This window comes from Streptosporangium pseudovulgare, from assembly GCF_014648055.1.
GTDB classification, from domain to species: Bacteria; Actinomycetota; Actinomycetes; order Streptosporangiales; family Streptosporangiaceae; genus Streptosporangium; species Streptosporangium pseudovulgare.
The window spans coordinates 1-57,413 of the sequence record NZ_BMQJ01000005.1 but is presented as its reverse complement, the minus strand read 5'-3'; the positions used below and the strand labels follow the sequence as shown (position 1 = coordinate 57,413).

Genomic DNA, 57,413 nt, shown 5'->3' with positions numbered 1-57,413 from the left:
CGAGGCGCTCGTCAGCGAGCTCGGGCTGACCACCCGGGTGGAGCTGCGGCCCGGCTACGTCGCCGACGAGGACCTCCCGGCGCTGTTCGCCGACGTGGACGCGCTGGTCCTGCCCTACCGCGGCGGTACGGCCAGCCAGCAGGTGTGGCTCGGTCACGAGCTGGGGGTGCCGGTGATCGCCACCCGGGTCGGCACGCTCGCCGACCACGTCACCGACGGTGTGGACGGCCTGCTCGTCGAGCCGGGGTCGGTGGAGGCGCTGCGCGCGGCGCTGGAGAGGTTCTACCGGCCGGGCGAGCCCGAGCGGCTGCGCGCCGGGGTCAAGGCCGTCGACCCCGACCCCTACTGGGCGGCGTACGCCGACGCGCTGGTCTCCGCCGGGGCCTGAGCCCGGCGGCCGAGCAGCCAGCCGATTCCGGCCCAGGCCAGGTCGGTGAGGGTGAACGCCAGCCGGGAGACGAGGGCGACGACGGAGACGACGGCCACCGTCTCCGGGGTCCCGAGGCCGCCCGCGTCCTGGCTCAGCCCCGACATGAGGGCCGCGGCCATCGCGGCCTCGCGCACGCCGACCCCCGCCGGGACGACCGCGATCAGCAGGCCGGTGGCCCAGGCGGCGGCGTAGGCCCCGGCGCCGAGCGCGTAGAGGGAGAAGTCGCCGGTCAGGTCGCCCAGGACGAGCCAGGCGTGCAGGCCGTACACCAGCCAGCCGAGGAGCGTCCAGCCGAGGGCCGCGAGCAGGGCGCGGCCGGGCAGCACCCGCTCGACCGGCTCCCGGCGGGCGATCCGCAGCGCGAGGTTCAGCCCCCAGGTGAGGACCTTCGGGTGCAGGCACACCGCGATCACCGGGATGACCAGGACGAGATACCACGTCCGCCCGGCCATCGACCGGGCGGTGAACGGCAGCGTGGCGGCGGCGAGGCCGACCGCGCAGCCCAGCGAGACCAGCAGGGCCAGCGAGGTGGCGCTGAAGGTGCGCCGGGGCGGGCAGCCGTGGTCGCGGCCCAGTTCCATCATCGCCGCGTAGGCCCAGACCGACCCCGGGACGTACTTGCCGAGCTGCCCGACGAACAGCACGCGCGCGGCCACGCGCAGCGGCAGCGGCGAGCCGAGCCCGGCGACCACCCGCTGCCAGGCGACGAGCATGCAGCCCGCCCCGGCCATCACCGACACCCAGGCCCCGGCCACCGACCACCACGACAGCTCCGCCAGCGCGCGGCGGGTGTCGTCCCAGTTCCGGGTCAGGCCGTAGCCGAGGAAGCCGATGGCGACGAGGGCGAGGAGAACCCGCAGCAGGCGGCTTGTCCGGAGTCGGCGCAGCATGCGCCCACAGTACGGCCGGGACCGTACCGGGCGGTAGGGAGCGGGCGCGCCGGTACGCTTGGGCGGCATGGCGGCGCCGGTGAGAACGCGCCGCCGGGCGGCCGACGACGACGGACGCCGACGGACGCCGACGGACGAGAAGCCGGACGCGCCGCCGGGCGACCGGAGGCGGCGGACGACCGACGACGGACGACGGGCCGGACGCGCCGGGTGACGGCGCGGGCGAGCGGGGAGCGGTGGACGACTCTGTGAGCGGAAAGGCGAGCGGGAAGGCGACCGGGAGGCCGGGCGGCGGGGCGGGCGGGGAGCGCCAGGCCCAGCTCGAGTACTCCGAGTTCCAGGCGGCGATGCTGGACGAGGAGAAGCGCCGTCGCAAGGCCGCGAAGATCGTGGCGGTGCTGGGCCACTTCCTCGGCCGCGACAAGGACGTCCTGGAAGGGCTGACCGTCGCCGACATCGGCTGCTCGGCCGGGTTCATCGCCGACGAGCTGGCCTCGGCGGGCGCGCACCGCACCTTCGGCGTCGACATCGACGTGCCCGGCCTGCGCCGGGCGGCCCAGCGGTTCGGCGACCGGGTCCGGTTCGTGTGCGCCGACGGCACCGCGCTGCCGTTCCCCGACTCCTCGATCGACGTGCTGGTGTTCAACCACATCTACGAGCACGTCGTCGACCCCGACGCGATCATGGCCGAGATGCGCCGGGTGCTGGCCGACGACGGCGTCCTGTACCTCGGGCTGGGCAACCGGCTCGGGGTGATGGAGCCGCACTACAAGCTGCCGTTCCTGTCCTACCTGCCGCCCGCCCTGGCCGACCGCTACGTGCGCCTCTTCGGCCGGGCCGACAGCTATTACGAGCGCTACCGCACCCGCCGCGGCCTGCGGCGGATGGCCCGGGGTTTCCGGGTGTGGGACTACACCTTCCCGGTGCTCGCCACCCCGGTGGCCTTCGCCGGGTCGGAGCTGTTCCCGGGCGCGGCGGGCCGCGCGGCCACCGCCGTGCTGTCCCGGCTGCCCCGCCCCGTCCTGCGGGCGCTGCTGCCGGTGGTGCCGACCTACCTGTGGGTGGCGACCAAGGGCGGCCGCCGCCCGGCCGGGCCGTCGCTGCCCCAGCCGCCCGATCCGGTGGTCACGCGGTGAGCCCGGTGGCCGGACGATGAGGTCCCGGGGAGGCCGCATGCCCGCGGAGAGGCCCGAGGACCGTCGGGAAGAGGCAGAGGAAGAGGGAACCGTGCGGCCCGCCAGGCCGGCGAGGCCGCTGCGCAGGCTGGTCCGCGTCGCGTTCCTGCTCGTCGCCCTGGGGTTCGGGGCGTGGGCGGTGGCCCGCCAGTGGACGGAGATCAGCGCCGGTTTCGCCCGCCTGTCGTGGCCGTCGCTCGTGCTGTCGCTGGTCGCGGTGGTCGCGGCGCTGGGCGGCGGCATGATGACGTGGCGGTCGCTGCTGGCGGACCTCGGCTCACCGCTGCCGGTGCGCGCCGGGGCGAACGTCTTCTTCGTCGGGCAGCTCGGCAAGTACATCCCCGGCTCGCTGTGGCCGGTGCTCGCGCAGATGGAGATGGGCCGGGAGCTGGGCGTTCCCCGGCCGCGCAGCGCCGCGGCGTTCTTCCTGACGCTGCCGGTGCAGCTCGCCAGCGGGCTGGTCGTCTCGGCGGTGACGCTGCTGGTGGCCCTGCCGGGGACGGCGGTGCCGTACGCCTGGGTGTTCCTGCTGGTGCCGGTGCTGGCGGTGGCGTTCGAGCCGCGGGTGGTCAACGCCGTCCTCGGGTTCGGGCTGCGCAAGCTGGGCCGCGGCCCGCTGGAGCGCCCGCTCACCCGCAGGGGCATGCTCACCGCGCTGGGCTGGGCGACGCTCGGCTGGATCGCCTACGGTCTGCATCTGGCGGCGCTCGTGACGCAGCTCGGCCCCTCCGGGGCGTCGGCGGTGCTGTTCTCCATCGGGGCGTTCGCGCTGTCGTGGTGCCTGGGCATCATGACGTTCGTGGTCCCGGCGGGCGCGGGGGTGCGCGAGGTGGCGATGGTGGCCGTCATGGCGCCGGTCCTCGACCGGGGGTCGGCCATCGCGGTGGCGCTCTGCTCCCGGGTCGTGATCGTCATCGGCGATCTCGTCTGCGCGGGCGCGGCCGGCCTGGCCGCGCGGCGCGAGGTGCCCTCGCCGCGCGACGCCGCCCGGGGAGAGCCCGGGTGAGCGGCGCGGTGTGAGGTGTCCTCCCCGCGCGATGCCGCCCGGGAAGAACCCGGGTGAGCGGCACGGGGAGAACCTGTGTGATTCGTCGCACATTTCCCGAGGCTCTGGCAATAGAGTGAGGGACCGGAGAGGGGCGGCCCTTCCGCGCGCATCACACCGAACCCGTTGGGGGGAGTGATCCTCGGTGACGTTCCGGGTGCTTGTGGACGCGGCCGCGGTCCCCGCGGACCGCGGCGCACTGATCAGATACGTCGACGGGCTCGTCGCGGCGCTCGACCGGGCCGGCACCGACCTCGCGATCGTCTGCCAGCGGGCCGACGGCGAGCGGTACGCCGCGCTCGCGCCGTCGGCGCGGATCCTCACCGGCCCGCTGCGGATCGCCAACCGCGCGGCCAGGCTGGCGTGGGAGCAGACCGGGCTGCCGGTCCTCGCCCGCCAGGTCGGCGCCACGGTGATCCACGCCCCCTATTACTCGATGCCGCTGCGCTCGGGCCTGCCGACCGTGGTGACCGTCCACGACGTCACCTGCTTCACCGAGCCCGCCCGGCACGACCCGCTCAAGGCGGCCTTCTTCCGCTCGGCGACCCGCACGGCCGTACGGCACGCCGCGCGGGTGATCGTGCCCTCCAAGGCGACGCGGGACGAGCTGGTCCGGGTGCTCGCGGCCGACCCGACCCGGATCGACGTCGCCTACCACGGCGTGGACCCGGCGCTCTTCCACCCGCCGTCCGCGCGGGAGGTCAGGCACGCCGCCGACCGGCTCGGCCTGCACGGCGCCCCCTACGTGGCCTTCCTCGGCCCGCTGGAGCCGCGCAAGAACATCCCCAACCTCGTCCGCGGCTTCGTCCGCGCCGTCGGTGACCTGCCCTCGCCTCCCGCGCTGGTGCTGGCCGGAGGTACGGCCGGCGCCCGCGACGCCGGCGTGGAGGACGCGGTGCGCGAGGCGCCGGCGCGCCTGCGGGTGCTGATGCCGGGATACCTCGCCTTCACCGACCTGTGCGGCTTCTTCGGCGGGGCGACGGTGGCGGCCTTCCCCTCCCGGGGCGAGGGCTTCGGGCTGCCGGTGCTGGAGGCGATGGCCTGCGGCGCCCCGGTGCTCACCACGCACCGCGCCTCGCTGCCGGAGGTGGGCGGCGACGCGGTCGCCTACACCGAGCCCGACGACGTCAGCATCGGCGAGGCGCTGCGCGCGCTGCTGGCCTCCGGGGAGCGGCGCCGGGCGCTCTCGGCGGCCGGTCCGGCCCGTGCCAGGGAGTTCACCTGGGAGGCTTCCGCGGAGGCGCACGTCGTGTCGTATCGGCGCGCGGTCGAATAGTGAGCTAACCTCGCGGGATGATGGAAACCCCTTTGCCGGATCTTGAGGCGATCCTCCTTGTCGGTGGACAGGGCACGCGCCTTCGTCCGTTGACCCTCGGCACGCCCAAGCCGCTGCTGCCCACGGCGGGGGTTCCCTTTCTCGCGCACCAGCTCTCACGGGCCCGGTCGTTCGGCGTGCGGCGCATCGTGTTCGCCACCTCCTACCGGGCGGAGATGTTCTCCGAGGCGTTCGGGGACGGCTCGGCGTTCGGCCTCTCGCTGGAGTACATGACCGAGGAGACCCCGCTCGGCACCGGCGGCGCCATCCGCAACGCCGCCGAGGCGCTGACCTGCGGCCCCGACGCGCCGGTGCTGGTGCTCAACGGCGACATCCTGTCCGGCCACGACATCGGCGCGCAGGTCGCCATGCACGTCGAGCGGCGGGCCGCCGTCACTCTGCACCTGACCGAGGTGGACGACCCGACGCGCTTCGGGTGCGTGCCGACCGACGACGAGGGCCGGGTGACGGCCTTCCTGGAGAAGACCCCCAACCCGGTCACCAACCGGATCAACGCCGGCTGCTACGTCTTCACCCGCTCGGTGATCGACACGATCCCGGCCGGCGAGGTCGTCTCGGTCGAGCGGGAGACCTTCCCCTCGATGATCGAGGCGGGCGTCCCGGTGCTCGGGTACGCCGACGCCTCCTACTGGCTCGACGTGGGCACGCCCGCCGCGTTCGTCAAGGGCTCCCGCGACCTGGTCCTCGGCCGCCTCCACTCGCCGGCCCTGCCCGGCCCCACCGGCGAGTTCCTCGCCCTGCCCGGCGCGGTGGTCTCGCCCGAGGCCAAGGTCGAGGGCGGCTCGACGGTGGGCGCCCGCGCGGTCGTGGAGTCCGGCGCGCAGGTCTCCGGCAGCGTGCTGAGCGACGAGTGCGTGGTCCACGAGGGGGCGACGGTGGTCGACTCGGTGATCGGGATCGGCGCCGAGATCTTCCCGGGCGCGGTCCTGCGGGGGGCGGTGATCGGCGACGGCGCGGTGGTCGGCTCCGGCAACGAGCTGCTGGCGGGCAGCCGCCTCTGGCCGGGCGTCGTGCTGCCGGAGTGCGCCGTCCGCTTCTCCAGCGACGTCTGACCGCGGCTCGCGGGCACGGCCGGGCGGCGGGGGAGCGGAATGGGAGGGCGTTTCCGCAGGGGCCCCGGCGCGGCCTGGCCGCCGCGCGGCGCGGGCGGCTCCGGGACGGTCGCGCGGCCGGTCGAGACGCCCGGCGAGGCGCTCCGGCCGTCCGAAGCCGGGACCGGGGCCGGGGCGTCGCCGATCCGGACCGGCCCGGAGACGGGCGGCGGGCCGAAGCGGCGCGAGTGGCCGCAGGACCGGCCGCTGGACCTGGAGCTGATCCTGGCGCCGCACCGGCGGGGCGGCGGCGACCCCGCCTGGCGGATGACCCCCGACGGGGCGGTCTGGCGGACGTCACGGACTCCCGACGGCCCCGGCACGCTCCGGGTCTCGCTGCGGCACGGCCGGATCAGCGGTGCCGCGTGGGGGCCGGGGGCCGGCTGGCTGCTGGAGACCCTGCCGGCGCTGCTCGGCGCCGACGACGACCCCGAGGGGCTCGTCCCGGCGCACGACGTGGTCCGCGTCGCCGCCGGACGGCACGCGGGCCTGCGGATCGGGCGCACCTTCCGGGTGCTGGAGGCGCTGGTCCCCGCCGTGCTCGAACAGAAGGTCGTGACGGCCGAGGCGTGGCGGGCGTGGCGGTGGCTGCTGCGCCGGTACGGCGAGCCCGCCCCGGGCCCCGCCCCCGAGGGGATGCGGGTCTTCCCCGCGCCCGAGGTGTGGCGGTCGATCCCCTCGTGGGACTGGCACCGGGCGGGGGCCGAGGCCGTACGGGCGCGGACGATCGCGAACGCCGCGTGGCACGCCGCCAAACTGGAGGCGGCCTCGGACAGCGCCGAGGCCGACCGGCTGCTGCGGGCGCTGCCCGGGGTGGGGGTGTGGACGTCCGCGGAGGTGCGGCAGCGCTCGCATGGCGACGCGGACGCGGTGTCGGTGGGCGACTTCCATCTGCCGTCGCTGGTCGGCTGGTCGCTGGCGCGGGAGCGGACCGACGACGCGGGGATGCTGCGGCTGCTGGCCCCCTACCGGGGCCACCGGCACCGGGTCAGCCGGCTGCTGGCGCTGTGCGGTGAGCGGCCGCCCGCTCGCGGGCCGAGGCTCGCCGCGCGCGACTTCCGCTCCTTCTGACCGGGAAGCGGTCCGCGAAGGCCGTGGCGGGCTGCCAGTCGCGGCCGTCGCGTGAGTCGGCTCCGGCCAGCGGGCCGAGGGCGGCGACGAGGCCGAGGGCGAGAAGAAACCAGATCATCATCGGCTCCTGTTCAGGGATCTCCGGGGAACTCCTCAAATATATGTTTACGCATGCATTTACGTCTATCGAGACTTTCTTTACCCGACAGTTCAGAGATGCTGAAGTTTTGGGGCGGTGATCCGGACCCGCGGCGGGCCGGCCTGGGGGCGGGCCGTAATGTGCCCCCATGAGCGTGAACCCCACCGACACCGCGACGCGGCGAGCCCTGGCCCGTGCCCGGGACGGCAAGACCCTCGACGTCACCGAGGCCACCGTCCTGCTGCACGCGACCGGCGAGCACCTCGACGCCCTGCTGGAACACGCCGGGCGGGTCCGGGACGCGGGCCTCACCGCCGCCGGACGGCCGGGGGTCGTCACCTACAGCCGCAAGGTCTTCATCCCGCTGACCCGGCTCTGCCGCGACCGGTGCGGCTACTGCACGTTCGCCGTCGCCCCGCACCGGCTGGAGAGCATGTACCTCGGCCCCGACGAGGTGCTGGACATCGCCCGGCGGGGCGCGGAGCTGGGCTGCAAGGAGGCGCTGTTCACCCTCGGCGACCGGCCCGAGGACCGCTGGCCCCAGGCCCGCGAGTGGTTGCACGCCCACGGCTACGACGACACCCTCTCCTACGTCCGCGCCATGGCGATCCGGGTCCTGGAGGAGACCGGGCTGCTGCCGCACCTGAACCCCGGCGTGCTGTCCTGGCGTGACCTGCAGCGGCTCAAGCCGGTCGCGCCGTCGATGGGCATGATGCTGGAGACCACCTCGCGGCGGCTGTTCGAGGAGAAGGGCGGCCCGCACTACGGCTCGCCCGACAAGGACCCGGCGGTACGGCTGCGCGTCCTGGAGGACGCCGGGCGCACGAACGTGCCGTTCACCAGCGGCATCCTCATCGGCATCGGCGAGACCGTCGCCGAGCGCGCCGAGTCGCTGTTCGCGCTGCGCGCGGTCGCCCGCGAGTACGGCGGGCTCCAGGAGGTCATCGTCCAGAACTTCCGCGCCAAGCCCGACACGGCGATGCGCGGCATGCCCGACGCCGACCTGCGGGAGCTGGCCGCCACGATCGCGGTGGCCCGGCTGGTGCTCGGACCGCGCGTGCGGCTGCAGGCCCCGCCCAACCTGGTGGACGGCGAGTACGCCCTGATGATCCGGGCCGGCATCGACGACTGGGGCGGCGTCTCCCCGCTGACGCCCGACCACGTCAACCCCGAGCGGCCCTGGCCGCAGATCGACGACCTCGCCGCCCGCACCGCCGCCGCCGGGTTCACCCTGCGCGAGCGGCTGACGATCTACCCCGAGTACGTGCTGGCCGGCGAGCCGTGGCTCGACCCCCGGCTGCGCGGGCACGTGGCCGCCCTCGCCGACCCGGAGACCGGCCTGGCCCGCGAGGGCGTGACGCCGGCGGGCCGCCCCTGGCAGGAGCCGGACGGCGGGTTCGCCGCCGCGGGCCGTACCGATCTGCACACGGCCGTGGACACCGAGGGACGCAGCCGCGACCGCCGCGACGACTTCGACCACGTGTACGGCGACTGGGACGCCCTGAGGGACCGCCTGCCCGCGGGCCCGCCGTCCGGGGACCGTACCGGGCGGGCGCCCGCGGCGCTGCTGGGAGAGGTGTCGGAGGCGCTGCGGCGGGCCGCGTCCGACCCGGCCGGGCTGACCGAGGAGCAGGCGCTCACCCTCCTCGACACCGCCGGCGACGCCGACGGCGCGGGCGCGGACGACGCCGCGCTGGACGAGCTGTGCCGGATCGCCGACGACCTGCGCCGCCAGGCCGCCGGGGACGACGTGACCTACGTCGTCAACCGGAACATCAACTTCACCAACGTCTGCTACACCGGCTGCCGGTTCTGCGCCTTCGCGCAGCGCCGTACCGACGCCGACGCCTACACGCTCAGCCTGGAGCAGGTCGCCGACCGCGCCTGGGAGGGGTGGCAGGCCGGGGCGACCGAGGTGTGCATGCAGGGCGGCATCCACCCCGACATGCCGGGCGACGCCTACTTCGACCTCGCCCGCGCGGTCAAGGCCCGGGTGCCGGACATGCACCTGCACGCCTTCTCGCCGATGGAGGTCGTCAACGGCGCCAGCCGGCTCAACGTGTCCGTCGAGGAGTGGCTCGCCGGGGCCAGGGAGGCGGGCGTGGACTCCCTGCCGGGGACCGCGGCCGAGATCCTCGACGACGACGTGCGGTGGGTGCTGACCAAGGGCAAGCTGCCCGCCGCCGAGTGGATCGAGGTGATCACCACCGCCCACCGGCTCGGCATCCCGACGACGGCCACGATGATGTACGGCCACGTGGACACCCACGCCCACTGGGTGCGGCACATCCGGCTGATCCGCCGGATCCAGGAGGAGACCGGCGGCTTCACCGAGTTCGTGCCGCTGCCGTTCGTCCACACCAGCGCCCCCATCTACCTCGCCGGGATCGCCCGGCCCGGACCGACGGCGCGGGAGAACCGGGCCGTGCACGCGCTGGCCCGCGTCCTGCTGCACGGCGCGATCGGCAACGTCCAGTGCTCCTGGGTCAAGCTCCGCGACGACCTGTGCCGCCAGGTGCTCCAGGGCGGCGTCAACGACCTCGGTGGCACGCTGATGGAGGAGACGATCAGCCGCATGGCCGGGTCCGAGAACGGCTCCTTCAAGACGATCACCGAGATCGCGGCGATGGTCGCCCCCACCGGCCGGCCGGTCCGGCAGCGCACCACCTCCTACGGCCTCCCGGCCGCCGAGCGGCTGGCCGCCGCCGCGGCGAGCGACGGCGTCTGCCGCAGCGTACGGGCCCCGCTGCCGCTGGAGGCGCGCTGAGCCGGGCGGCCGGTCCGGCACCGGACGCCCAGGCCGGCGGCTCGCTCAGTCCCCGTGGCGAAGCTTGCGTATGAGCGGGTTGGAGTCCGGGCCGACGTGCAGCTCCACGGTGTCGGAGCTGTACGGCATGGCGATCGCGACGACGTAGTCGTCCTTGATCCGGTCCGGGCCGACGGGGGTGCTGACGCCGCTGCCGTCGGCGTTGTTCTCCATCAGGAGGTACCGGATCCTCAGCCCGCGCCGGGCCAGTTCGGCCCTGACCTCCGCGACCGTCCTGCCCCGCACCGGATGGCCGTCCACGGTCGCGGTGTCGACGGTCTCGTTGACGGTGGACAGGCTCGCGTAGGGTTCGCCGGGCGCGGCCGGGCGGCCGATGCTCAGGGAGACCTTCCCGGTGTAGTCCGCGGGGAAGGTCACCTTCCCGCACCACGCGGATCCGCAGGTGCCCTCCGGCTCGTAGGTCACCCCAGTGCCCGGCGGGAGGTCCCCGGTCAGGTCGGGGCCGAACATCTTGCCCACCATCTGGGGCGGTACCGGGATCTTCTCCACGGTGGCATCCAGCCCGACGGCCTCGAACGCCTCCGCGAAGGCCGCCGCGTCGGCGTCGGGGTCGGTGACGGAGATGGTGAGGTACGTGTCGGTTCTCTTCAGAGAGACGGCCGCGTTGGCGTATTCCGTGGCGGGACCGCCCCAGGGCAGCCCGACTCCGATGACCAGCGCGGCCGCCAGCCCGACGGCGGCGGTGCCCAGCGTCAGGCCGCGCCGGATCGGCAGGCGCCGCCGCGGCAGCCCGGCCGGTGCCCGTTCCTCCGACATGATCGAGTCCATCAGCGCGCGCGCCCCGGAGCCCGTGGCCTGTCCGGCCGGGTCCCGGGTCAGGTCCTCGTTCCGCACCCGCGCGAGGTCGGCGATGTTCACAGCAGACTCCCTTCGACGGCGATGAGGCCCGAGTGGTCGATCCCGGCCTTGGCCAGGCCGCGTGCGAAGCGCCTGCGGGCGCGGTAGAGCCTGACGGCCGCGGCGTTGCGGGAGACGCCGAGGACGCGGGCGATCTCCCGCGTGTCGAGGTTCTCCCACGCGATGAGGGTCAGCAGTTCCCTGTCGCTGTCCGACAGGCTCCGCAGGACCTTCCCGACCTGCGAGTAGTCCTCGACGGACGGCTCACCGAGCACCGGTGAGGCGGCCAGTTGCTCACGCAGCACCGCCGTCCGCTGCTCGTGCCGCCGTTCACCGCGCCGGTGGTTGGCCAGCACCCGCCGGGCCACGCCGAACAGCCACAGCCTGGCCTCCTCCCCCTGGGGCACCTCGTCGATCCGCCGCCACGCGACCATGAACGTCTCGGCCACCACGTCGGCGGCGTCGTCGGGGTCGGGGCAACGGCGCAGGGCGTACCCGAGGATGGAGCCGTAAGCGGACTCGTAGATCTCCACGAACCGGCGCTCGGGATCCCTTCCCATCCGGTCTCCTCACCTTGAGTGGTCAATATCCACCCCATGTCCGAAGTTCCGGATCTATTACAGGTTTGGGAGCGGTAGGGCAGGAGCGACCCGGTCGATGCCCCCCGAGGGGTGACCGTGCGGTCCGATGATCAGGAGAACAGGGCGGTGAGCCAGTCCTGCCAGGCCCGTTCGGCCTTCGCGGCGTCGGCGCCGGGGGCGAACAGGTGGTGGCCCAGGACCATCACGTCGCCCCGCTCCGGGCCGGAGTGGATGAACCGGTAGAGGCCGTCGGCGGTGCGGACGCCCAGCAGGGACCGTCCGGCGGCGTAGTCGACCACACCTTCGACCGGGGCGAGCCCGTCCACCGTGACGCGGGCCGGGTCGCCCGCGGCGGGGTCGCCGGGCAGGCCGAGCGCGCCGGTGAGCAGTGACCAGGCGCGGTCCTGGTCGGCGGACCCGGGACGGAAGGCGGAGACGACGGCCGTGGCGGTGCGGCCGCGGAAGTGGAGCAGGTAGGCGGCCAGGGTGTGGAGGTACATGTCCCAGCCCTCCTGCATGGCCTCGTACTCGGTCTCCCAGTCGTCACCGAGGAAGCCGTGCTGCGCCAGGCGCAGCACGGTGCTGCCGCCGTCGCGTCCCTCGATGAGGTACTCGAAGGCCATGAACCTGCCGTCGGGGGCCTCCTCGCCGCGGTGGGCGAACCGCTTGCCCGGCTCCCAGGCGGTGATGGTGGAACCCTCCGTCATGCCACCGAGGGTCATCCGCGTGCTGCCGCCCTCGCCGCCCAGGACCTCGTTGCGCCCCATGAACCACGAGTCGATGCCCGGGCCGGTCGCGATGGCCTCCCACACCTCCTCGGGGGCGGCCGGAAGGGTGATCTCCTTGCGCAGTTCGAACTCGTGCAGCATTCAGCTCTCCTCGGTGCCGTCGGACCCGGTGGTCCGAGTCTGCACCGGTTCGGCGGTGACGCGCGGATGAATCGCGATGACGATGCGGTGGGGCCGCCCGCCCTCGGCCGTCTCGTCGTGGTACTTGGCGACCAGCGCGGTGACCGCGCCGGACAGCTCCTCGGCGAAGGCGGCGCGGTCGGCCGCCGAGGCGAAGCGCACCTCGCCGTCGATGGCGAACGTCGCCACCCGCTTCTGCGCCCTGGTCGCGCCGGTGATCAGCTCGCCCACGTCGCGCACCAGCCGGGAGGCGACGGCCAGCAGCCAGCGGGCCGACAGCCGGTCGGGCGCGCGCGACGGGTCGGGCGCCACCGGGGCCAGCGCGACCGGGGAGATGACGTAGGAGGAGGCGGTGGCGCGCATCACCCGCTCGGTGACGTTGCCCTTCCTGCGCTCCTCGACCAGCTCCACCAGGCCGTGCTGCTCCAGGGTCTTCAGGTGGTAGTTGACCTTCTGACGGGGCAGGCCGACCTTGGCGGCCAGCATGGTGGCCGAAGCCGGCTCGGCCAGCTCGGCCAGCAGCCGGGCCCGGATCGGGTCCAGTGAGACCTCGGCCGCGGCCGGGTCGTCGATCACCGCCACATCCAGCATGCCCCCACTGTATCCGACAATCTTTCTTGTCGGAAGGGCGGGATCCGGCCTACCGGACCGCGATGAAGTCGTCCGCCTTCCTCGGGGCCCGCTCACGCGGCGGCGCGGCCGGGCGGCCGATCGCCACGGCGCCCATCGGGTCCCACGTCGCGGGCAGGTCCAGCACCTCGCGGACCACGTCGCGGCAGAACATGGTGGACGACACCCAGGCCGACCCCAGGCCCTCCACCGCGAGCTGGACCAGGAAGTTCTGCACCCCGGCGCCCGCCGCGACCACGAACATCTCCCGCTCGGCCGCCGCGCGGCGCCGGTCGGGGTAGGTGTGCGAGCCGTCCATGACCAGGCAGGGCACGGCGAGGTACGGCGCCGCCCGCAGCACCTCCCCGCGCCTGACCCGCCGTTCGATCGACGCCTCGGAGAAGCCGTCGCCCCGCAGGTCGGAGATCCACGCCTCCCGCATGGCGTCGAGCAGCCGCAGACGGGCCTCGGCCGACTCCAGCAGCACGAACCGCCAGGGGGTCGTGTGGTGCGGCGCCGGGGCGGCGATCGCCGCATCCACCGCCCGGCGGACCTTGGCGCCGTCCACCGGCTCGGCGGCGAACTCGCGGATGGTGCGGCGGGCGAAGACCACGTCGCGCGAGCCGTACCGGAACATGTCGTCCTCGGACTGGCGGACCAGCTCCCGCACGCCCGGCCCGTCCTCGTCGGTGGTGTACTCCGCCATGCCGCGGATCACCGCCACCGGGGTCTGCGCGATCTTTCCCTTGACCAGGTCACCGGCGGCGGCGAACTCGTCGGCGATCGCGGTGAGGGTCACCTCCAGCGGGTTGCCGTAGTCGTCGGACAGGCCCCGGTAGTCGAGCATGGCGGTCATCCCGGCCACGCCCACGGCCATGTCGGTCTGGCCGTTGCGCCAGGGACGGCCGAAGGTGTCGGAGACGATCACCGCGACCGACACGCCGAGCCGCTCCCGGATGCTCCTGCGGACGGCCACGGCGGAGGCGTCGGGGTCGACCGGGAGCAGCACGACGGTGCCGGGCTCGGAGTTGGAGGCGTCCACCCCGGCGGCGGCCATCACGAACCCGTGCGAGGTCTCGGCGATGACGGTCTCGCCCCGCCGGGCGACGACCCGCCGGGTCTCGTCGGCGACGGCCTCCGAACGGCCCACGCCGCGGCGGACCCGGCCCTCGGCCTTGCTGGAGATCTTGGAGGTGACCACGAGGATGTCGCCGTCGCGGAGGTCGGGCATGGCCGCGGCGATCAGCGCGCCGACGTCGTCTCCCTCCCGTACCTCGGGCAGCCCAGGGACGGGGAAGATCTCCAGTCTGGTCTCGGCGGGCTGTTCGTCCTGCTTGCGGCGGGTCCTGCTCATCTTTCCTCTTCGTTTCGCGCCCCGGCGGCTTCGTTCCGCGCTCCGGCTTCGTTTCGCGCCCCGGCGGCTTCGTTCCGCGCTCCCGCCTCGTTCCGCGCCCCGGTGGCCCGGTCGCGGGAGGCCGCGAGGTCGGTGGCCATGTCGAGCGCGGCGCGGGCGATCGCGGCCGCCGCCTCGACGTCGTGCATGATCAGGGGGCGGGCCTCGACGCGGACGCCGTCGAGGCCGACGCCCGCGTCCTCCTCGGCGACCAGCCAGCCGTCCAGCAGCGGCGAGCCGTACAGCTCCAGGACGGCCTGGGCGGTGGTCTCCACGCCGATCGCGGCGAGGCAGGCGTCGGCCATGCCGCGGACCGGGGCGCCGCCGACGATGGGGGAGACCCCGACGACCGTCTTGCCCTCAAGGGCCTCCCGGATGCCCTTGATCTGCAGGATCGTGCCGATGCTGACCACCGGGTTGGACGGCGGCAGGATCACCGCGTCGGCCTCGGCGACGGCCTCCAGCACGCCGGGGGCGGGCCGGGCCTCGTCGGCGCCGACCAGGACGATCCGCTCGGCCGGGACGGACGCTCGCATCCGTACCCACCACTCCTGGAAGTGGATCGCCCGGCGGCCCCGCTCGTCGGAGACGACCACGTGGGTCTCGACGCGGTCGTCGGTCATCGGGATCAGCCGCACACCCGGCTCCCAGCGGGCGCACAGGGCCTCGGTGACGGCGGACAGCGGGTATCCGGTCCGCAACATCTGGGTGCGCACGATGTGGGTGGCGAAGTCGCGGTCTCCCAGGCCGAACCACTGCGGCTCGACGCCGTAGGCGGCCAGCTCCTCCTTGACGACATGGGACTCGTCACGCCGGCCCCAGCCCTGCTCCTCGTCGATGCCGCCACCCAGGGTGTACATCACGGTGTCCAGGTCGGGGCAGACCTGGAGGCCGTACAGGACGATGTCGTCACCGGTGTTGCCGATGACCGTTATCTCCGAGTCGGGGGCCGCGGCGCGCAGGCCGCGCAGGAAGCGGGCGCCGCCGATACCGCCGGCGAGGGACACGATGCGCATGACGTCCAGTCTTCCACTGCCTCGTGGCCGCCGGTCCGGCAAGCCCGGCGCGGGGCGGCGGCCGCCTTGTCTTGATCGTTACGGGAGCCGTCCGCGCAGGCGGGAGCACCGATACGGTCGTCCGAAATATACGGCAATGTCCTTAATGTTTGGCTTGTGGGGCTGGTGAGGTTGCAGAGAGTTCCGACGTGTAAGTCGGCCATGTGCAAAACTGGCTCGGATTTACCTGACGACCCGGTGGGGGTAGTTGTGAACAACGTCGAGGCCGACCGGCTCCGCGGACCGGCCGCGTGGCTCATGGTCGCCACGGCGGCCATGAACGTCCTTTTCGGCATCACGCGGCTGTTGTTCGGACTGTCCGGCTACGGCGAGGTGTCCTTCGCCGTCCGTGCCCAGGCGATCCTCGGCGGCCTCGCCTCCCCGGTGTTCGTCGCGCTCCTCGTCGGCGGCGTCCTGCTCGGAAGCCACTTCGGCCCGCCGGTCGCACGGCTGAAGCTCATGACCCAGGTGGCCGTGGCCGCCCTCGGCCTGATGACGCTGTTCGGCGCGATCGGCCTGATCGGCGGGCTGTTCGCCGGTGACAGCGTCATGAGCCTGCTGGAGTTCCTCCTCCTCAACGTTCCGGCGCTGGCGCTCGCCGCCGTCGGGCTGCTCCACCTGCTGCCCCGGATGTCCGCGGCCGCCCCCAGGACCCGGCCCGCCGGGTTCGCCGAGGGAAGCGGTCTCGGAGCCGTCGGCGGCCTGGGCGGCGGGCAGGAGCAGCGCCCGCAGGAGCGGCAGTACGTCCCGGCGCAGGAGCAGCCCGTCCCGGCGCCCCCGCAGGCCGGGCCCGCCGGGGGTCAGCAGGACCAGCCGTTCCAGCAGGGCTTCCCGCAGAACCCGGCCCAGCAGCCCGGTTCGCCGCAGGCCCCCCAGTACGGCGCCCCGCAGGCTCCCCAGCAGGGTTTCCAGCCGCAGGAGGCCGCCTTCCAGCAGGGTCACCAGGGCCAGCAGGGCTTCCAGGGGCCGGGGGCTCCGCAGGGCCCCGCGGAGCAGGCGCCCGCCGCCCAGCACGGATTCCCGGACCAGGGCGCGCAGCCGGGTCTCCGGCCGCAGGAGGCCCAGTCCGGCGCCCACGGCCGGCCCCAGCACCCCCGGGGCCTGCCGGCCCTCCCGCCCGCGCAGAGCGGCGCCCAGGGCGCGCAGGGCCCGGCTGCCCCCGAGGGGCACGGCGGCGGCTACCCGCCCGAGAACCACCTCCAGTCCGTCGCGACCATCGCCTACCCGGCCCAGCCGGGTGAGGGCCACGCGCCGGCCTACGCGCCGCCGGCCGGTGAGGGGCACGCGCCGTCCTATCCGCAGGCCGGTGAGGGCCACGCCCCCGCCGCCTACGCGCCGCAGACCGGCGACCAGGGGTACGGCGCGCAGCCCCCGGTCTACAACCCGGCTCCGGCACAGCCCGCCCTGCCCCCGCAGACCCCCGCGGCCCCGGCCGAGCAGCCGTACACGCCCGGCCCGTACGTGGCGGCCGACGCCCAGCCCGCGGCCACGCCGTACGAGCGGCCGGCCGCGCCGTACGAGCCGCACGCCCCCTACGCCGCCCAGACCGACCAGACCCGGCCCCCGGCCTACGGCGAGCCGCAGCTTCCCGGCTACGACCGGCAGCCGGCCGAGAGCGGGATGGGCGGTTACGCTCCGCAGGCCGAGCAGCAGACGCCGTTCTACACGCCCCCGCAGGAGACCTACTCCCCGCAGGAGAGCCACTCCTCGCCGGCCGAGGCCGGGGCGCACACCGCCTTCGACGGCCGGCCGCAGCAGTCCTTCCCGCAGCCGCCGGAGAACTACGGCCAGCCGCTCACCGGCTACTCCGGCGGCGAGTTCGCCTGGCAGGCCGAGCAGAGCACGCCATACCAGGCGCCCGCCCCGGTGGACCCCCGCTCCCAGCAGATCGCCCAGGCGTACCAGCAGGCGGAGAGCTACGCCCAGCAGGCGCAGGGGACCGAGCCGCAGCTGCGCGTCCCGGAGTACATGTCCTCCCCGGGCTCCCCGAGCCCGCAGACCGGCGGCTACGACGACCCCTTCGGGCATCCGCAGACCCCCCAGGGGCCGCCCGCGGCGCAGTCGTACCAGCAGGGCGGGCAGCAGGGCGGCGGGCAGTGGGACGCGCAGGAGGAGTCGACGATGCGGCTCACCCCCGGCGCCTACCAGGGAGACCCGCTGAACGACCCCGACCCCGGGCTCAGGCCGTGGGACTCCCGCCCGACCATCGACCCGACCGCGATCTACAAGCCGGAGCGCTCGGCGCAGGTCACAGGAGAGGAAAGCACGGATAGAGAAAGGGTGGGCCCCGGTCAGGAGCAGAACATGTCCTGGTACGGTTCCGACCGCCGAGAGCACTGAACGCCCAGGCGATCGTCATGATCGCCTGTCGATCGCCCTCGTGGCGAGGAGCCACGACACGCCGACCGGGGAGAGCAGGTCTTTCCCCGGACATCGGCATGCCGCTTGACGTCACACAGGCCACGCGCGTGTAATTACACACGTGTTGTTACGCCTTCCTCCTGCTGGGTAGGAGGGAGGCGTTCATAGGGGGGCTCGATTTGCGGGCGGGTGGCAGGGAGGTGTGCAGTGGCCGACCTGGTCATCGCACAAGACGGCATCGCTGAGGAGCAGCTCGGCTGGCAGGAACGCGCGCTGTGCGCGCAGACCGACCCGGAGGCGTTCTTCCCGGAGAAGGGGGGCTCCACCCGGGAGGCCAAGAAGGTCTGCCGCTCGTGTGAGGTGCGCGCCGAGTGCCTGGAGTACGCGCTGGAGCACGACGAGCGTTTCGGCATCTGGGGCGGGCTCTCGGAGCGAGAGCGTCGCCGGATCAAGCGCGAGGCGGTCTGAGGGTTCCGGCAGGCGATGAGGGCGTCCGGAGAGGGCGTCCGGTGACATGACGAGGGGTCACGTGACCGTGGGGGGCGCGTGGCCCTTTTTTCACGCCCGCGCTCGTGCCCCTGACCGCCCGCCGTACGGCCCGCCGCCGCGTGCGAGGCCGGTGTCCCTCCCCGGGCACATGATCCTTCCCCGGCGGACATGACCTTTTCCCCGCCCCTGACATGGCCTGACGGCCGTGTCGTATCGTTGTCGCCGATCATCACCCCCTCATGGACGCGAGACGCATGTCCGTCACCGACGCCCCCTCGCCCCCCGACACCGTGACCGCGATCATCGTCAGCCACGACGGCGCCCGATGGCTGGGGGAGACCCTCGACGCGTTGCTCGGGCAGATCCGCCCGGTGGACCGCGTCGTCGGGGTGGACACCGGCAGCCGCGACGGCGGCGCCGAGCTGATGAGAAGGGTTCTCGGCCCGAACGCCGTGCTCTCCCTGCCCCGCCGGACCGGTTTCGGCGAGGCCGTCGCCGCGGTGCTCGACCGGCTCGGCCCGGCGGACGGGCGGGAATGGCTCTGGCTGCTGCACGACGACTGCGCGCCGGACCCCGGCGCGCTGCAGGCCCTGCTGCGGGCGGCCGGCGACGATCCGGAGATCGGGGTGCTCGGCCCCAAACTCCTCGACTGGGTGGACCGGAGGGTCCTGCTGGAGATCGGCGTCACCGTGGACCTGGCGGGACGCAGGGACACCGGGCTGGATCCCCGCGAGTACGACCAGGGCCAGTACGACGCCGACCGCGACGTGCTGTCGGTCTCCACGGCCGGGATGCTCGTCCGCCGGGACGTCTGGGAGGAGGTCGGCGGGCTCGACCCCTTCCTGCCGCTGTTCCGCGACGACCTCGACCTGTGCTGGCGGGTCTGGGCCGCCGGGTACCGGGTGCGCAACGTCGCGGGCGCCCTCGCCTGGCACGCCGAGGCCGCCGCCCGGCGCCTCCGCCGTGTCGTCGTCGGCGTCAGCGGAGGCGCCGGCGTCAGCGGAGGCGCCGGCGTCAGCGGAGGCGCCGGCGTCGGCGGAGAGGTCGACGCCGGCGGAGGCGGCGGAGTCCGTGAGGGCGTCCGTGAAGGCGTCCGTGGAGGCGGCGGCGTCCGCGGAGGCTTCGGTGTCGGCATCGGCCGCGGCGGCGAAGGCGGCCGTCTCCGCCGCCTGGACCGGCGCAACGCCGTGTTCGTGGTCATGGCGAACCTGCCGCCCCGGTCGTTGCCGTGGGCGCTGGCCCGCAACATCGCCGGTTCGGCGTGCCGCGCCCTGCTGCTCCTGCTGGGCAAGCGGCCCACCGCCGCGCTGGACGAGATCGCCGCGCTCGGCTCGGTGCTCGCCCGCCCCGCCCGGCTGGCCGAGGCCCGGCGGGCCCGCGCCGCGGGGCGGCGGCGGTCCCACCGGGCGGTCGCCCGGCTGCTCACCCCGCCGGGGGCGGGCTACCGGCGGGTGGCCGAGTGGTTGGAGGGCCGCCTGTCGGGTGCCGCGATCCCGGAGTCCGCGGGCCGCCACGCGGTGTCCGCGCCCGGGGAGGACGGCGACGAGCTGCTCGCCGACGCCGGGGGGATGCAGCGGTTCCTCGGCAACCCCGGCGTGCTGCTCTTCCTGGCGCTGACCGCGGTCACGTTGGTCGCGGAGCGCTCCCTGCTCGGCGGCTCCCGGCTGGGCGGGGGCGCACTCGTCCCGGTGATCGGCGGGGCGTCCGACCTGTGGGACCTCTACACCGGCGGGTCCCGCCCGGCGGCGCTGGGCGGCGACGCGTGGGCCCCGCCGTACGTCGCGGTGCTGGCAGCGGTCTCCACGGTGCTGCTGGGCAAGACCTGGCTCGCGGTGTGGCTGCTGCTGCTCGGCTGTGTGCCGCTGGCCGGGGTCTGCGCCTACACGGCGGCCCGCCCGTTCGTCCCGGACCGGTGGGTCCGGGCCCTGCCGGCCGCCTGCTACGCGCTCCTGCCGGTGGCCACCGGCGCGATCGCCGCGGGACGGCTCGGCACCGCCGTGGTCTTCACACTGCTGCCCGCCTGCGCGGCGCTGGCCGTCACCGTGCTCGCGGGTGAGCGCCGCCGCGCCCGCCGGGCCGCATGGGCGCTCGGCCTCCTGCTGGCCGTCGGCACGGCCTTCGCCCCGCTGCTCTACCCGCTCGCGCTGGTCCTCGCCGCGCTCGCCGCGCTGGCCTTCCCGCGCCGGGGCATCGCCGCCTCGGTCGCGATCGTGTCCGGTGTCCCGGTGGCGCTGCTGCTTCCCTGGCTGGCCGGGATCGTCGCGAACCCGGGCCGGCTGCTGCTGGAGGCGGGCCTGCACCGTCCCGGCCTCGCCGATCCCGCGCTGCCCGCCGGGACGCTGCTGGCGCTCGGCCCCGGCGGGCCGGGTGTGCCGCCGGCCTGGGTGACCTGCGGCCTCGTCATCGCCTGCGTCGCCGTGACGGCCATGCGGCGCGACCGCCCGGTCGCCGCGATCGGCTGGGGGGTCGCGCTGTTCGGCCTGCTGGTCGCGATCCTGGTCAGCCGCACCACCGTCACCTCCCCGGACGGCGACACCGGCCCCGCCTGGCCCGGCGTGCCGCTCGCCTTCGCCGCCACCGGGATGCTGACGGTGGCGGTCCTCGCCGCGCGCCGGGCCGCGGGGTTCCTGACGGCGAGCACAGTGGGCACGGCGGGCACAGGAGGTACGGCGGGCACGGCGGGCACGGCGAGCACGGCGAGTGCGGTGGGCACGGCGAGTGCGGTGGGCCGGGCGCGCCGGGCCGCCGCGCTCGCCGTCGTGGCGGCCGCCTGCTCCACGCCCCTGCTCGCCGCTGTCGCCTGGGTCGCCCGGGGCGCGGACGGCCCGATCAGCGGAAACGTTCCGGACGCGATGCCGGCGCTGGCCGCGGTCAACTCGGGCGACCGCGACCTGACCCTGCTGCTGCGCGCCCGGGGCGGTGGCTGGGGCGGTGGCTTCACCTTCACCGTGCTGCACCGCCGTACCCCGCTGGTCGGCGAGGCCGACGTCCCCGTGCCCGCGGGGCCGCGCGACCGGGTCGCCGTCGCGGCGGCCGGGCTGGTCTCGGGCCGGGGCGGCGACGACGTCCGGGTGCTGGCCGCCCACGGGGTGCGGTTCGTCGCGGTGGCCTCACCCGTGGACCCGCGGGTCAGCCGCGCGCTGGACTCCCAGCCCGAGCTGGCGAGGATGAGCCTGTCACGCAGGGTGGGCGTGTGGCGGGTGACGCTCCCGGTCACCCCCCTTCCGCCGGCCCCGGACGACCCGTGGCACGGCCCCTGGCTCTGGGCCCAGGCGGTGATGGCGGCGGCCGTCGCGGTCATGGCCGCTCCCGGGTCGCGTGACGAGCCCGCCCCGGGTGACTCCGGGGGCGGCTTCCGGGGCGGCTCCCGAGCCGGCGGGGAGGCGGTGGCCCGTTGAGAGCCCTCGCCGAACGCCGTCCCGGCCCGCCCCGGCTCGTCCTGGCCGTCCTCGCGGGCCTGGCCGTCCTGTACGGCCTCGCCGCCGCGACCCGGCCGGAGACCGCCGTCGCGCCCGCGCCCGCGCCGCGGAAGGTGCCGGTGGCCTCCGTGACGGCCGTCTGCCCCGACCCCGGCGGCTCCGACGTCGGCGTCGTCACCCCGCCGGGCGGCGGTGGGCGGGGCGCCGCCGCGCTGGTCGCGGGGGAGAGGACGCTGGCCACCCTGACCGTCCCCGGCGGCCTCTGGCAGGAGAAGCTGAAGGCCGGCTCGCCGCCGCTCGTCGTGACGGCCTCCGGGGGCATGGCGACGGGGCTGGAGGCGGCGCAGACCCGCCGGGAGACCTCGGGCGAGCAGCGGGGGCTGGCCGGAACACGGTGCGTGGAGCCGGGCGCGAGCGCCTGGCTGGTCGGGCCGGGCCCGGCCGCGGCCGACGTCACGCTCCACCTCGCCAACGCCGACCTGGCCCCGGCGGGCGTGGAGATCACCGTCTACTCCGGAGAGGGCCCGGTGGCCGGCGGCTCCGGCGACACGATCGTGATCGAACCGGGCGAGAGCCGCGCGGTCAGGCTGCGTGACATCGCCCCCTCGCCGCTGGTCATGGCCGTCGAGGTGAGCACCGCCTTCGGCCGGGTCACCGCGGCGGCCCACGCGGTCATGAGCGGCGGGCGGGGCGTCGACTGGCTGCCGCTCTCCGCGGATCCGGCGACCCGGGTCGTGGTGCCCGGCGTCCCCGGCGGCGGGGGCCGGCGCGACCTGCTGGTCGCCTCGCCCGCCGAGACCGACACGATCGTCGAGGTCCGGGTCGTCACGCCCGACGGCACCTACGCCCTGGACGGCCACGACGCGATCGAGGTGCCCGCCGGGTCGGTCGCCGTCATGGACCTGTCCGCCGGCCTGGACGGGAGGCCCGCCGCGGTCCTGCTCACCTCCCCGGTGCCGGTCGTGGCCGCGGTGGCGGCCACCGGGACCGGCGACCGGGTGGACGTGGGCTTCACCGCCGGGGCCGCCCCGATCGATCTGGGCAGTGTGGTCGCAGACAACCGCACGGGCGGCAAGAAGAGCTCCCGGCTGGTGTTCAGCGCGCCGGAGGCGGCCGGGAGGGTGAGCGTCACGATGCTGCCGCACAAGGGGAAGGCGCCGGAGCCGATCGAGGTGGAGATCCCCGCCGCGCGCACCAAGGAGGTCGAGCTGCCCGACGTGGACGGCGCCTTCGCGGTGGTCGCGGAGCCGCTGCCCGGCTCGGGGCCGGTGTACGGCGCGCGGGTGATGGACGAGCGCCTCAAGGACGGGCGGGTGCTGACCGTCCAGCCGCTGGCCGCGGCCCGGGTCTGGGCGGTGGTGCCGCCGATGACCGGGTCCGCGGCGACCGTGCTGCCCTGAGGGCCGCCCGGCGGGCGGTCATGGGTACGGCGCGCCGGCTCCGCGGAGAGGGCTCTTTCAGTCCTCGTCCTCGTAGCCCGGGTCCACCGTCTCCGGCGACAGCCCCAGCAGTCCGGCGACCTGCTCGACCACCGTGTCGTGCACCAGCGCGCCGAGCTGTTCGCGGTCGCGGGCCCGGGCCTCCAGGGGGCGCCGGTAGATGACGACGACGGCGGGCCTCTTGCCCGCCGCGGGCTCGGATCGGCCGAACGGGATCGGATCGCCGCCGAGCAGCCCGGGGCCGTCGCCCAGGTCGGCCGCCGGGGGCACCTCCTCGACCGCGAACTCCACGGTGGCGAGCTGCTTGCCCCAGCGGGGCTTGAGCCGGTCCACGGCGTCCAGGACGAGATCGTCGAAGCGCTCGCCGCGGGACTTGGCGATCGGCACGTGAGAGGGCGCCAGCGGGCCGCGCATGCCGCGTCCGTGCCGGTCGCGGCGGCGGGGAGGGCGGGGTCTACCGGGTGCCGAGCTCACGGGCCAAGCTTAGGCCGTGTTCCTCCGGCGTTCCCCCGGTGTTCCCCCGATGTCCGCTCCGGCCCTTCCGGCCGCGCGGCGCCACGGGCGGACCCGGAGACGGCCGCGTGGCGCCACGGGTGGACCCGGAGACGGCCGCGTGGCGAGTGGGCGCGGGCCCGGAACGGCGCCCCCGGTGCGGGGACACACGGCCGGACCCCGGTCCCGCCGTGGCGGGCGCAAGCCGTACAGGCGGGTGAAAGCCGGGACACGTGTCCGAATTGTGGCGACACGCTCGTTAAGAGCGCTCAGGTAGTGGCGCCTCGGACGCTTACCGGATACGGTCCCACCGTGAGCCCCGTCCGCCGCTGTTCCCGCACCGCGTGCAGTCAGCCTGCCGTATTCACGCTCACGTACGTCTACGCCGATTCGACCGCCGTTCTCGGGCCCTTGGCGACGTACGCCGAGCCGCACTGTTACGACCTGTGCGCCGAGCACGCCGAGCGGCTGACAGCGCCCCGCGGCTGGGAGGTCGTCCGCCTGCCCAGCGAGGGCGCGCCGCCGAGCACGGACGACCTGGAGGCCCTGGCCAACGCGGTGCGCGAGGCCGCCAGGCCCGCCCCGGGCGGCGGCACCGAGCCGGTCGGCCAGGGGGTCGAGGTCGGGCGGCGCGGTCACCTCAGGGTGCTCCGCTCGGCTCAGCCCCAGCGTGACCGCTGACCCTACTAGGCTGGGGTCGGCAGACACGACATAAAGGGGCGGAGCTGGAGTGGGCGACCTCGCCAGGATCTTCAAGGCGTACGACGTTCGCGGCGTCGTGCCGGACGAGTTCGACGAGGAGACCGCCGAGGCGGTCGGAGCGGCGTTCGCGGAGGTGACCGGGGCCCGCACCGCCGTGGTCGGCCGTGACATGCGCGCCTCCTCCGAGCCGATGGCCGCGGCGTTCGCCCGCGGGGCCGCCTCGCGGGGGACCGACGTGATCGACATCGGCCTCGCCTCCACCGACATGCTGTACTACGCCAGCGGCAGCCTCGGCCTGCCCGGCGTGATGTTCACCGCCAGCCACAACCCGGCCCGCTACAACGGCATGAAGATGTGCCGGGCCGGGGCCGTGCCGGTCGGCGGCGACACCGGCCTCACCGAGATCCGCGACCGGGCGGCCGAGCTGCTGGCGGTGGGGACCGGCGGGCCCGGCGGCGGGAGCGTGTCCCGGCGCGACCTGCTGCGGGGGTACGCCGACCACCTGCGCACGCTGGTCGACCTGTCCGGCATCCGGCCGCTGCGGGTCGTGGTGGACGCCGGCAACGGCATGGGCGGTCACACCGTCCCCACGGTGTTCGACGGGCTGCCGCTGGAGCTGACCGCCCTGTACTTCGAGCTGGACGGCGACTTCCCCAACCACGAGGCCAACCCCCTGGAGCCGGAGAACCTCCGCGACCTGCAGAAGGCCGTCCTCGACACCGGCGCCGACATCGGCCTGGCCTTCGACGGCGACGCCGACCGCTGCTGGGTGGTCGACGAGCGCGGCGAGTCGGTCTCGCCCTCGGCGATCACCGCGCTGGTCGCGGTGCGCGAGCTGGCCAAGCGGCCCGGCGCCCGGATCATCCACAACCTGATCACCTCGCGGAGCGTGCCGGAGATCGTCGCCGAGCACGGCGGCGAGCCGGTCCGCACCCGGGTGGGCCACTCGTTCATCAAGGCCGAGATGGCCGGGACCGGCGCGGTCTTCGGCGGCGAGCACTCCGCGCACTACTACTTCAGGGACTTCTGGTCCGCCGACACCGGGATGCTGGCCGCGCTGCACGTGCTGGCCGCGCTGGGCGAGCAGGACCGGCCGCTGTCGGACCTGCTCGCCGCCTACACCCGCTACGCCGCCTCCGGCGAGATCAACAGCACGGTCGCCGACCAGGCGGCGGCCGTCGAGCGGGTCCGCGAGCGGTTCGCCGCCCGCGACGGTGTCACCTTCGACGAGCTGGACGGCCTGACCGTGTCCGGCCCCGGATGGTGGTTCAATCTCCGTCCGTCCAACACCGAGCCGCTGCTCAGGCTGAACGCCGAGGCGGCCGACGAGATTCAGATGGCAGCGATCAGGGACGAAGTCCTCGCTGTCGTGAGGAGCTGAGCGAGTGAAGATCGACGACTGGCTGCTTGAGATCCTGGCCTGCCCCAACTGCAAGTCACCGTTGCGCGCCGAGCGGGAGACCGACGAGCTCTCCTGCACCTCGCCGTCCTGCGGCCTGGTGTACCCGGTCCGTGACGACATCCCGGTGCTGCTCGTCGACGAGGCCCGGAAGTCGTGAGCTGGGAGCCGGACCGGCTCGACGACCAGGAGTGGCTGGCCGCGGGCGACCCCTCGGGGATGCTGCCCGCGGTGGCCTCCTCGGCCGCCCAGGTCCGCGCCTACCACCGGGCCGCCGCCGAGACCGACCTGTCGTCGCTCGCCGACGACGGCAGGCCCCGGGCGGTCGTGGTCGCGGGCATGGGCGGTTCGGGCATCGCCGGTGACATCCTGGGCGCGGTGTGCGGCCCCGGAGCCCCGCTGCCCGTCACGACCGTGCGGTCCCTGCGGCTGCCCGGGTGGGTCGGCGCGACCGACCTCGTGATCGCGGTGTCCTGCTCGGGCGGGACCGAGGAGACGCTCGCGGTGGCGATGGAAGCCGTCCGCCGCGGATGCCGCCTGCTCGCCGTGGGCGCGCCCGGCTCGCCGCTGGAGTCGGTCGCCCGGCAGGCGGGCGCGCCGTTCGTGCCCGTCACCGTCGGAGGCCAGCCGCGCGCCGCCGTGTGGGCGCTGTCGGTGCCGCTCGTCGCCGCCGCCGCCCGGATGCGGCTGACCGAGGCGCCGGACGAGCTGTTCGAGGGCGTGGCCGTACGGCTGGAGGACATCGCCCACCGGTGCCGCCCGGCCAGCGAGTCGTTCATCAACCCCGGCAAGACGCTGGCCATGGAGCTGGCCGAGACGGTCCCGATGATCTGGGGGTCGTCGCCGCTCGCCGCGGTCGCCGCCTACCGGTGGGCCTGCCAGCTCAACGAGAACGCCAAGTACCCGGCGGTCTGGGGCGAGATCCCCGAGGCCGGCCACAACCAGGTGATGGCGCTCGACGGGCCGCTGGCCGCCCGGGACATCTTCGCCGACGAGCCGGCGCGGTCGCTGCGGCTGGTCGTGCTGCGCGACACCGAGGAGCACCCCCAGGTGGCGCGCCGCCGCGAGGTCTCGGTACGGCTGGCCGAGGACCGCGGGGTGCCCGTCACCCAGGTCTCCGCCGAGGGGACGCACCCGCTGGAGCGGCTCGCCTCCCTGATCGGGCTGGGCGACTACGCGAGTACGTACCTCGCTCTCGGGTACGGGATCGACCCGACCCCGGTGGGGGCGATCACGGAGCTGAAGGCGAGAATCCCGCAGTAGACGGGGACGGACCGAATGGGATCGATTGTGGAAGCAGCAGCAGGGAGGCCGGCGTGAGCGCGGGCGGCGGTAACAAGGCGATCATCGCGGCGCTGGCCGCCAACCTGTCGATCGCGGTGGCGAAGTTCGTGGCCTTCCTGATCACGACGTCGTCGTCGATGCTCGCGGAGTCCATCCACTCCGTGGCCGACTCGGGCAACCAGTTGTTGCTGCTGCTGGGCGGCAAGAAGGCCGAGCGCAGGCGCACCCGGGAGCACCCGTTCGGCTACGGCCGCGAGCGTTACTTCTACGCCTTCGTCGTGGCGGTGGTGCTGTTCACGGTCGGCGCGCTGTTCTCCCTCTACGAGGGCTGGCACAAGATCTCCGACCCGCACCCGGTGGAGACCCCGATCGTGGCGTTCGGTGTGCTGATCTTCGCGATCGTGGCGGAGAGCTTCTCCTTCCGCACCGCCATCAAGGAGTCGAACCCGCTCCGGGGCAAGCAGTCCTGGATGCAGTTCATCCGCCGCTCCAAGTCGCCGGAGCTGCCGGTCATCGTGCTGGAGGACTTCGGCGCGCTGGTCGGCCTGGTGCTGGCGCTGGCCGGCGTGACGATGGCCGTGATCACCGGCAACGGCGTGTGGGACGGCATCGGCACGATGGGGATCGGCGTGCTGCTCGCCGTCATCGCGGCGATCCTCGCGGCCGAGACCAAGTCGCTGCTGATCGGCGAGAGCGCCGGCCCGGAGGTCGAGCAGCGGATCTGCGCGGCCCTGGAGGAGACGCCGGAGGTCAGCCGGGTCATCCACATGCGGACCCTGCACCTGGGCCCCGAGGAGATCCTCGTCGCCGCCAAGATCGCGGTGGACCACGACGACACGGCCGCGATGGTGGCGCGCGGCATCGACGAGGCCGAGCAGCGCATCCGCGCCGCCGTGCCGCAGGCCCGCGTCATCTACCTGGAGCCGGACCTCGACCGGGCCGCGGCCGGTGGCTCGTCGGCCCCGGCGGGTGACTCGTCGCTGAGCCGCCCGTAACGTTCTTCTCCGAAGGGGCCCGGCCGTCGTGCCGGGCCCCTTCGGCGTTGCCGGCGGTCTTCCGGGGGTCTCCGGCGCCCGCGGGGCGGCCCTGCGGCGGGGCTTCCGCCGTACCCGCGGGACGGCCCTGCAGCAGACGCAGCGCCTTCTCCTTCTCGAAGTCCAGCGCCCGGCGCGGGGCCTGCAGCCTGCCGATCCGCAGGCCGAGGTCGCGGACGGCCTGCGCCACCGCCGGGTCGCTCAGCACCCGCAGGCCGAAGGCCAGCTCGGCGGGGGAGACGTCGAACCGTCTCTCCAGCTCCACCCCCTGGGCCACCGCCGACAGCTCCTCGGGGCCGAACCGCCGGTGTGAGCCGCGGCTCCTGACCGGGGGCAGCAGCCCGAGGGCCTCGCGGTAGCGGAGCATCCGGGGGGACATCCCGAGCCGCCGGGCCGCTTCCGTGATCCGCATCCCGGCCTCCCGCCGATTCTGACATTCTTCTGTCAGGTTACCCGTTTGGAAGATGCGTCCGGCCGGATCGGCCGCCTAAACTCGTACCGACGACTTTCCGACCGAGTGGCGAGCCGGGTCCCCGAGCGAAGCGGGGCCGCCGAGAGCGGCGGGGCCCGGGACGAACGCGACCACTGATCAAAGGGGTAACACATGGACTTCAAGGTCGCCGACCTTTCCCTTGCCGCCTTCGGGCGCAGGGAGATCCAGCTCGCCGAGCACGAGATGCCGGGCCTGATGGCCATCCGCAAGGAGTACGCCGAGGCCAGGCCCCTGGCCGGTGCGAAGATCATGGGCTCGCTGCACATGACGATCCAGACCGCCGTGCTCATCGAGACCCTGGTCGCGCTCGGCGCCGAGGTCCGCTGGGTCAGCTGCAACATCTTCTCCACCCAGGACCACGCCGCCGCGGCCGTCGTCGTGGGCCCCGAGGGCACCGTCGACGACCCCAAGGGCGTCCCGGTCTTCGCCTGGAAGGGCGAGACCCTGGAGGAGTACTGGTGGTGCACCGAGCAGGCGCTGAACTGGCCCGGCGGTGACGGCCCCAACATGATCCTCGACGACGGCGGCGACGCCACCCTGCTCGTCCACAAGGGCGCCGAGTACGAGAAGGCCGGCGCCGTCCCCAGCGCCGCCGAGGACGACCCGGAGGAGTGGAAGGTCATCCTCGACCTGCTCCGCCGTACGGTCTCCGAGGAGAAGAGGTGGACGAAGATCGCCTCGCAGATCAAGGGCGTCACCGAGGAGACGACGACCGGCGTCCACCGCCTGTACGAGATGTTCAAGGCCGGCACGCTGCTCTTCCCGGCGATCAACGTCAACGACTCGGTCACCAAGTCGAAGTTCGACAACAAGTACGGCTGCCGCCACTCCGTCATCGACGGCCTCAACCGCGCCACCGACGTGCTCATCGGCGGCAAGGTCGCGGTCGTGTGCGGCTACGGCGACGTCGGCAAGGGCTGCGCCGACGCCCTCCGCGGCCAGGGCGCCCGCGTCATCGTCACCGAGATCGACCCGATCTGCGCCCTGCAGGCGGCCATGGACGGCTTCCAGGTCACCACCCTGGACGACGTCGTCGGGATCGCCGACATCTTCGTCACCACGACGGGCAACTTCAACATCATCACCGCCGACCACATGGCGAAGATGAAGCACAACGCGATCGTGTCCAACATCGGCCACTTCGACAACGAGATCGACATGGCCGGGCTGGCGAAGATCCCGGGCATCGTCAAGACCGAGGTCAAGCCGCAGGTCCACACCTGGACCTTCCCCGAGGGCAACGCCATCATCGTGCTCGCCGAGGGCCGCCTGATGAACCTCGGCTGCGCCACCGGCCACCCCTCGTTCGTGATGTCGAACTCCTTCACCAACCAGGTGATCGCCCAGATCGAGCTGTTCACCAAGACCGAGCAGTACCCGATCGGCGTCTACGTGCTGCCCAAGCACCTCGACGAGAAGGTCGCCCGGCTGCACCTCGACGCGCTCGGCGTCAAGCTGACCACGCTCACCAAGGCCCAGGCCGACTACATCGGCGTGGACGTCGAGGGCCCCTACAAGCCCGACCACTACCGCTACTAAAGGCCTCCGAAGGCTCCGCCACCCGGCCCCGGGCCGGGCGGCGGAGATCCGGGAACAGGTCTTCCGGCCCCCGCGGCGAACCGCGGGGGCCTTCGGGCATATGGGCCTCCGGGCATACAGGGCTTCGGGCATACAGGGCTTCGGGCACATGGAGCTTCGGGCGCAGGGGGGCTCCGGGTACAGGGGGCTCCGGGTACGGGGCTCCGGGCACATGGGGAGAGACGTGGACAGCGAGCTCGTGGCCGCCGGGGAGCGGCGGATCGGCTGGGCGGCGCGGGCGATGCCGGTGCTCACCGCCCTCGGGGAGCGGTTCGCCGCCGAGCGGCCCCTCGACGGCCTGCGGATCGCCGCGTGCCTGCACGTGACCGCCGAGACCGCGGTGCTCATGGGTGCGCTGCGGGCGGGCGGGGCCGAGGTCGCGCTGGCCGCCTCCAACCCGCTGTCCACCCAGGACGACGTCGCCGCCGCCCTGGCCGGATACGACGTGGCCGTGCACGCGCTGGCCGGGGTGGACCGGGCGGCGTACTACCGGCACATCCACCGGGCGCTCGACATCGGCCCGGACATCGTCCTCGACGACGGCTGCGACCTGGTCAACATCCTGCACACCGAGCGGACGGAGCTGCTCGACGGGGTGACCGCGGGCTGCGAGGAGACCACCACCGGGATCATCCGGCTGCGGCAGATGGCGGCCGAGGGGGCGCTGCGGTTCCCCGTCGTCGCGGTCAACGACACCCGGACCAAGCGGATGTTCGACAACCGCTACGGCACCGGTCAGTCCACGATCGACGGCATCATGCGCGCCACCAACACCCTGCTGGCCGGCAAGACCGTGGTGGTCGCCGGGTTCGGCTACTGCGGCCGGGGCGTGGCCGAGCGGGCCAAGGGACTGGGCGCCCGGGTGGTGGTCACCGAGATCGACCCGGTCAAGGCACTGGACGCCTCGCTGCAGGGTTACGACGTGCGGCCGATGCGCGAGGCGGCCCCGGCCGGGGACGTGTTCGTCACGGTCACCGGCAACCGCGACGTGATCAGGGGCGAGCACCTGGCGGTGATGAAGGACGGCGCGATCCTCGCCAACGCCGGGCACTTCGACGTGGAGATCGACGTGCGGGCCCTGGACGACCTGGCCGCGGCCGTGCACCACGGCGTACGGCCCAGCACCGACGAGTACGTCCTCGCCGACGGCCGGCGGCTCCTGCTGCTGGCGGAGGGCCGCCTGGTCAACCTCACCGCCGCCGAGGGGCACCCGGCCGCGGTCATGGACATGTCCTTCTCCGCGCAGGCGCTCGCGGTCGCGTGGCTGGCCCGGGAGGGGGCGGAGCTCGCGCCGGGGGTCTACGACGTGCCGGAGGAGGTGGACGTGGAGGTGGCGCGGCTGCGGCTGGCCGCCGCCGGGATCGAGGTGGACGTCCTCACCGGCGAACAGGAGAAGTACCTCCACTCCTGGCGGCTCGGCTCCTGACGCCCTGTCCACGCCGCCGCGGCAGCTCGACGGCCGCGGCGGACTCCGTCGTCGCCGGCCTCGGCGATGAGCGCCGAGACTAGACCGGTCACGCGGCCCCGAGTGGCGGCGGCAGGGTGTGCCGGTGTCGGCTCATGAACGGATGACGGCTTTTTCGAGCAGGTCCTGAAGAGCGCGCTGCTGCTGGGTGGTGAGGCCGGCCAGCGGTGAGTCCTGGATGAGGAGTTCGAGAAGCCGTTCCCGGAGGGTGTTGCCCTCCGAGGTGAGGACGAGTTGTTTGGCGCGACGGTCGGTGGGGTGCGCGCGGCGCTCGATCAAGCCCTGTTTTTCGAGCTTGTCGACGATGAAGGTGGCGTTGGAGGGCTCGCAGCTCATGCGGTCGGCAAGCTCTCGCATGGTCATCGGTCCGGTCATCTCCCGCAGCGCGGTCGCCTGGGCCGAGGTGAGGCCCAGGGGGACCGCGCGTTCGCGTACGTGAGCGGCGATCCGCTGGGCCAGTCCGTTCACCAGGCCGCACAGCTCCCGCTCGGCGACGGCCGGCGTCTCCGGGGACATGGTCATGCTCCCCATCCTAGCAAGTCCATCAAGTCAGTATATTTTCAGCTTTACTGTTTCAGGCAAGAATATTTCAAGCTTGACTATTTCAAGCTTGATGCTTACGGTGGCCTGAGCGTCGACGAGGAGCGCGGCGATGACCTGACCCTGAGGAGGGGAGCGCGACCATGGCGAACTCCGCGACTGACCAGGACGAGCGGCTGCGGCGGCCGGCGAGGATCCGCTCGGTGCGGCTGGGTGACACGAGGGTGTCCTTCGTGCCGGACGGGGCCATCCAGGGAAGGCCGCGCCGCTGGCTGCCGGATACCACCGATGAGATCTGGGCCGCCCACCCGCAGTACCTGGACGCCTCCGGCCATCTCGTGGCGAGCATCGGCGGTCTCCTGGTGGAGAACGGCGACCGCGCGCTGTTGATCGATGCGGGGTGGGGTCCGGTGTCGCTGCCGGCCGAGCCGGGAGGCCCGAACGGCGCCGTTCACGGTGGCGCGCTGCTGGACGGCCTGGCCGAGCTCGGTCGCGGGCCGGAAGAGATCGAAGCGGTGGCCTTCACCCACCTGCACATCGATCACCTCGGCTGGGCCTGGCATGCCGCCCCGGGCGGTGACCGGCCCGTGTTCACCCGGGCCGAGTATCTGGTGGCCGAACCGGAATGGGCCGGACGCGATCTGCTCGCGCAGGGCGTCACCGAGGAGGAGGCCGCCGCGCTGACACCGCGCGTTCGTACGGTGACCGACGGGCAGGAGGTCTTCCCCGGCGTGCGGGTCCAGATCACCGGTGGTCACACGGCCGGGCACACGCAGTACGTCATCACCGGGGGCGGGACCCGGTTGATCGCCTTCGGTGACGCCCTGCACTCACCGATCCAGGTGGACCACCCCGAATGGTCCTGCCTCTACGACCATGACCCTGTCCGGTCCGCCGAGCATCGCCGTCGGCTCGTCGCCGAGCTGGAGGAGCCTGACACGATCGGCTTCGGCGTCCATTTCGCCGACGCGGTTTTCGGGCGGGTCCGCCGGGACGGCGCCGGCTCCGCCTGGTGCCCCCTGGACGTCTGATCCACCCCGGGGTCGGTCCTGGCCATGACGATCACCCGCGGCCCGCCCGCCCGCGCGGCACCGGCCGGGAATCATCGCGACCGCGCCGACCGCGACCGTGGCGGGGGTGCCCGGTGCCACCGTCGGGCCGCCGCTGCGGCGAGCGGGATGATCGGGCGGGCCGGACCGCTCGGCCGTACGGCGGGTCAGAGGCCGGCGAGGAGCTCCCGCATCCTGTTGATCTCGGCGGTCTGGCCGACGGAGACCTCGTTGGCCAGTTCTTCGATCTTGATGTGCGAGCCGCCGACCAGGACCTGCTCCGACATCGTCAGCGCGCCCCGGTGGTGGGCGGTCATGAGCTCCAGGAAGAGCCGGTCGAAGTCCTCGCCGGAGGCGGCCTTGAGGGCCGCCATCTGCTCGGGGGTGGCCATCCCGGGCATGGAGGGCATGGCGGCGTGGTCGCCGTGCTGGTCGGGGACCCGCTGGCCCTGCTGCCGCAGCCAGGTGATCATGTACTGGATCTCCGGGCCCTGGGCGTCCTTGATGCGCGCGGCCAGTCCCTTGACCTTGGTGTTCCGGCCCCGGGTGGGTGCCAGGGACGCCATGTCGAGTGCCTGCCGGTGGTGGACGATCATGTCCTGCACGTACTTGACGTCGGCGGCGTTGGCGGTGGGGGAGGGCACGGCGGTGGCGGCCTCGCCGGGGCTGAGCGTCCTGGCGGGCTCACCGGGGCGGCCGGGCGCGATGATCGGCGCCGTCTGCAGCGCCTGGGCAGGGGGGCGGTCGGCGCCGGCGCTGCACGCGCTCAGGCACAGGACGGCGGCCACGGCGACGAGCGCTCCGCGCACCCGACCTCCTCGAACGTATCCCGGTAACGACGTCGGAACACCCTAATATGCCCATAAGGGGTAGGTAAATAGAGCAAAACGGAAAAACTTACTGACACTGTGAAGGCTTGTCCGGTTGCCGGTTCAGGATGAACGATTCAGACATTTATGCGACCTTTATGGCGCATATGGCAAGGAGGTTCATCAGTGTTCACCCCCCGAGGGAAGGGTCTGACCGGCCGCTTCCTCGTCGTGGCAGGTGTGGCGGCGGCGCTGTCGCTGTCCACCATGCCCGCCCAAGCCGCTGACATCCCCGCCCCCGGCGAGATCGTCATGAGCTCGAACATCGAGCACGTCACCAACGTCCCGAAGCCCGCGGCGCTGGCGGACATCAACACCGACATCGCCTTCCAGGGCGACTACGCCTACGTGGGCAACTACAGCGGCTTCTCCATCTACGACATCAAGCACCCCAAGCAGACCTCGGTGGTCAGCTCGGTGGTCTGCCCCGGTGGCCAGATGGACATGGCCGTCTACGGAAACCTCCTCTTCGGCGCCGTCGACTCCTCCCGCAACAACGACTCCTGCAGCAGCACGGCCCAGAGCGCGGCGAACAAGGACTCGTGGGAGGGCGTCCGGATCTTCGACGTCAGCGACAAGAAGAACCCCAAGTACGTCAAGGCGGTCGAGACCAACTGCGGCTCGCACACCCTGACCCTGGTGCCCGGCAAGGGACGTGACCGGAGCAACGTCTACGTCTACGTCTCCTCCTACGGCCCGAGCGACACCTTCCCGGACTGTAAGACGCCGCACGACAAGATCTCCATCATCAAGGTGCCGCTGGCGAAGCCGGCGGACGCGGCGGTCGTCAACACCCCGGTGCTCTTCCCGGACGGCGGCAACCCCGGCGAGCCGGACAAGCAGTACCCCTACCGCACGTCGGCGACCACCGGCTGCCACGACATCACCTCCTACCCGGAGAAGGACATCGCGGCCGGCGCCTGCATGGGCGAGGGCATCCTGATGGACATCTCCGACCCGGTGAACCCCAAGGTCACCTCGACCGTCCGTGACGACGAGAACTTCGCGTTCTGGCACTCGGCGACCTTCAACAACGCGGGCACCAAGGTCATCTTCACCGACGAGCTCGGCGGCGGCGGCGCGGCCACCTGCAACGAGGCGATCGGCCCGAACCGCGGCGCCAACGCCTACTACGACGTCTCCGGCACCACGCTGACGTTCCGGAGCTACTTCAAGATCCCGCGCCACCAGGCCGACACCGAGAACTGCGTCGCGCACAACGGCTCGCTGATCCCGGTCAAGGGCAAGGACATCATGGTCCAGGCCTGGTACCAGGGCGGCATCTCGGTCGTCGACTTCACCGACTCGGCCAACCCGCGCGAGATCGCGTTCTTCGAGCGCGGCCCCGACAACACCGCTCCCGCGCTGAGCGGCGGCTTCTGGTCGGCCTACTACTACAACGGCTACATCTACGGCAGTGACTTCAACCTCGGCTTCGACGTCCTGCGGATCAACGACCCGCTGACGAACCAGGCCAAGAGCGTCAAGATGGACATCTTCAACGCCCAGACCCAGCCTTCCTACGGTCACGGCGCCAACCACGGCGGCTGATCGCGCGCCGATCGGCTCTTCCTGAGCGTCGCAGAGGGGCGGCGGGAGAGGATCCCGCCGCCCCTTCCGCATGCCGTACGGCGTGCCGGGCCAGGTCAGGCCGGAGGGACGAACCCGCCGGGGGTCGTCCCGGGAGCCGGGGGCCCCGGGGGCGGCGCCGGAGGCCGGTCCCGCATCGCGGGCGGCGGGCCGTACGGCGCCGCGGGCGGAGGAGCGTACGGCGCGACCGGCGGAGGGCCGTACGGCGCGGCCGGCGGATGGACGGCGGCGGGCCTGTGGGCGGCGGGGAAGGGCGCGGCGTACGGCGGGTACCCGGGCGTGCCGCCGCGCCCGGACAGCCGTGCCTGGTCGCGGCGGCGGCGCTCGGCCAGGACGGCGGTCAGGTAGGCGAACGGCGGGGCGCCCGGCGGCGGGGGCGGGGAGACGAAGGCCGACATCTCGGCGGCGATGCGCGTGCCCATCTCGTGCTGGACGGCGGGCGACAGGTCGGTGCGGCGGGTGAGGTACCGGGCGGCGGTCGCCGCGACCTCCTCGGGCAGCCGGGACAGTTCCAGCGTCGCCGCCCACGCGGCCAGCGGCGGCGGCATCTCCAGCGGCGGGCCGTACCGGCGGGGGGCGCGCTCGGCGATCACGATGGTCCCGGCGAAGACGTCGCCGAGGCGCTTGCCCTTCTCCGAGACCAGCGAGCTGATCAGGGCGGGGGCGCCGCTGAGCGTCCAGATCTCCAGCACCCCGGCCAGGCCGCGGAACAGGGCCTGGCGGAACCGCTCGGGGCCGCCGTCGTCGCTGACCACCCGCAGGCCCAGGGCCAGCTTGCCGAGGCTGCGCCCGCGCGAGAGCGTCTCGAAGATCACCGGGTAGCCGACCAGGACCAGCACGGACAGCGCGATGTACACCATGGCGGTCAGCGCCGGATCGGAGACGAGCAGCAGGGTGCCGGCCGCGAAGGACGCCCCGGCCAGCGTCACGAGCTGGACCAGGATGTCGATGAGCAGCGCGGCGACCCGGCTCGGAAGCTGGGCGATCCGGACTTCGACGACGACCGCCTCGCCGGTTACGACCTCGGACACACCAGCACCCTACCGGCGGCCAGGTCCCGGGCGCCTGCCCCGGAAGCGCGGGGTCCGGCGGCCCGGGAGCGGGGACGATCTGTGACACAGGCCACCATCGACGGGGATGGTGTTCATGTAATCGATTACATACCCTCATGTAATCGATTACACGGGAGGGCCGGTGGCACGTATCAAGGATGTGGCCGTTCGCGCGGGTGTGTCCGTCGCCACGGTCTCCCGGGTCCTCAACGCCAGCCCCTCGGTGTCCGAGGAGACCCGGAACCGGGTCTACACCGCGATGACGGAGCTGAACTACGTCCCCAACGCGGTGGCGCGCTCGCTGCGCACCGAGGCGACCCGGACGCTCGGCCTGATCATCGGCGACATCCTCAACCCGTTCTTCGCCGAGCTGGCCCGCGCGGTCGAGGACACGGCGCGCAAGGCCGGCTACACCGTCGTCATCGGCAACGCCGACGAGCGGGCCGAGGAGCAGGACCACTACGTGCGCACCCTCATCGAGCAGCGGGTGGACGGGCTGCTGATCTGCCCCACCGCCGAGGTCACCCCGCTGGTGGAGCAGGCGGCCGCGACGGGCGACCCGCTGGTGTTCATCGACCGCGTGCTCCCCGGCATGGACGTGCCGTCGGTCCGGGTCGACGGGACCGACGCGATCGGCGAACTCGTCGGCCACCTGAAGACGCTGGGGCACCGGCGGGTGGCCCTCATCTCCGGCCCGCTCCGGCTCTCCACCGGCCGGGAGCGCACCGACGCCTTCGTGAAGGCGGCGGCCGAACACGGGATGGAGCTGCGCCCGGAGTACATTCAGTCGGGGGACTTCCAGCTGGCCAGCGGCCGGGCGCTCACCGCCAGGCTCCTGGACCTGCCGGAGCCGCCCGAGGTGATCTTCGGGGGCGACAACCTGATGACCCTGGGCGCGCTGGACGAGATCCGGGCGCGCGGTCTGCGCATCCCCGAGGACGTGGCACTGGCGTCCTTCGACGACGTGCCGTGGTTCCCCCACATGAACCCCCCGATAACAGCCATCAGCCAGCCCGTCGCCGAACTGGGCGCGCGCGCCGTGCGGGTCATCCTCGACCGGCTCCACGGGCGGCCCGCCGGGTCCGTGGTCCTGCCGGCCGTACTGGTGCCCAGGCAGTCGTGCGGGGAAGGAAGGAACGTCTCGTGACGAACGACGACAGCCCCCTGGGCGGGGCGGCCGGGGGCGAGATCCTCCGCGTCGAGGGACTGCGCAAGGAGTTCCCCGGCGTGGTGGCCCTGGACGGGGTCGACTTCGACCTGCGGGCCGGCGAGGTCCACGTCCTGCTCGGCGAGAACGGCGCGGGCAAGAGCACGCTGATCAAGATGCTCTCCGGGGCCTACCGCCCCGACGCCGGGCGGATCGTCGTCGACGGCGCGCCCGTCGAGATCCGCGGCGCCGGAGACGCCCAGCGGCTCGGCATCGCCACCATCTACCAGGAGTTCAACCTGGTCCCCGAGCTGTCCGTCGGCGAGAACCTCGCGCTGGGCCGCCCGCCCCGCCGCTTCGGGCTCGTCGACACGAAGAAGATGCACGAGCGGGCGCGCGAGCTGCTGGCGCGGGTCGGCGTGGACGTCGATCCGCGTACCCCGGTCGGCCGCCTCGGCATCGCCCGCATGCAGATGGTCGAGATCGCCAAGGCGCTCGCCCTGAACGCCCGGGTGCTCATCATGGACGAGCCCACCGCCGTGCTGACGACCAGCGAGGTCGAGCGGCTGTTCGCCATCGTCCGCCAGCTCCGCGACCAGGGTGTGGCGATCGTGTTCATCACCCACCACCTGGAGGAGATCCCGCAGGTCGGCGACCGGGTCACCGTGCTGCGGGACGGCCGCTCGGTCACGCAGGTGCCGGCGAGCACACCGGAGAACGAGCTGGTCAGGCTCATGGTGGGCCGGCCGATCGACCAGCAGTACCCCCGGGAGCCGGCGGCGCCCGGCGAGCCGCTGCTGCGGGTCCGGGGCCTGGGCCGGCGCGGCGCGTTCGAGGACGTCTCCTTCGAGGTCCGCGCCGGCGAGGTCGTCGGCCTGGCCGGGCTGGTGGGCGCGGGCCGTACGGAGGTCGCGCGGGCGATCTTCGGCGCCGACCCCCACGACACCGGAGAGGTCCTGGTGAACGGCCGCCCGCTGCCGCGCGGTGACGTCCACGCGGCCATGGAGGCCGGTCTCGGCCTGGTCCCGGAGGACCGCAAGGGCCAGGGGCTGGTCCTCGGCGCCGACATCGCCGAGAACCTCGGGCTGGTCACGCTCCGCCGGGCCAGCCGCGGCGGATTCGTCGACCGGGCCGGGCAGCGCCGGGCCGCCGCCGACGTCGCCGGACGGCTCGGCGTGCGGATGAGCGGCCTCGGCCAGGAGGTCCGCACGCTCTCCGGCGGCAACCAGCAGAAGATCGTCATCGGGAAATGGCTGCTCGCCGACGCGAGCGTGCTCATCCTCGACGAGCCCACCCGCGGCATCGACGTGGGGGCCAAAGTCGAGATCTACCAGTTGATCAACTCGCTCACCGCCTCCGGGCACGCGGTGCTCATGATCTCCAGCGATCTCCCCGAGATCCTCGGGATGAGCGACCGCGTGCTGGTGATGGCACGCGGCAGGCTCGCCGGAGAGCTCGCCGCGCGTGAAGCGACCCAGGACTCGGTGATGGCCCTGGCCGTCAGCGAGGTGGAGGATGCACGTGTCCACTGATGTGCTCAACGGGACCGCCAAGGCGGCGCGGCGCCGGCACCCGGCCGCCGCCTGGCTGGCCGAGAACGGCGCGCTGGTCGCCCTGGTCGTGCTCGTGGTCGGCCTGTCGCTGCTGTCGGGTGACTTCCTGACGGTGACGAACCTGCTCAACGTGGGCGTCCAGGCGGCGGTCACCGCGATCCTCGCCTTCGGCGTCACCTTCGTCATCATCACCGGCGGCATCGACCTGTCGGTCGGCTCCGTCGCCGCGCTGTCGGCGATCGTGCTGGCCTGGCTGTCGACCGACTCGGGCCTGCCGTGGCCGCTGGCCGTCCTCGTCGCCCTGGCCGTCGGCCTGGTGTGCGGGCTCGCCAACGCGGCCCTGATCGCGTACGGCAAGCTGCCGCCGTTCATCGCCACCCTGGCCATGCTGGGCATCGCCCGCGGCCTGGCCCTGGTCATCTCCCAGGGCAGCCCGATCGCCCTGCCCGACGCCGTCACCCACCTGGGCGACACCATCGGCGACTACCTGCCGATCCCGGTCCTCGTCATGATCGCCATGGGGCTGATCACCGCCCTGATCCTGGGCCGGACCTACTCCGGGCGGGCGATCTACGCCATCGGCGGCAACGAGGAGGCCGCCCGGCTCTCCGGCATCAAGGTCGACCGGCAGAAGCTCATCACCTACGGCCTGTCCGGCCTCTTCGCCGCCATCGCCGGCATCGTCCTGGCCAGCCGGCTCGCCTCGGCGCAGCCCCAGGCGGCCTCCGGCTACGAACTCGACGCCATCGCCGCCGTCGTCATCGGCGGGGCGAGCCTGTCGGGCGGCAAGGGCCGGGCCTTCGGCACCTTCGTCGGCGCGCTCATCCTCGCGGTGCTGCGCAACGGCCTCAACCTGCTCTCCGTCTCCGCCTTCTGGCAGCAGGTCGTGATCGGAGTGGTGATCGCGCTCGCGGTCCTCTCCGACACCCTGCGCCGCAGGGCCACCACCTGAGAACCACCCCGAGGGGAAAGAAACATCATGATCAAGCGCACCATCAGCATCGCCGCGGCCGGGGCCGCGCTCGCCCTGGGCCTCACGGCCTGCGGTTCGGGCGGCTCGGACGGCTCCTCCGCCGGCGGCTCGGGGGCGTCGGGCGGGGACATCAAGATCGGCATGTCGGTCTCCACCCTCAACAACCCCTACTTCGTCCAGCTCCGCAAGGGCGCCGAGGAGGAGGCGAAGAAGGAGGGCGTCGCGCTGACCGTCACCGACGCCCAGAACGACGCCTCCCAGCAGGTCAACCAGATCCAGAACTTCGCCGGCCAGAACATGAAGGCGATCGTCATCAACCCGGTCGACTCCGACGCCGCCGGGCCCGCGGTCAAGGCCGCGGAACGTTCCAAGATCCCGGTGATCGCCGCCGACCGCGGCGTCAACGGCGGCACCGTCGCGCAGACCGTGGCCTCCGACAACGTCGAGGGCGGCCGGCTCGCCGCGCAGGAACTGGCCAAGGAGATGGGCGAGAAGGGCAAGGTCGTCGTCCTGCAGGGCGTGCCCGGCACCTCCGCGGCCCGCGACCGGGGCCAGGGCTTCACCGAGGGCATCAAGGCGTTCCCGAACATCCAGGTGATCGCCCAGCAGCCGGCCGACTTCGACCGGACCAAGGGCCTGGACGTCATGACCAACCTCCTGCAGTCCAACCCCGGCATCACCGGCGTGTTCGCCCAGAACGACGAGATGGCCCTCGGCGCCGTCAAGGCGCTGGGCGCCAAGGCGGGCAAGGAGGTCAAGGTCATCGGCTTCGACGGCACCCCCGACGGCCTCAAGGCCGTCCAGGACGGCACGCTGAGCGCCACCGTCGCCCAGCAGCCGGCCCTCCTCGGCCAGCAGGCCGTCCAGGGCGCCGTCAAGGCCGCCAAGGGCGAGAAGGTGGAGGCCACGGTCGCCGTGCCCGTGAAGATCGTGAACAAGGACAACGTCGCAGAGTTCGCGGGCTCGTGATGAGCGGCCACACCACCGGATCTCCCCGGCCGGGGGCGGGCCCCGGCGGGCCGGCGTCGCCGTACGACGTGGTGGTCGTGGGATCGGTCAACGCCGACCTGGTGGTCCGCGTCGCCCGGCGGCCCGCGCCGGGCGAGACCGTGATCGGCTCGGAGCTCGCCACCCACCCCGGTGGCAAGGGCGCCAACCAGGCCGTCGCCGCGGCCCGGCTCGGCGCCCGGGTCGCCATCCTCGGCCGGGTCGGCTCCGACGGACACGGCGAGTTCCTGCGCGAGGCGCTGCGCGCCGACGGTGTGGACCTCGGCCACCTCATCGAGACGCCCGGCCCGAGCGGGGTCGCGCTGATCTCCGTGGGCTCCGACGGCGACAACAGCATCATCGTCTCGCCCGGCGCCAACGGGCGGCTGAGCGAGGACGACATCGCCGCCGCCGAAGAACTGCTGTCCTCGGCGCCGGTCGTCTGCCTGCAGCTGGAGAGCCCGCTGGCCACGGTGGTGGCGGCGGCGCGGGCCGCGGGCCGGGTGGTCTTCAACCTCTCGCCGCCGGCGGTGGTGCCGGACGAGCTGCTGGAGGCGTGCGACCCGCTCGTCGTCAACCAGCACGAGGCCGCGCTGCTCCTCGGCAGCCGCGACACCCCCGAACGGCAGGCACGGGAACTGCTGTCGCTCGGCCCCCGCTCGGTGGTCCTCACCCTCGGCGCCGACGGCGCGATCGTCGCCGACGCCGATGACGTCACCGTGGTGCCGAGTCCCAGGGTGGAGCCCGTGGACACCACCGGCGCCGGCGACGCGTTCACCGGGGCGCTGGCCTGGCGCCTGTCGCAGGGCGACCACCTGGTCGCCGCCACCTCGTTCGCGGTCCGGGTGGGCGCCGCGTCCGTGCGCCGGCACGGCGCGCAGAGCTCCTACCCCCGGATCGGGGACCTGGAGACGCTGTGAACCCGACGTCACCGCGTGCCCGGAGCCGTCGTAAGGGTGAGATCGCCGTACGGATGAGGTCACTGTGAAGGTGAAGTCGCGGTGGAAGCGCGGTCGCTGTGAAGGTGGGGTCGTGGTGAAGGCGGGGTCGTGGTGAAGCGCGCGGGAATCCTCAACGCGGCCCTGTCCGGCGCGCTCGCCCGCCTCGGCCACACCGACGAGGTGCTCGTCTGCGACGCCGGGATGCCGCTGCCGCGCGGGGTGGAGGTCGTCGACCTCGCCTTCCTGCCGGGAGTCCCGGCCTTCGCCGACGTGCTGGACGGCCTCCTCGCCGAGCTGGTCGTGGAGGGCGCCGTCGCGGCCGAGGAGGTCCGGGCGGCCAACCCCGCGTGCCACGCGCTGCTCGCCGGACGGCTTCCCGCCCTGGCGCACGTCCCGCACGAGCGGCTCAAGGAGCTGTCCCGCTCCGCCCGGCTGGTGGTGCGGACCGGCGAGGCGCGGCCGTACGCCAACGTGATCCTGCGCTGCGGCGTCGCGTTCTGAACCGCTGAACCGCTGAGCGGTTGAGCGGTTGGGTCGGCGGCCCGTGCAGTTCGTACGGCCGGCGCGGCCTGTGCGGTCCGCCCGGCCCGCCCGGCCCGTGCGGCTCGTACGCAGCCGTGCGGCTCGTGCGGTCCCTGCGGCCCGTGCCGAGCCGGGCTCGGCACGGGCCGCACGGAAGTCCCGGCCGTGCGGAAGGTGGATACGCTTTCCGGGTGGACATCGACGCGTTCGTCACCGCGCACCGCCCCTCCTGGGACCGCCTGGAACACCTGGTCCGGCGGCGCAGGTCACTGGACGGCGCCGAGATCGACGAACTCGTGGAGCTCTACCAGCGGACCGCCACCCACCTGTCGATCGTGCGTTCCGGTCCCACCGACCCGATCCTGGTGAGCCACCTGTCGTCGCTGGTCGCCCGGGCCCGCTCGGCGGTGACCGGCGCGCACGCCCCCGCCTGGCGGGAGTTCATCCGGTTCTTCACCGTCTCGTTCCCGGTGGTCGCCTACCGCGCCCGGTGGTGGTGGCTCGGCACCACCGCCGCGTTCCTCCTGGTCTCGACGGTCGTCGCGATCTGGGTGGCGGGGGACCCGGCCGTGCAGGCCGCGATCGGCACCCCGGAGGAGATCACCCGGCTCGTCGACCACGACTTCGCCGACTACTACTCCGAGCACCCCGCGGCCTCCTTCGCCGGGCAGGTCTGGGTCAACAACGCCTGGGTCTCGATGCAGGTCATCATCATGGCCGTGCTGCTCGGCCTGCCGATCCCGTACGTGCTGTGGCAGAACGCGCTGAACGTCGCGGTCTCCGCCGGGCTGATGGCCTCCCGCGGCAAGCTCGACATCTTCTTCGGCCTGATCACCCCGCACGGCCTGCTGGAGCTGACCGCGGTGTTCCTCGCCGCGGCCGTCGGCATGCGCCTGGGCTGGACGGTCATCGACCCCGGCCCCCGCAGACGCGGCGAGGCCCTCGCCGAGCAGGGCAGGGCCGTCATGAGCGTGGCCCTCGCGCTGGTCGTGGTGCTGCTGGTCTCCGGGCTCATCGAGGGGCTCGTCACCCCCTCGCCCCTGCCCACCTGGGCGCGGATCGGCATCGGGGTCGTCGCCGAGGCGGCCTTCCTCGCCTACGTGGTCTACTTCGGCCGCCGCGCCCTCCGCGCGGGCGAGACCGGCGACCTGGAACGCGCCCCCGACGTCACCCCCACCTCCGGCTGACAGCGGACCGGAGTACGGAGGACCGCGTGTCGGCCTGTGGCTGCGGGCGCACCCAGCGGCTATGACGACCGGCTACCGGCCCGTCACCAATGGTCATGACCAAAAGCTATCCATGATGATCCGGGGATGTCCGGCGTTTCGTGTCACCTGTTCCGGCGAGGCGGGTGTCAGAGGCGGCCGGCGGCCTTGAGGGCGAGGTAGGCGTCGGCGAGGGCCGGGGCGAGCTGTTCGGGGGCGGCGTCGACGACCTCGACGCCCTGGCGGCGCAGCCGGGCGGTGATCCGGCGCCGGTCGGCGCTCTGGCGCTCCGCCGCCGCCGCGTCGTACACCAGCTCGGGGGTGCCGCGCCCGGCGGCCATCGCCGCCACCTGCGGGTCGGACGCGGCCGCCAGCAGCACCAGGTGCCGGGAGGACAGCTGGGGGAGCACGGGCAGCAACCCCTCCTCCAGCGACGCTGCGTTGAGATCGGTCAGCAGGACGACCAGGCAGCGCCGCCTGGCGCGGGCCAGGACGGCCGCGACCATGTCGGCCGCGTCGGCCTCGACCAGTTCGGCCTCGATCGGCGCCATCGCGTTGACGAGCGACGACAGCAGCTCGGTACGGCCGGCCCCGGACACCCAGGCGCGCACCGACCGGTCGTGGGCCATGAAGTCCACCCGGTCGCCGGCCCGGGCGGCCAGCGCGGCCAGCAGCAGCGCCGCGTCCATCGACCAGTCGAGCCGGGGCCAGCCCGGCGCGGTCCCCGCGCCGCCCCGCCCGCCGGGAAGCCCCCCTGAAAGGCCGCCGGGAAGTACACCCGAAGGCCCGCCGAGCCCGGCCCCCCGGCCCGCGGAGGAGCGGTCCTCCTGGCCGGCGAGCGGGACCGGGGCGGTGCCGACCCGGCCGGCCGAGGTGCGCCCGGTGTCCAGGACGATCAGCACCCGCCGGTCGCGTTCGGGCCGCCAGGTGCGGACCACGACGTCGGAGCGGCGGGCGGTGGCCCGCCAGTCGATCGACCGCACGTCGTCGCCGGGCACGTACTCGCGCAGCGAGTCGAACTCGGTGCCCTGGCCCCTGACCATCGACGGGTGCGCGCCCTCCAGCTCCCTGAGCCTGGTCAGCTTGGCGGGCAGGTGCTTGCGGCTGAGGAACGGCGGCAGCACCCGCACCGACCACGGCACGCGGTGCGAGCCCTGGCGGGCCGCGATGCCCAGCGGGCCCAGCGACCGCACCGTGACGGCGGCGGCCTCCCGGTCGCCCCGGCGCACCGGGGTGAGCGTCAGCGTGAGGCGGCGGCGCTCTCCGGCCGGAACGTCCAGCGCGAAGCGCCGGGGGGCGGCTCCGGCCGAGGGCGGCCAGGCGTCCCGCAGCAGGCCCCGGACCCGCCGGCGGCCGGGGTTCTCCACGATCAGGTCGACCGTGGCGGTCTCGCCGAGCCGTACCAGGCGGTCACCGGAGCGGGTGAACCGCAGTGGGCGCACGCCCCCGGCCAGCAGCAGGTCCACCGCGACCAGCGCGGCCAGCAGCAGCGCCACCCCGGCCACGGCCGGTCCCGGCCGCGGCGCGAACAGCACGACCAGCGTGCCCAGCAGGGCCAGTAGCGCGGCCCGTCCCGTCAGTGCCATCGGATCACTCAGCGGGGGACGGGGACGGCGGCGAGGACGGCGTCGATCAGGCCGTCGGGGGACGCGCCCTCCAGTTCGGCCTCGGGGCGGAGCTGGACGCGGTGCCGCAGCGCCGGCCGGGCCAGCGCCTTGACGTCGTCCGGGGTCACGTAGGCGCGGCCGGACAGCCAGGCCCAGGCGCGGGCGCCGGCCAGCAGCGCGGTGGCGCCGCGCGGCGAGACGCCGAGCTGCAGCGACGGCGACTGCCGGGTGGCCCGGGCGATGTCCACGATGTAGCCGAGCACCTCGGGCCCGGCGTGCACCTGGCGGACCGCGGCGCGCCCGGCCTCCAGGTCGGCGGCGGTCGCCACCGGCCTGATGTGGGACAGGTCGCGCGGGTCGAAGCCGAGCGCGTGCCGCTCCAGCACCGCGACCTCCTGCTCGCGGGAGGGCAGCGGCACGGTCAGCTTGAGCATGAACCGGTCGAGCTGCGCCTCGGGGAGCTGGTAGGTGCCCTCGTACTCCACCGGGTTCTGGGTGGCGGCCACGATGAACGGCTCGGGCAGCCGTCGCGGTACGCCGTCCACGCTGACCTGCCGTTCCTCCATCGCCTCCAGCAGCGCCGCCTGCGTCTTGGGCGGGGTGCGGTTGATCTCGTCGGCGAGCAGCAGGTTGGTGAAGACCGGTCCGGGCCGGAACTCGAACTCCGAGGTCTTCGCGTCGTAGACCAGGGAGCCGGTGACGTCTCCGGGCATCAGGTCGGGGGTGAACTGCACCCGCTTGAAATCCAGCGACAGCGCCGCCGAGAGGGTTCGCACGAGCAGGGTCTTGGCGACCCCGGGCACGCCTTCGAGCAGCACGTGTCCCCGGCACAGCAGGGCGATCACCAGCCCGGTGACCACGGCGTCCTGGCCGACGACGCCCTTGGCGACCTCGGCGCGCAGCGCCCCCAGCGCCTCCCGGGCGGCGTCCGCGCCGCCGTTCGCACCGGTGGGCGCTCCAGTGGGCGCACCGGTGGCCGGGCCGGTGGGCGCTCCGGTGGACGTGCCGGGGGGCGTGCCGAGGGCCGCGCCGCCGTCCGCGCCGGGCGCGGGCCCGGCCGGTGTGCCGTTGTGCGGTGGCGTGGTCACGCGGCCTCCCCGGTCGGCACTGTCGGCACGGCCGACGCGGCCGGGCGCGCGGCGCCGCGTCCGGCGGCTCGCTGGTCACACACGTTCACGAATCTCTGACCTGCCTCTCCAACATGTCCAGATATGCGGCCAGGGCGACCAGCCCGGCGTCGTCGGCCGGCGGCGGGCCGTACAGGGCGGACGCCACCTGCGGCGCGGCCTGCCCGGTCCGCTCGGCGAGCGCGCTCACCCTGGCGTCCGGCCCGGCCGCCGACGGCAGCCCGAGCCGGGGGACGACCCGGTCGGCGAAGCCCTCGCGCAGGGCGGCGGCGGCGCGGTCGCGGGCCCGCCTGGCCCGGTACAGCCTGGCCCTGCCCTCGGCGGTCTCGGCGGCCCGTACCACCACGGGCAGGCGTTCGGCCACCACCGGGCCGAGCCGCCGGCCCCGCCAGAGCGCCAGCAGCACCACCGCCAGCGCGAGCTGCGCCACGGCCCACCTGACCCCCGGCGGGACGAGATCGTAGATGCCCTGCTCGCCGGGCTCCGCCGCCGCCTCCCCGGGAGGCGGCGGAACCAGCCAGACGAGCGTGGGCCTGGCGCCGGCGAGGTTCATCGCCAGCGCGGCGTTGCCGTCCTCGGCCAGGCGCAGGTTGGTCATGAAGTCGCCGTCGCCCACCGCGGTGATCGTCCGGTCACCGTCGCGGTAGCCGACCAGCGTCGGGTCGTCGCCGGCGGGGTAGCAGCCCGTCCCGCCCCGGGGGACGGCGAAGGTCGTCCCGCCCAGGTGGACGCTGCCCGCGGCGGCCGCGGCCGGCAGCGCGCAGCGGGGCTCGCGCGAGCGCGTCCGGGCCTCCCCGGTGGCGCGCAGGCCGGGGGCGAGCGTCCTCAGCCGCCGGTCGCCGCCGACCAGCAGCAGGTCACCCGGCGTCCCGGCCAGTCGCGAGGCGTCCCCGGCGGTGAGCGGGAAGGCGTCGGTGACCAGCAGCGTGCTGTCGGCGGTCGCGGCGGTCCGCGCCTCGGCGGCCGAGGTGACCCGCGCGATCCGCACGCCGCGGCCCTCCAGCAGCCGGGCGAGCGCCCCGGCGCCGGACAGCGAGGTGTCGTCGGGGTCGAGCCGCCGGTCCTGGCCGCCGGTGCCGCCGAGGAGCACGCCGGCGACGGCGGCGGCCACCACGATGAGGGCGACCAGCAGCGCACCCCGGCCGCCGCGCCACAGGCTCGCGGCGGTGGGGGAGACGGACGTCGAGCCGGTTCCGGGGGCGGCGGCGAGGCCCGCGGAGTTCATGGGGTCCGCGGGATTCATCGGGTTCGTCCCCGTGTGCCCGGCGCCTGCGGGGGTTTCCCCCCGCGCGCCCGTAGTGTCAGTGGTGTCGGTGATGTCAGCGGGGTTCATCGGGGTCCTCCCCACGCGCCCGCGCCGCCGGCCGGTTGCGCCGGGGCGGGGGCCGCGTCCGCCGGGCGCGCCGCGCGGAGCCGCTCGTCGAGGTCGCGCAGCGTCTCGTACGCCTCGGCCGTGCCCGGGGCCTCGCCGTACGTCACGTCGTCGAAGATCCGGGCCGCGGCGGCGAGCCCGGCGGCCAGGCCGGGCAGCGCGCGGCCGGCCTCGGCGGCCAGTTCGGCGGCGGTGCGGCCCGGGACGGGATCGACGATCGCGCGGTCCTCCAGGTCGCGGGCGACGGCCCGCAGCCGCTCGCGGACCGCCTCGGCCCAGTCGCCCCCGGCGGCCAGTCGCTCGGCGGCGGCGCGGTGCTCGGCCGCGGTGCGCCGGCCGTCGCCGAAGACCTCCTCGCGGCGGGCGGCGCGGCCCCCGGCGGTGCGCCGCGCGACCACGGCCAGCGCGACGACCGCGGCGACCACGAGGGCGACGAGCACCACCCGGACGGTCACGCTTCCCACGGTCCCGAGGGAGTCCTGGTCGGTGAGGTCGCCGATGAACTGGTTCACCGCCCGCACGGCGCGGTCGAACACCGACTCCCTGGCGTACCCGGCCCGGAGCAGCTCGCGGGCCGCCTCGCGGCGGGCCTCGTCACGGCCGACGTCGACCGGCGCGCCGAGGCCCGGGAGGGCCGGGAGGGTCAGGAGTGGGGCCACGAAGCTCCCTGCCCGGCCTGCGGGTACGGGCCCGGCGCGCCGGGTGCGGCGGACGGCAGCCACAGGTCGTCGGCCGACGCGTGCACCCAGCCCTGGCGCCGCTGCTCGATCGCGGCGGTCTGCAACACGAGGTCGAACGCCTCCGAACGCATCCGCCGGTCGGCGTAGAGCAGGCCGTTCACCCCGGCCAGGAACGGATAGGTGATCATCGCGCCGACGGTGCCGCCGATCGCGATCAGGACCGCCGTGGCGATCTGCGCGCCGGTCGAACCCTGGCCGCCGACGCTGATGAGGGCGGCGCCGAAGGTGAAGGGCACGGCGACCACGAAGGTGATCAGAAAGGTGATGATCCTGGTGAGGATCAGGATGCCGAGGGTGCGCCAGAAGCCGCCGTTCACCAGCAGCCAGGACCTGCGCATGGAGTCGAGGACCCCGCGCCGCTCCAGCACCGCGGCGGGCGCGGCGAGCGCCAGGCGGGTGGAGACGAACGCGGCGTAGGCGATGTAGCCGAGCACCGCCAGCGCCCCCGCCGCGACCGCCGTCCCAGGGCCGGCCCCGGCGCCCGCCAGCGCCACGACCACCACCGCGATCGCGACCACCGGCACGAGCAGGAGCAGCGCGTTGAGCGCCACCAGCCCGAACAGCGCGGGCATGCGGCCGCGGGACATCCGCCACGCCTCGCCCGCGGTCGTCCGGCCGCCGAAGACGGCCCGGCCCAGGATCCGGGTCAGCACGCCGGTGAGCAGCGTCACCACGACGAACTCCACGGCGGAGGAGACCAGCACGTCGCCGTACTGGCCGAGGAAGCCGGTCTCCCCGACGCCGTCCAGTGCGGAGGGGTCGTTCACGGCCGCGCCGACCTGGCCGAAGATGACCGCCTGGCCGATCGCGGTGGGGATCGCGCCGAGCACCGCGGCGATCGCCGAAAGACCCAGGACGGTCTTGGGGTTGGAACGGATCAGCCTGATCGCGCCGTCGAGGATGTCGCCGAGGCCGAGCGGGCGCAGCGGGATGATCCCGGGCCGCAGCGCGGGCGGCGGCGGGCGGTGGCCGTACGGCGGCTGCGGTCCCGGGCCGTACGGCGGCCGGGGTCCCGGGCCGGGGACGTACGGCCCGCCGGGGTGGGGCGGCCCGCCGTACGGTGCGGGGCCGTCCTGGACGGGTCCGGTGGGGGAGGCGGGCGGCGGCCCGGGCGCGGTCCACGGCGATCCCGGGGCTCCCTGGTAGGGCGGGGGCTGGTGGGCCGCCCAGCCGGAGGGCGTGTCGGGAGCGGGACCGTGACCGTCTGACATATCCCAATCCTGGCATGTCGTGGGTGCCGATTGTGATGGGCGGGACGACGGATCCGGGTTCCCGGCCCCCGGATCGGCCGGATCGCGGACAACCGAGACGCCGCAGGGATGGCCGAGACCGGGTTCTTTACTCCAGACTGGGGATGTCACCACCTCCGCTTGGCGTCCGGGGTGGCCGGGAACGGAGAGGGTGACACGGGGGCTGGGCCACGGCTTTGCCGTGCGTGGGCCTAAAATTCGCCTTCCGAATGCTTGACGTCAGTGCCTGTGCCACCCACTGGTCAGGCAAGGGTAATCTGCGGTAACCGTGCATTCACCCCAAAACTCCCAGACGGCGTAACGAATGAGGGGCCATGAAAGGACGCGTGCTGGTCGTCGACGACGACGCCGCTCTCGCCGAGATGCTCGGCATCGTCCTACGGGGAGAGGGCTTCGAGCCCTCCTTCGTTTCCGACGGCGACAAGGCGCTCGACGCGTTCCGTGACACCCGGCCGGATCTCGTACTGCTCGACCTGATGCTGCCGGGGGCCGACGGCATCGACGTCTGCCGCCGCATCCGCGCCGAGTCCGGCGTGCCGATCGTCATGCTGACGGCCAAGAGCGACACCATCGACGTGGTGCTCGGCCTGGAGTCCGGGGCCGACGACTACATCGTCAAGCCGTTCAAGCCCAAGGAGCTGGTGGCCCGGGTCCGCGCCCGGCTGCGCCGCACCGACGAGCCGACGCCGGAGATCCTGCAGATCGGCGACATCACCATCGACGTGGCGGGCCACTCGGTCAAGCGCGGCGAGGAGACGATAAACCTCACGCCGCTGGAGTTCGACCTGCTCGTCGCGCTGGCCCGCAAGCCGCGCCAGGTCTTCACCCGCGAGGTCCTGCTGGAGCAGGTGTGGGGCTACCGCCACGCGGCCGACACCCGCCTGGTCAACGTGCACGTCCAGCGGCTCCGGGCGAAGATCGAGAAGGACCCCGAGCACCCGGAGATCGTGGTGACGGTCCGCGGAGTGGGCTACAAGGCCGGCCCTGCCTGAAGACCCGTCGCGGCCTCCCCGGGATCCCGACATGCCTTCCAGTAAGCGCCTCCGCACCCCGCGCCGGGTGGCGCGGGGACTCCGCCGCCGGGCCCGATGGCTGGCCGGCTGGGTGCGCCGTGTCTTCTGGCGTTCCCTCCAGCTCCGCGTGGTCACCAGCACGATGGTGATCTCCATCGCGGTGGTCGCCGTACTGGGGGTCTTCCTCATGCAGCAGATCGTCGCGACCACGCTGGAGTCCCGGGAGCGCGCGGCCAGGAGCGAGGCGCAGGCCGACCGGAAGGCCGTGCTGGGTTACCTGAAGAACCAGCCCGGCGGCGAGACGTCCAAGCAGCAGGCCGACATGGCGGGGGCGCTCCAGGCGGGCGGGGACAGCCCGCTCGGCCAGGCGATCGTGGCGCTGGCGGGCCGGGCCGGCGCCGTGCCCCGCTACTCGGTGGTCATCCGCAACGACAACCGGCCCGGCGAGTTCTACGTCACCACCAACATCGACCCGGTGAGCATCCCCGAGAGGCTCCGCGCCGACGTGCTGAAGAAGCAGCCCGAGGAGGTCACCACCTACTACGGCAGGCTGTACTACGAGGGCGGCGACTCGCGGCCCGGCATGATCCTCGGCACCCGCCTCGACACCTCCGGAACACCCCTGGACAGCGGCTACGAGATCTACCACCTCGTCCCGCTGGACCAGGAGGAGAAGACCCTCACCTCGGTCCTGCGGATGCTCATCCTGGTCGGGGTCGCCCTGGTGCTCCTGCTGGCCGCCATCGCCTCCCTGGTCACCCGCCAGGTGGTCATCCCGGTACGGCTGGCCCGCCAGGCCGCCGAACGGCTGGCCGCAGGACGCCTGGACGAGCGGCTCAAGGTCCGCGGCGAGGACGACCTGGCCCGGCTGGCCGCCTCCTTCAACGAGATGGCCGCCAACCTGGCGCTGAAGATCCACCAGCTGGAGGAGCTGTCGCAGGTGCAGCGGCAGTTCGTCTCCGACGTCTCGCACGAGCTGCGCACCCCGCTGACCACCGTGCGGATGGCCGCCGACCTGCTCTACGACGCCCGGGAGGACTTCGACCCGATGGTCGCCCGGTCGGCCGAGCTGATGCAGAACCAGCTCAACCGGTTCGAGACGATGCTCGCCGACCTGCTGGAGATCAGCCGCTACGACGCGGGCGCGGCCGAGCTGGACATCGAGCCGGTCGACGTCAGAGACGTGGTGCTGAGCGCCGTCGGCGACTCCGAGGCACTGGCCGAGCGCCACTCCACCCGCTTCGACCTGCGGCTGCCCGGCGAGCCCTGCATGGCCGAGATGGACCGCCGGCGGGTCGAGCGCGTCCTGCGCAACCTGCTGTTCAACGCGATCGAGCACGGTGAGGGCCGCGACATCATCGTCACGGTCGGCGCCGACCGTGACGCGGTGGCGGTGGCCGTGCGCGACCACGGCGTGGGCCTGAAACCGGGTGAGGAGAACATGGTCTTCGACCGGTTCTGGCGGGCCGACCCCTCGCGGGCGCGCACGATCGGCGGCACCGGCCTGGGGCTGGCGATCTCCCGCGAGGACGCGATGCTGCACGGCGGCTGGCTCCAGGCGTGGGGCGCGCCGGGCGAGGGGTCGCAGTTCCGGCTGTCGCTGCCCAGGACGGCCGGGTCGCCGCTGCGCGGGTCGCCATTGCCGCTGGTCCCGCCGGAGGTGGAGATGCGCCGGACGTGGCGGGCGCACATGACGCCGGTGCTGTCGCCGGCGACGGCCGACGGGGGACGCGATGCGGACTGAGACCGTGTTCCACGGAACGGAACGGCCCGCCCCCTCCGGGCGGCTGGCCCGCACCGGGCGGCGCATGGGTGCGGTGAGCCTGGTCATGGCGCTGAGCTGCGTGTCCGCCGCCTGCTCGGTCATCCCGGTCGGGGGCCGGTCGGCCGTCGTGGACGACGTGCGCAAGGGCAACCCGCTGGGGGACCCGTACGCGCGGGTCATCGCCGTGCCTCCGGAGGCCGGCTGGACGCCCGAGCAGGTCGTCGCCGGCTTCCGCGCCGCGATGGCCAGCGTCGACGACCGCGACCGCGGCATCGCGCGCAGGTATCTCACCGACGACTTCGCCCGCAAGTGGAACCCGCAGAGCGGGGTGACGGTCTACAAGCAGGGCGAGGTCCAGCCCCCGCCCGAGCAGGGCGACGGCACCGCCCGGGTCGTCCTGAAGGGGACCCTCACCGCGATCATCGACCAGGACGGCCGCTACCGGCCGACCGGCGGCCCGCTGAACGAGCCGTTCAGCCTGGTCAAGGGGCCGAGCGGGTGGCGGATCAACGCGGCGCCCGACGGGCTGCTGCTGTCGGAGGCCGACGTCGAGCGCGCCTACCTCAAGGCGAATCTGTACTTCCTGGACTCGGCGTGGAAGGGGCTGGTGGTCGACCAGGTCCGCGTGCCGATCGACCCCACCGCCAACTTCGCCAAGACGATCGTCCAGCGGCTGCTGAAGGGGCCGAGCAGCCTGCTCAAGGGCGCGGTGAACACCGCCTTCAAGCCCGGCACGCAGCTCCTCGGCGTCGACACCCAGGACGACCGCGTGGTCATCAACCTGTCCAAGCCGGTCGACTCCGACCTGATCGGCCCGATGTCGGCCCAGATCGCCGGGACGCTCGCCGAGCTGACCAGGGGCGGCTGGGACTTCGAGATACGGGTGAAGGGCGAGCCGTACTACTCCGACAGCCTGCTGCCGATCGACGCCCAGGAGCACATCGACTTCGACACCTGGATGACCCCCGGCGACGTCCACCCCTACTTCCTCGCCGACGGCGCGCTGCGCACGCTGGGCCGGGACAACGTCGGCCAGCCGGTGCCGGGCCAGGCGGGGGAGAAGGACGGCGCCCGCACCCGTCCGGCGGTCAGCGACCAGTGGCAGGTGGCGGCGCTGTCGGCCGGCGAGCGGGAGATCGCGGTCACCCCGATGACCCCCGGCGGCCAGTGGCGGCCCTGGGTCGCCGGCACCTCCCTGACCCCGCCCTCCTGGGACCGCTACCACACCCTGTGGACCGTCGACCGGCTCGACGACCACACCTCGAAGGTGCTGCGGCACGACGGCAGGAAGCAGTACGACGTCTCCGCCCCCGACCTGGAGACGGTCCGCGTCGAGGCGCTCCGGATCGCCCGCGACGGGGTGCACGTCGCGGCGGTGGTGCGGAGCGGCACCGAGGAGGAGGTGAAGATCGGCACGGTCATCGGCCAGGGGGCCGCCACCAAGATCACCAACCTGCACCCGGTGGTGAACGTCGAGCCGAACCAGACCGTCAAGGACATCGCCTGGAAGGACGGCACGACCCTCTACGTGCTCACCGGCAAGTCCGAGCTGCTGGAGGCGTCCGTCGTCGCCGAGCCCAAGCAGCTGCCGTCCAACCCGCAGATCCAGAGCATCACCGCGCTGAACGGCTCCCTGCTGGCCGGGGCGAAGGACGACGACGGCAACTGGCAGCTGCTGTCCTGGAACCGCAACTCGGCCCAGTGGGAGGCCGTGGTGAAGAACGAGAACGGCTCCACCTCCTTCACCAAGGACGGCCCCTCCTACCCCGCCTACCCGCTGGGCTGAGCCGATGGCGCGTGCTCACGGGCGTTTCTGTCGGTGGCGCGTGAAACCGTGGGCACGTGTCGACCGCTCTGCTCGATCTGGTCCTGCCGCCGCGCTGCGCCGGGTGTGACGCCCCGGGCGCCCTCGTCTGCCCCCGCTGTACGGCGGAGCTGCACGGCGAGCCCGCGCGCCGGATGCCCGGCCCCTGCCCGCCCGGCCTGCCCGAGTGCTGGTCGGCCGCCGAATACGCCGGCGGCCCGCGGCGGACGATCCTCGCCTACAAGGAGCACGGCCGTACGGCGCTCGCCCATCCGCTGGCCGGCGCCCTGGCGCTGACGGTGGCCGCGGCGGCGGGTGAGCGGCCCGTCATCCTCGTCCCGGTGCCCAGCGCCCGTCCCGCGCTGCGGCGGCGCGGGCACGACCCGGTGACCGGGCTCGCCGAGCTGGCCGCCGGATACCTCCGCGCGGCGGGATGGCCGGCGACCGTCGCCCGGGTCCTCACCCAGCGCCGCCGGGTCGCCGACCAGGCGGGCCTGAGCGCCCGCCGGCGCGCCGAGAACCTCGCCGGGGCCTTCCGGGTCGCCGCGGGCCACAACCGCGCCCGGCTCGGCTTCTGGGCCGGGAGAGGGGCCGTCGTGCTGGTGGACGACGTCCTCACCACCGGCGCGACGCTCGCCGAGGCGGCCCGGGCGCTGCGCGAGGCGGGCACGGAGGTCCCGCTGGCCGCCACGGTCGCCGCGACACGCCGAACGGACGGATTCCGGAACCATCACGGTAAGTAATGTAACGGCCGGAAAACGGTCCCGTCCGGCGGTGGTGCCCGCCTGTCCGGATCGGCTCCGCGCGACCCTCCGGGGGCACTGAGAAGCGGGCACGTGCCGGAGCCACCCGGCGAAACGGCCGCCCTCCACCCGCTCGGGCGCGTTTAAGATCACGCAAAGTGACCGGCAAAGGCGGGGCCAAGCTGACATTCGGCCGCGATGCGGATAGCGTCTGAACATGGCACCCGCCCGGGTCCGTGGTTGCGCCGGACCGGCTCCCGCGAGGAGACCGGCCCGGTTAGCCGATGCCAGCCGCAGGCTAAACGGTCCACGTAAGACGACTTTTCGTCGATCGATCACGGTGCGGCTTAGAGGTAAGTCCTGCCTTCCCGGGGAGCCAGATGTTCCTCGCCAGAAGAGAAGGGCAGTAGTGGCAAAGAGCTGCGAGACCCTCAGCAGGCGGATGTGGGGACGAAGACCAGGTCGGCCGGGTGGGTGCCGCCGCTCAACGCCGTCGAAGGTTTCGAAGGGGGGCTGTGCATGGACATCATCGTCAAGGGCCGTCACACGGGAGTGAGTGACCGGTTCCGAGACCACGTGACCGCCAAGCTGGCCAAGATCGAGCGTCTGGACAACAAACTCATCCGCATCGATGTGGAGGTCTCCAAGGAGACGAACCCGCGCATCAACGGCCCGCGGGAGCGGGTCGAGCTCACCATCCACTCCCGGGGACCCGCCATCCGCGCCGAGGCCTCGGCAGACGACCGTTTCTCCGCCCTCGACATCGCGCTCGGGAAGCTCGAAGGCAGGCTCCGGCGCCTCGCCGACCGGCGCAAGGTCCACTACGGCAACCACTGCCCCCCCTCGGTGGCCGAGCTGACCGCCGCCGCGCTCGCCGAGTCCTTCGAGATCGACCCCGCCGGGGTCCGCGTCGAGCCCGCGACCGTCGGCGGTTCCGGCGACGAGTACCGCTTCGAGCCCGAGCCCGCGGCGGAGGCCGGCGACCTCTCCGAGGACAGCGCGATCGTCCCGATCCAGATGGACGGCGACGGGCCGCTCGTCGTCCGGGAGAAGACCCACAAAGCCGATCCGATGACCATCGACCAGGCACTGCTGGAGATGGAGCTGGTCGGCCACGACTTCTATCTCTTCCGGGACAAGGAGAGCGGCCTGCCGAGCGTCGTCTACCGGCGGCGAGGTTACAACTACGGAGTGTTGCGGCTCGTCGAACCCTGACGAACCCGTACGAAGATCCTCTCCGACCACCCCGAGGACCTGAAACCGTGTAATCATGGCGGTCCAACGGCTCTGGCCCCCCGAGGAGGAGGCGTGACGGAATCCGATGAGACGACCCGCGCTGCCAGGAGCGGTGACCCGATCCGCGTGCTGATCGTCGACGATCACGCGTTGATCCGCCGCAGCCTGGAGATGGCGCTGGCCGCGGAGACGGACATCGAGGTGGTCGGCGAGGCGAGCGATGGACAGGAGGCGGTCGAGCTCGCCGACCGCCTCACCCCGGACGTCGTGCTCATGGACGTCCGGATGCCCCGCAGGAGCGGCATCGAGGCCACACGCGAGATCAAGGCCTCGGTGCCGAGCACGCGGATCATCATGTTGACGGTGAGCGACGAGGAGGAGGACCTCTTCGAGGCGATCAAGGCGGGGGCCACCGGCTACCTGCTGAAGAACGTGCAGCTCGACGAGGTGCCCGAGGCCGTCCGCGGCGTCCACGAAGGGCAGTCGCTGATCAACCCGGCGATGGCCGCCAAGCTCATCACCGAGTTCGCGAACATGAGCCGCAAGGAGGCCGAGCGGCCTCCCCAGCTCCCGGTCCCGCGCCTGACGGACCGCGAGATGGAGGTGCTGCGCCTGGTCGCGAAGGGGATGAACAACCGCGAGATCGCCAAGCAGCTGTTCATCGCCGAGAACACCGTGAAGAACCACGTCCGCAACATCCTGGACAAGCTCCAGCTCCACTCCCGGATGGAGGCGGTGGTCTACGCGGTCCGCGAGCGGATGCTCGAGATCACCTGATCGGCGGGC

General features: G+C 73.6%; 50 protein-coding genes (1 of these 50 running past the window's edge). 33 read left to right on the top strand and 17 right to left on the bottom strand.

What is annotated here, in order from left to right; all coding sequences use genetic code 11:
- Positions 1 to 388: the final stretch of a glycosyltransferase family 4 protein gene (locus tag IEZ10_RS12080; protein ID WP_189246603.1), read on the top strand. It extends 686 nt beyond the left edge of the window; 388 of the gene's 1,074 nt are visible here — the last part of the coding sequence; its start codon lies off the left edge, out of view; its stop codon occupies positions 386 to 388.
- Here IEZ10_RS12080 and IEZ10_RS12075 read toward each other — a convergent pair.
- Positions 343 to 1,320, bottom strand: a complete 978-nt coding sequence (locus IEZ10_RS12075; RefSeq protein WP_189246602.1) for a lysylphosphatidylglycerol synthase transmembrane domain-containing protein — start codon at positions 1,318 to 1,320, stop codon at positions 343 to 345. The genes IEZ10_RS12080 and IEZ10_RS12075 overlap by 46 nt on opposite strands.
- Before the next feature lie 236 nt (positions 1,321 to 1,556).
- Between IEZ10_RS12075 and IEZ10_RS12070 the strand changes: the two genes are divergently transcribed.
- The 6 genes from IEZ10_RS12070 to IEZ10_RS12045 all read left to right on the top strand — a co-directional run bounded on the left by IEZ10_RS12070 (position 1,557) and on the right by IEZ10_RS12045 (position 9,944).
- Positions 1,557 to 2,456: a class I SAM-dependent methyltransferase gene (locus IEZ10_RS12070; RefSeq protein ID WP_229811190.1), complete on the top strand. Its 900-nt coding sequence runs from the start codon at positions 1,557 to 1,559 to the stop codon at positions 2,454 to 2,456.
- 91 nt (positions 2,457 to 2,547) lie between these two features.
- Positions 2,548 to 3,501, top strand: a complete 954-nt coding sequence (locus IEZ10_RS12065; RefSeq protein ID WP_229811189.1) for a lysylphosphatidylglycerol synthase transmembrane domain-containing protein — start codon at positions 2,548 to 2,550, stop codon at positions 3,499 to 3,501.
- Between the two features lie 184 nt (positions 3,502 to 3,685).
- On the top strand, positions 3,686 to 4,816 hold the full coding sequence (locus IEZ10_RS39895) for a glycosyltransferase family 4 protein (protein WP_189246601.1): 1,131 nt from the start codon (positions 3,686 to 3,688) through the stop codon (positions 4,814 to 4,816).
- Positions 4,817 to 4,833: 17 nt separating this feature from the next.
- Positions 4,834 to 5,928 (top strand): mannose-1-phosphate guanylyltransferase, encoded by a 1,095-nt coding sequence (manB, locus tag IEZ10_RS12055; RefSeq protein WP_189246600.1) that lies wholly within the window; start codon positions 4,834 to 4,836, stop codon positions 5,926 to 5,928.
- Between the two features lie 39 nt (positions 5,929 to 5,967).
- Entirely contained in the window at positions 5,968 to 7,038 is a 1,071-nt protein-coding gene (locus IEZ10_RS12050; RefSeq protein WP_229811188.1) for a DNA-3-methyladenine glycosylase family protein, read from the top strand.
- A gap of 287 nt (positions 7,039 to 7,325) precedes the next feature.
- Positions 7,326 to 9,944: a bifunctional FO biosynthesis protein CofGH gene (locus IEZ10_RS12045; protein ID WP_189246599.1), complete on the top strand. Its 2,619-nt coding sequence runs from the start codon at positions 7,326 to 7,328 to the stop codon at positions 9,942 to 9,944.
- 45 nt (positions 9,945 to 9,989) lie between these two features.
- Here IEZ10_RS12045 and IEZ10_RS12040 read toward each other — a convergent pair whose 3' ends face one another.
- The 6 genes from IEZ10_RS12040 to cofD form a co-directional block, all read right to left on the bottom strand.
- Entirely contained in the window at positions 9,990 to 10,862 is an 873-nt protein-coding gene (locus tag IEZ10_RS12040) for a hypothetical protein (RefSeq protein WP_189246598.1), read from the bottom strand.
- Positions 10,859 to 11,401 (bottom strand): RNA polymerase sigma factor, encoded by a 543-nt coding sequence (locus IEZ10_RS12035; protein WP_189246597.1) that lies wholly within the window; start codon positions 11,399 to 11,401, stop codon positions 10,859 to 10,861. Before IEZ10_RS12035 ends, IEZ10_RS12040 begins: the two co-directional genes overlap by 4 nt.
- A gap of 131 nt (positions 11,402 to 11,532) precedes the next feature.
- Positions 11,533 to 12,291, bottom strand: a complete 759-nt coding sequence (locus IEZ10_RS12030; protein ID WP_189246596.1) for an SRPBCC family protein — start codon at positions 12,289 to 12,291, stop codon at positions 11,533 to 11,535.
- Positions 12,292 to 12,921 carry an ArsR/SmtB family transcription factor gene (locus IEZ10_RS12025; RefSeq protein ID WP_189246595.1) on the bottom strand — a complete coding sequence of 210 codons (630 nt, stop codon included), beginning with the start codon at positions 12,919 to 12,921 and terminating at the stop codon, positions 12,292 to 12,294. It lies immediately after the preceding gene.
- A gap of 49 nt (positions 12,922 to 12,970) precedes the next feature.
- Positions 12,971 to 14,293: a coenzyme F420-0:L-glutamate ligase gene (locus IEZ10_RS12020; protein WP_189246594.1), complete on the bottom strand. Its 1,323-nt coding sequence runs from the start codon at positions 14,291 to 14,293 to the stop codon at positions 12,971 to 12,973.
- Positions 14,290 to 15,348: a 2-phospho-L-lactate transferase gene (gene cofD / locus IEZ10_RS12015; RefSeq protein ID WP_229811187.1), complete on the bottom strand. Its 1,059-nt coding sequence runs from the start codon at positions 15,346 to 15,348 to the stop codon at positions 14,290 to 14,292. Before cofD ends, IEZ10_RS12020 begins: the two co-directional genes overlap by 4 nt.
- 249 nt (positions 15,349 to 15,597) lie before the next feature.
- Between cofD and IEZ10_RS12010 the strand changes: the two genes are divergently transcribed.
- The 4 genes from IEZ10_RS12010 (at position 15,598) to IEZ10_RS11995 (ending at position 23,056) form a co-directional block, all read left to right on the top strand.
- Positions 15,598 to 17,727, top strand: coding sequence for a hypothetical protein (locus IEZ10_RS12010; RefSeq protein ID WP_189246593.1), 2,130 nt, complete (start codon positions 15,598 to 15,600; stop codon positions 17,725 to 17,727).
- A 228-nt stretch (positions 17,728 to 17,955) separates the two neighbouring features.
- Entirely contained in the window at positions 17,956 to 18,216 is a 261-nt protein-coding gene (locus IEZ10_RS12005) for a WhiB family transcriptional regulator (protein WP_179819442.1), read from the top strand.
- A gap of 260 nt (positions 18,217 to 18,476) precedes the next feature.
- Entirely contained in the window at positions 18,477 to 21,635 is a 3,159-nt protein-coding gene (locus tag IEZ10_RS38915) for a glycosyltransferase (protein ID WP_229811186.1), read from the top strand.
- Entirely contained in the window at positions 21,632 to 23,056 is a 1,425-nt protein-coding gene (locus IEZ10_RS11995; RefSeq protein WP_189246592.1) for a DUF5719 family protein, read from the top strand. Before IEZ10_RS38915 ends, IEZ10_RS11995 begins: the two co-directional genes overlap by 4 nt.
- A 57-nt stretch (positions 23,057 to 23,113) precedes the next feature.
- Here IEZ10_RS11995 and IEZ10_RS11990 read toward each other — a convergent pair whose 3' ends face one another.
- Complete coding sequence (locus IEZ10_RS11990) at positions 23,114 to 23,509, bottom strand: metallopeptidase family protein (RefSeq protein ID WP_189246591.1); 396 nt, start codon at positions 23,507 to 23,509, stop codon at positions 23,114 to 23,116.
- A 390-nt stretch (positions 23,510 to 23,899) separates the two neighbouring features.
- On the opposite strand from IEZ10_RS11990, the gene IEZ10_RS11985 reads away from it, so the two are divergent.
- Genes IEZ10_RS11985 through IEZ10_RS11965 form a run of 5 tightly spaced genes read left to right on the top strand, consistent with a single transcriptional unit; the run spans position 23,900 to position 27,967 of the window.
- Complete coding sequence (locus tag IEZ10_RS11985) at positions 23,900 to 24,268, top strand: DUF3499 domain-containing protein (RefSeq protein ID WP_179819439.1); 369 nt, start codon at positions 23,900 to 23,902, stop codon at positions 24,266 to 24,268.
- 49 nt (positions 24,269 to 24,317) lie between these two features.
- Positions 24,318 to 25,670: a phosphomannomutase/phosphoglucomutase gene (locus IEZ10_RS11980; RefSeq protein WP_189246590.1), complete on the top strand. Its 1,353-nt coding sequence runs from the start codon at positions 24,318 to 24,320 to the stop codon at positions 25,668 to 25,670.
- A 4-nt stretch (positions 25,671 to 25,674) separates the two neighbouring features.
- Complete coding sequence (locus IEZ10_RS11975) at positions 25,675 to 25,848, top strand: Trm112 family protein (RefSeq protein WP_179819437.1); 174 nt, start codon at positions 25,675 to 25,677, stop codon at positions 25,846 to 25,848.
- On the top strand, positions 25,845 to 26,951 hold the full coding sequence (locus tag IEZ10_RS11970; RefSeq protein ID WP_189246589.1) for a bifunctional phosphoglucose/phosphomannose isomerase: 1,107 nt from the start codon (positions 25,845 to 25,847) through the stop codon (positions 26,949 to 26,951). Before IEZ10_RS11975 ends, IEZ10_RS11970 begins: the two co-directional genes overlap by 4 nt.
- Before the next feature lie 53 nt (positions 26,952 to 27,004).
- The gene (locus IEZ10_RS11965; RefSeq protein WP_189246588.1) at positions 27,005 to 27,967 is read left to right on the top strand and encodes a cation diffusion facilitator family transporter; all 963 of its coding nucleotides are present in this window, start codon (positions 27,005 to 27,007) and stop codon (positions 27,965 to 27,967) included.
- On the opposite strand, the gene IEZ10_RS40285 is transcribed toward IEZ10_RS11965, so the two are convergent.
- Complete coding sequence (locus IEZ10_RS40285; protein ID WP_308426264.1) at positions 27,882 to 28,418, bottom strand: MerR family transcriptional regulator; 537 nt, start codon at positions 28,416 to 28,418, stop codon at positions 27,882 to 27,884. The two genes, IEZ10_RS11965 and IEZ10_RS40285, sit on opposite strands and share 86 nt — an antisense overlap.
- A gap of 192 nt (positions 28,419 to 28,610) precedes the next feature.
- On the opposite strand from IEZ10_RS40285, the gene ahcY reads away from it, so the two are divergent.
- Both ahcY and IEZ10_RS11950 read left to right on the top strand, forming a co-directional pair.
- Entirely contained in the window at positions 28,611 to 30,038 is a 1,428-nt protein-coding gene (ahcY, locus tag IEZ10_RS11955; protein WP_189246587.1) for an adenosylhomocysteinase, read from the top strand.
- 223 nt (positions 30,039 to 30,261) lie between these two features.
- Positions 30,262 to 31,503, top strand: a complete 1,242-nt coding sequence (locus IEZ10_RS11950) for an adenosylhomocysteinase (protein WP_373287390.1) — start codon at positions 30,262 to 30,264, stop codon at positions 31,501 to 31,503.
- Between the two features lie 132 nt (positions 31,504 to 31,635).
- On the opposite strand, the gene IEZ10_RS11945 is transcribed toward IEZ10_RS11950, so the two are convergent.
- Entirely contained in the window at positions 31,636 to 32,064 is a 429-nt protein-coding gene (locus IEZ10_RS11945) for a MarR family winged helix-turn-helix transcriptional regulator (protein WP_189246585.1), read from the bottom strand.
- 161 nt (positions 32,065 to 32,225) lie between these two features.
- Here IEZ10_RS11945 and IEZ10_RS11940 point away from each other — a divergent pair, with 161 nt between their 5' ends.
- Positions 32,226 to 33,113 carry an MBL fold metallo-hydrolase gene (locus tag IEZ10_RS11940; protein ID WP_189246584.1) on the top strand — a complete coding sequence of 296 codons (888 nt, stop codon included), beginning with the start codon at positions 32,226 to 32,228 and terminating at the stop codon, positions 33,111 to 33,113.
- A 185-nt stretch (positions 33,114 to 33,298) separates the two neighbouring features.
- On the opposite strand, the gene IEZ10_RS11935 is transcribed toward IEZ10_RS11940, so the two are convergent.
- Positions 33,299 to 33,940: a DUF305 domain-containing protein gene (locus IEZ10_RS11935; RefSeq protein ID WP_189246583.1), complete on the bottom strand. Its 642-nt coding sequence runs from the start codon at positions 33,938 to 33,940 to the stop codon at positions 33,299 to 33,301.
- Positions 33,941 to 34,126: 186 nt separating this feature from the next.
- Between IEZ10_RS11935 and IEZ10_RS11930 the strand changes: the two genes are divergently transcribed.
- Positions 34,127 to 35,551, top strand: coding sequence for an LVIVD repeat-containing protein (locus IEZ10_RS11930; RefSeq protein WP_189246582.1), 1,425 nt, complete (start codon positions 34,127 to 34,129; stop codon positions 35,549 to 35,551).
- Positions 35,552 to 35,646: 95 nt separating this feature from the next.
- Here the strand turns inward: IEZ10_RS11930 and IEZ10_RS11925 are convergent, their stop codons facing one another.
- Positions 35,647 to 36,621 carry an RDD family protein gene (locus tag IEZ10_RS11925; RefSeq protein ID WP_189246581.1) on the bottom strand — a complete coding sequence of 325 codons (975 nt, stop codon included), beginning with the start codon at positions 36,619 to 36,621 and terminating at the stop codon, positions 35,647 to 35,649.
- A 163-nt stretch (positions 36,622 to 36,784) separates the two neighbouring features.
- Here IEZ10_RS11925 and IEZ10_RS11920 point away from each other — a divergent pair, with 163 nt between their 5' ends.
- The 7 genes from IEZ10_RS11920 to IEZ10_RS11895 all read left to right on the top strand — a co-directional run bounded on the left by IEZ10_RS11920 (position 36,785) and on the right by IEZ10_RS11895 (position 43,952).
- Entirely contained in the window at positions 36,785 to 37,789 is a 1,005-nt protein-coding gene (locus tag IEZ10_RS11920) for a LacI family DNA-binding transcriptional regulator (protein ID WP_189246580.1), read from the top strand.
- Positions 37,786 to 39,321, top strand: coding sequence for a sugar ABC transporter ATP-binding protein (locus tag IEZ10_RS11915; protein WP_229811185.1), 1,536 nt, complete (start codon positions 37,786 to 37,788; stop codon positions 39,319 to 39,321). Before IEZ10_RS11920 ends, IEZ10_RS11915 begins: the two co-directional genes overlap by 4 nt.
- Positions 39,305 to 40,294 (top strand): ABC transporter permease, encoded by a 990-nt coding sequence (locus IEZ10_RS40280; protein WP_308426263.1) that lies wholly within the window; start codon positions 39,305 to 39,307, stop codon positions 40,292 to 40,294. The genes IEZ10_RS11915 and IEZ10_RS40280 overlap by 17 nt, the downstream gene beginning before the upstream one ends.
- Before the next feature lie 27 nt (positions 40,295 to 40,321).
- Positions 40,322 to 41,284 (top strand): D-ribose ABC transporter substrate-binding protein, encoded by a 963-nt coding sequence (locus IEZ10_RS40275; protein WP_281395031.1) that lies wholly within the window; start codon positions 40,322 to 40,324, stop codon positions 41,282 to 41,284.
- Positions 41,284 to 42,222 carry a ribokinase gene (locus IEZ10_RS11905; protein ID WP_189246579.1) on the top strand — a complete coding sequence of 313 codons (939 nt, stop codon included), beginning with the start codon at positions 41,284 to 41,286 and terminating at the stop codon, positions 42,220 to 42,222. Before IEZ10_RS40275 ends, IEZ10_RS11905 begins: the two co-directional genes overlap by 1 nt.
- Before the next feature lie 132 nt (positions 42,223 to 42,354).
- Positions 42,355 to 42,744 carry a D-ribose pyranase gene (gene rbsD / locus IEZ10_RS11900; RefSeq protein ID WP_189246836.1) on the top strand — a complete coding sequence of 130 codons (390 nt, stop codon included), beginning with the start codon at positions 42,355 to 42,357 and terminating at the stop codon, positions 42,742 to 42,744.
- 212 nt (positions 42,745 to 42,956) lie between these two features.
- The gene (locus IEZ10_RS11895; RefSeq protein WP_189246578.1) at positions 42,957 to 43,952 is read left to right on the top strand and encodes a stage II sporulation protein M; all 996 of its coding nucleotides are present in this window, start codon (positions 42,957 to 42,959) and stop codon (positions 43,950 to 43,952) included.
- A gap of 167 nt (positions 43,953 to 44,119) precedes the next feature.
- On the opposite strand, the gene IEZ10_RS11890 is transcribed toward IEZ10_RS11895, so the two are convergent.
- The 5 genes from IEZ10_RS11890 to IEZ10_RS39890 form a co-directional block, all read right to left on the bottom strand.
- Positions 44,120 to 45,556: a DUF58 domain-containing protein gene (locus IEZ10_RS11890; RefSeq protein ID WP_189246577.1), complete on the bottom strand. Its 1,437-nt coding sequence runs from the start codon at positions 45,554 to 45,556 to the stop codon at positions 44,120 to 44,122.
- Positions 45,557 to 45,564: 8 nt separating this feature from the next.
- Positions 45,565 to 46,488 carry an AAA family ATPase gene (locus IEZ10_RS11885; protein ID WP_189246835.1) on the bottom strand — a complete coding sequence of 308 codons (924 nt, stop codon included), beginning with the start codon at positions 46,486 to 46,488 and terminating at the stop codon, positions 45,565 to 45,567.
- A 262-nt stretch (positions 46,489 to 46,750) separates the two neighbouring features.
- On the bottom strand, positions 46,751 to 47,929 hold the full coding sequence (locus IEZ10_RS11880; protein ID WP_189246576.1) for a DUF4350 domain-containing protein: 1,179 nt from the start codon (positions 47,927 to 47,929) through the stop codon (positions 46,751 to 46,753).
- Positions 47,930 to 48,033: 104 nt separating this feature from the next.
- The gene (locus tag IEZ10_RS11875; RefSeq protein ID WP_189246575.1) at positions 48,034 to 48,735 is read right to left on the bottom strand and encodes a DUF4129 domain-containing protein; all 702 of its coding nucleotides are present in this window, start codon (positions 48,733 to 48,735) and stop codon (positions 48,034 to 48,036) included.
- Complete coding sequence (locus tag IEZ10_RS39890) at positions 48,720 to 50,027, bottom strand: glycerophosphoryl diester phosphodiesterase membrane domain-containing protein (RefSeq protein WP_189246574.1); 1,308 nt, start codon at positions 50,025 to 50,027, stop codon at positions 48,720 to 48,722. The genes IEZ10_RS11875 and IEZ10_RS39890 overlap by 16 nt, the downstream gene beginning before the upstream one ends.
- A 353-nt stretch (positions 50,028 to 50,380) precedes the next feature.
- Between IEZ10_RS39890 and mtrA the strand changes: the two genes are divergently transcribed.
- The 6 genes from mtrA (at position 50,381) to IEZ10_RS11840 (ending at position 57,404) form a co-directional block, all read left to right on the top strand.
- On the top strand, positions 50,381 to 51,058 hold the full coding sequence (gene mtrA, locus IEZ10_RS11865) for an MtrAB system response regulator MtrA (protein ID WP_030509347.1): 678 nt from the start codon (positions 50,381 to 50,383) through the stop codon (positions 51,056 to 51,058).
- 31 nt (positions 51,059 to 51,089) lie between these two features.
- Positions 51,090 to 52,823: an MtrAB system histidine kinase MtrB gene (mtrB, locus tag IEZ10_RS11860; protein ID WP_189246573.1), complete on the top strand. Its 1,734-nt coding sequence runs from the start codon at positions 51,090 to 51,092 to the stop codon at positions 52,821 to 52,823.
- Positions 52,813 to 54,630, top strand: a complete 1,818-nt coding sequence (locus tag IEZ10_RS11855; protein ID WP_189246572.1) for an LpqB family beta-propeller domain-containing protein — start codon at positions 52,813 to 52,815, stop codon at positions 54,628 to 54,630. The genes mtrB and IEZ10_RS11855 overlap by 11 nt, the downstream gene beginning before the upstream one ends.
- A gap of 56 nt (positions 54,631 to 54,686) precedes the next feature.
- The gene (locus IEZ10_RS11850; RefSeq protein WP_189246571.1) at positions 54,687 to 55,391 is read left to right on the top strand and encodes a ComF family protein; all 705 of its coding nucleotides are present in this window, start codon (positions 54,687 to 54,689) and stop codon (positions 55,389 to 55,391) included.
- Positions 55,392 to 55,910: 519 nt separating this feature from the next.
- A complete protein-coding gene (gene hpf, locus IEZ10_RS11845) occupies positions 55,911 to 56,606 on the top strand; it encodes a ribosome hibernation-promoting factor, HPF/YfiA family (protein WP_179819417.1) in 696 nt (231 codons plus the stop codon).
- 93 nt (positions 56,607 to 56,699) lie between these two features.
- Entirely contained in the window at positions 56,700 to 57,404 is a 705-nt protein-coding gene (locus tag IEZ10_RS11840) for a response regulator (protein ID WP_179819416.1), read from the top strand.
- The last annotated feature ends 9 nt before the right edge of the window (positions 57,405 to 57,413 follow it).

Excerpts from the sequence above, each read along its gene's own strand:
- cofD (WP_229811187.1), bottom strand. The coding sequence starts at position 15,348 with ATGCGCATCGTGTCCCTCGCCGGCGGTATCGGCGGCGCCCGCTTCCTG.
- IEZ10_RS40285 (WP_308426264.1), bottom strand. The coding sequence starts at position 28,418 with ATGCGGATCACGGAAGCGGCCCGGCGGCTCGGGATGTCCCCCCGGATG.
- IEZ10_RS11945 (WP_189246585.1), bottom strand. The coding sequence starts at position 32,064 with ATGACCATGTCCCCGGAGACGCCGGCCGTCGCCGAGCGGGAGCTGTGC.
- IEZ10_RS12025 (WP_189246595.1), bottom strand. The coding sequence starts at position 12,921 with ATGCTGGATGTGGCGGTGATCGACGACCCGGCCGCGGCCGAGGTCTCA.
- IEZ10_RS12020 (WP_189246594.1), bottom strand. The coding sequence starts at position 14,293 with ATGAGCAGGACCCGCCGCAAGCAGGACGAACAGCCCGCCGAGACCAGA.
- IEZ10_RS40275 (WP_281395031.1), top strand. The coding sequence starts at position 40,322 with ATGATCAAGCGCACCATCAGCATCGCCGCGGCCGGGGCCGCGCTCGCC.
- IEZ10_RS11880 (WP_189246576.1), bottom strand. The coding sequence starts at position 47,929 with ATGAACTCCGCGGGCCTCGCCGCCGCCCCCGGAACCGGCTCGACGTCC.
- mtrA (WP_030509347.1), top strand. The coding sequence starts at position 50,381 with ATGAAAGGACGCGTGCTGGTCGTCGACGACGACGCCGCTCTCGCCGAG.
- IEZ10_RS11890 (WP_189246577.1), bottom strand. The coding sequence starts at position 45,556 with ATGGCACTGACGGGACGGGCCGCGCTACTGGCCCTGCTGGGCACGCTG.
- manB (WP_189246600.1), top strand. The coding sequence starts at position 4,834 with ATGATGGAAACCCCTTTGCCGGATCTTGAGGCGATCCTCCTTGTCGGT.
- IEZ10_RS11905 (WP_189246579.1), top strand. The coding sequence starts at position 41,284 with ATGAGCGGCCACACCACCGGATCTCCCCGGCCGGGGGCGGGCCCCGGC.
- IEZ10_RS40280 (WP_308426263.1), top strand. The coding sequence starts at position 39,305 with ATGCACGTGTCCACTGATGTGCTCAACGGGACCGCCAAGGCGGCGCGG.
- IEZ10_RS12030 (WP_189246596.1), bottom strand. The coding sequence starts at position 12,291 with ATGCTGCACGAGTTCGAACTGCGCAAGGAGATCACCCTTCCGGCCGCC.
- IEZ10_RS12045 (WP_189246599.1), top strand. The coding sequence starts at position 7,326 with ATGAGCGTGAACCCCACCGACACCGCGACGCGGCGAGCCCTGGCCCGT.
- IEZ10_RS12075 (WP_189246602.1), bottom strand. The coding sequence starts at position 1,320 with ATGCTGCGCCGACTCCGGACAAGCCGCCTGCTGCGGGTTCTCCTCGCC.
- IEZ10_RS11990 (WP_189246591.1), bottom strand. The coding sequence starts at position 23,509 with ATGCGCGGCCCGCTGGCGCCCTCTCACGTGCCGATCGCCAAGTCCCGC.
- IEZ10_RS12050 (WP_229811188.1), top strand. The coding sequence starts at position 5,968 with ATGGGAGGGCGTTTCCGCAGGGGCCCCGGCGCGGCCTGGCCGCCGCGC.
- IEZ10_RS39890 (WP_189246574.1), bottom strand. The coding sequence starts at position 50,027 with ATGTCAGACGGTCACGGTCCCGCTCCCGACACGCCCTCCGGCTGGGCG.
- mtrB (WP_189246573.1), top strand. The coding sequence starts at position 51,090 with ATGCCTTCCAGTAAGCGCCTCCGCACCCCGCGCCGGGTGGCGCGGGGA.
- hpf (WP_179819417.1), top strand. The coding sequence starts at position 55,911 with ATGGACATCATCGTCAAGGGCCGTCACACGGGAGTGAGTGACCGGTTC.
- IEZ10_RS11855 (WP_189246572.1), top strand. The coding sequence starts at position 52,813 with ATGCGGACTGAGACCGTGTTCCACGGAACGGAACGGCCCGCCCCCTCC.
- ahcY (WP_189246587.1), top strand. The coding sequence starts at position 28,611 with ATGGACTTCAAGGTCGCCGACCTTTCCCTTGCCGCCTTCGGGCGCAGG.
- IEZ10_RS11940 (WP_189246584.1), top strand. The coding sequence starts at position 32,226 with ATGGCGAACTCCGCGACTGACCAGGACGAGCGGCTGCGGCGGCCGGCG.
- IEZ10_RS38915 (WP_229811186.1), top strand. The coding sequence starts at position 18,477 with ATGGACGCGAGACGCATGTCCGTCACCGACGCCCCCTCGCCCCCCGAC.
- IEZ10_RS12035 (WP_189246597.1), bottom strand. The coding sequence starts at position 11,401 with ATGGGAAGGGATCCCGAGCGCCGGTTCGTGGAGATCTACGAGTCCGCT.